General features: G+C 70.9%; 42 protein-coding genes (1 of these 42 running past the window's edge). 10 read left to right on the plus strand and 32 right to left on the minus strand.

The genetic code is table 11. The features are described from left to right. Positions 1-939, minus strand: a 939-nt coding sequence (locus tag DWB68_RS05225) for an IS256 family transposase (protein ID WP_119424178.1), incomplete at its 3' end; no start/stop codon positions are given. Between the two features lie 316 nt (positions 940-1,255). Here DWB68_RS05225 and DWB68_RS05230 point away from each other — a divergent pair. Further along, positions 1,256-3,688 (plus strand): Stk1 family PASTA domain-containing Ser/Thr kinase, encoded by a 2,433-nt coding sequence (locus tag DWB68_RS05230; protein ID WP_119424095.1) that lies wholly within the window; start codon positions 1,256-1,258, stop codon positions 3,686-3,688. 82 nt (positions 3,689-3,770) lie between these two features. Here DWB68_RS05230 and DWB68_RS05235 read toward each other — a convergent pair whose 3' ends face one another. The 3 genes from DWB68_RS05235 to DWB68_RS05245 all read right to left on the minus strand — a co-directional run bounded on the left by DWB68_RS05235 (position 3,771) and on the right by DWB68_RS05245 (position 6,939). Further along, on the minus strand, positions 3,771-4,547 hold the full coding sequence (locus DWB68_RS05235; protein WP_119424096.1) for a nucleoside phosphorylase: 777 nt from the start codon (positions 4,545-4,547) through the stop codon (positions 3,771-3,773). Positions 4,548-4,705: 158 nt separating this feature from the next. After that, positions 4,706-6,085, minus strand: coding sequence for a class II 3-deoxy-7-phosphoheptulonate synthase (locus DWB68_RS05240; RefSeq protein WP_267896935.1), 1,380 nt, complete (start codon positions 6,083-6,085; stop codon positions 4,706-4,708). Positions 6,086-6,213: 128 nt separating this feature from the next. Next, positions 6,214-6,939, minus strand: a complete 726-nt coding sequence (locus DWB68_RS05245; RefSeq protein WP_199700386.1) for a lysophospholipid acyltransferase family protein — start codon at positions 6,937-6,939, stop codon at positions 6,214-6,216. Positions 6,940-7,066: 127 nt separating this feature from the next. On the opposite strand from DWB68_RS05245, the gene DWB68_RS05250 reads away from it, so the two are divergent. From DWB68_RS05250 to DWB68_RS05260, 3 genes are all read left to right on the plus strand, one after another. Then, positions 7,067-7,858, plus strand: coding sequence for an alpha/beta hydrolase (locus tag DWB68_RS05250; protein ID WP_119424098.1), 792 nt, complete (start codon positions 7,067-7,069; stop codon positions 7,856-7,858). Then, positions 7,855-8,451, plus strand: coding sequence for a hypothetical protein (locus DWB68_RS05255; protein ID WP_147391587.1), 597 nt, complete (start codon positions 7,855-7,857; stop codon positions 8,449-8,451). Before DWB68_RS05250 ends, DWB68_RS05255 begins: the two co-directional genes overlap by 4 nt. Positions 8,452-8,593: 142 nt before the next feature. Next, a complete protein-coding gene (locus DWB68_RS05260; protein ID WP_407645655.1) occupies positions 8,594-10,399 on the plus strand; it encodes an AMP-dependent synthetase/ligase in 1,806 nt (601 codons plus the stop codon). Positions 10,400-10,483: 84 nt separating this feature from the next. On the opposite strand, the gene DWB68_RS05265 is transcribed toward DWB68_RS05260, so the two are convergent. Then, positions 10,484-11,896, minus strand: coding sequence for a mycothione reductase (locus DWB68_RS05265; protein WP_119424101.1), 1,413 nt, complete (start codon positions 11,894-11,896; stop codon positions 10,484-10,486). A 154-nt stretch (positions 11,897-12,050) separates the two neighbouring features. After that, positions 12,051-15,500, minus strand: a complete 3,450-nt coding sequence (locus tag DWB68_RS05270) for a pyruvate carboxylase (RefSeq protein WP_119424102.1) — start codon at positions 15,498-15,500, stop codon at positions 12,051-12,053. 415 nt (positions 15,501-15,915) lie between these two features. Between DWB68_RS05270 and DWB68_RS05275 the strand changes: the two genes are divergently transcribed. Next, on the plus strand, positions 15,916-16,722 hold the full coding sequence (locus tag DWB68_RS05275; RefSeq protein ID WP_119424103.1) for a ParA family protein: 807 nt from the start codon (positions 15,916-15,918) through the stop codon (positions 16,720-16,722). A 139-nt stretch (positions 16,723-16,861) separates the two neighbouring features. Here the strand turns inward: DWB68_RS05275 and DWB68_RS05280 are convergent, their stop codons facing one another. The 4 genes from DWB68_RS05280 to DWB68_RS05295 all read right to left on the minus strand — a co-directional run bounded on the left by DWB68_RS05280 (position 16,862) and on the right by DWB68_RS05295 (position 19,385). Next, positions 16,862-17,389, minus strand: a complete 528-nt coding sequence (locus DWB68_RS05280) for a MerR family transcriptional regulator (protein ID WP_119424180.1) — start codon at positions 17,387-17,389, stop codon at positions 16,862-16,864. Positions 17,390-17,672: 283 nt separating this feature from the next. Continuing rightward, positions 17,673-18,173: a bifunctional nuclease family protein gene (locus DWB68_RS05285; RefSeq protein ID WP_119424104.1), complete on the minus strand. Its 501-nt coding sequence runs from the start codon at positions 18,171-18,173 to the stop codon at positions 17,673-17,675. Then, a complete protein-coding gene (gene ftsR / locus DWB68_RS05290; protein ID WP_233548631.1) occupies positions 18,170-18,913 on the minus strand; it encodes a transcriptional regulator FtsR in 744 nt (247 codons plus the stop codon). The genes DWB68_RS05285 and ftsR overlap by 4 nt, the downstream gene beginning before the upstream one ends. Before the next feature lie 10 nt (positions 18,914-18,923). Then, complete coding sequence (locus tag DWB68_RS05295; protein WP_119424105.1) at positions 18,924-19,385, minus strand: FHA domain-containing protein; 462 nt, start codon at positions 19,383-19,385, stop codon at positions 18,924-18,926. A gap of 218 nt (positions 19,386-19,603) precedes the next feature. Between DWB68_RS05295 and DWB68_RS05300 the strand changes: the two genes are divergently transcribed. Further along, positions 19,604-20,854, plus strand: coding sequence for an MFS transporter (locus DWB68_RS05300; RefSeq protein ID WP_119424106.1), 1,251 nt, complete (start codon positions 19,604-19,606; stop codon positions 20,852-20,854). Positions 20,855-21,025: 171 nt separating this feature from the next. Here the strand turns inward: DWB68_RS05300 and DWB68_RS05305 are convergent, their stop codons facing one another. The 13 genes from DWB68_RS05305 to DWB68_RS05360 all read right to left on the minus strand — a co-directional run bounded on the left by DWB68_RS05305 (position 21,026) and on the right by DWB68_RS05360 (position 38,392). Further along, positions 21,026-22,966, minus strand: a complete 1,941-nt coding sequence (locus tag DWB68_RS05305) for a hypothetical protein (protein WP_119424107.1) — start codon at positions 22,964-22,966, stop codon at positions 21,026-21,028. Between the two features lie 8 nt (positions 22,967-22,974). Next, positions 22,975-24,207, minus strand: coding sequence for an immunity protein Imm33 domain-containing protein (locus DWB68_RS05310; protein WP_119424108.1), 1,233 nt, complete (start codon positions 24,205-24,207; stop codon positions 22,975-22,977). A gap of 169 nt (positions 24,208-24,376) precedes the next feature. After that, positions 24,377-25,081: a hypothetical protein gene (locus DWB68_RS05315; protein WP_119424109.1), complete on the minus strand. Its 705-nt coding sequence runs from the start codon at positions 25,079-25,081 to the stop codon at positions 24,377-24,379. Positions 25,082-25,175: 94 nt separating this feature from the next. Then, a complete protein-coding gene (locus tag DWB68_RS05320) occupies positions 25,176-26,393 on the minus strand; it encodes an SseB family protein (RefSeq protein WP_119424110.1) in 1,218 nt (405 codons plus the stop codon). A 132-nt stretch (positions 26,394-26,525) separates the two neighbouring features. After that, a complete protein-coding gene (locus DWB68_RS05325) occupies positions 26,526-26,975 on the minus strand; it encodes a hypothetical protein (RefSeq protein WP_147391588.1) in 450 nt (149 codons plus the stop codon). Between the two features lie 27 nt (positions 26,976-27,002). After that, positions 27,003-27,497 (minus strand): hypothetical protein, encoded by a 495-nt coding sequence (locus DWB68_RS15940; RefSeq protein ID WP_147391589.1) that lies wholly within the window; start codon positions 27,495-27,497, stop codon positions 27,003-27,005. Between the two features lie 36 nt (positions 27,498-27,533). Next, positions 27,534-31,037 carry a DNA/RNA non-specific endonuclease gene (locus DWB68_RS16955; RefSeq protein WP_147391590.1) on the minus strand — a complete coding sequence of 1,168 codons (3,504 nt, stop codon included), beginning with the start codon at positions 31,035-31,037 and terminating at the stop codon, positions 27,534-27,536. A gap of 169 nt (positions 31,038-31,206) precedes the next feature. After that, positions 31,207-31,515, minus strand: coding sequence for a WXG100 family type VII secretion target (locus tag DWB68_RS05335; RefSeq protein WP_119424113.1), 309 nt, complete (start codon positions 31,513-31,515; stop codon positions 31,207-31,209). Further along, positions 31,508-32,065, minus strand: a complete 558-nt coding sequence (locus DWB68_RS05340) for a WXG100 family type VII secretion target (protein WP_119424114.1) — start codon at positions 32,063-32,065, stop codon at positions 31,508-31,510. Before DWB68_RS05340 ends, DWB68_RS05335 begins: the two co-directional genes overlap by 8 nt. Positions 32,066-32,110: 45 nt before the next feature. Continuing rightward, positions 32,111-32,404: a WXG100 family type VII secretion target gene (locus DWB68_RS05345; protein ID WP_158588214.1), complete on the minus strand. Its 294-nt coding sequence runs from the start codon at positions 32,402-32,404 to the stop codon at positions 32,111-32,113. A 148-nt stretch (positions 32,405-32,552) separates the two neighbouring features. Continuing rightward, complete coding sequence (locus tag DWB68_RS05350; protein ID WP_119424116.1) at positions 32,553-32,882, minus strand: hypothetical protein; 330 nt, start codon at positions 32,880-32,882, stop codon at positions 32,553-32,555. Positions 32,883-32,943: 61 nt separating this feature from the next. Then, complete coding sequence (locus DWB68_RS05355; RefSeq protein ID WP_158588215.1) at positions 32,944-37,332, minus strand: FtsK/SpoIIIE domain-containing protein; 4,389 nt, start codon at positions 37,330-37,332, stop codon at positions 32,944-32,946. A 49-nt stretch (positions 37,333-37,381) separates the two neighbouring features. Then, positions 37,382-38,392 (minus strand): Ig-like domain-containing protein, encoded by a 1,011-nt coding sequence (locus DWB68_RS05360; protein ID WP_119424118.1) that lies wholly within the window; start codon positions 38,390-38,392, stop codon positions 37,382-37,384. A 277-nt stretch (positions 38,393-38,669) separates the two neighbouring features. Between DWB68_RS05360 and DWB68_RS05365 the strand changes: the two genes are divergently transcribed. Both DWB68_RS05365 and DWB68_RS05370 read left to right on the plus strand, forming a co-directional pair. Then, on the plus strand, positions 38,670-39,212 hold the full coding sequence (locus DWB68_RS05365; RefSeq protein ID WP_119424119.1) for a hypothetical protein: 543 nt from the start codon (positions 38,670-38,672) through the stop codon (positions 39,210-39,212). Positions 39,213-39,235: 23 nt separating this feature from the next. Next, positions 39,236-39,997, plus strand: a complete 762-nt coding sequence (locus tag DWB68_RS05370; RefSeq protein WP_147391591.1) for a hypothetical protein — start codon at positions 39,236-39,238, stop codon at positions 39,995-39,997. A gap of 622 nt (positions 39,998-40,619) precedes the next feature. Here the strand turns inward: DWB68_RS05370 and DWB68_RS05375 are convergent. The 8 genes from DWB68_RS05375 to DWB68_RS05410 form a co-directional block, all read right to left on the minus strand. Then, a complete protein-coding gene (locus tag DWB68_RS05375) occupies positions 40,620-42,869 on the minus strand; it encodes a transglutaminase-like domain-containing protein (protein ID WP_119424121.1) in 2,250 nt (749 codons plus the stop codon). Further along, positions 42,866-44,248 carry a DUF58 domain-containing protein gene (locus DWB68_RS05380; RefSeq protein ID WP_119424122.1) on the minus strand — a complete coding sequence of 461 codons (1,383 nt, stop codon included), beginning with the start codon at positions 44,246-44,248 and terminating at the stop codon, positions 42,866-42,868. Before DWB68_RS05380 ends, DWB68_RS05375 begins: the two co-directional genes overlap by 4 nt. Next, entirely contained in the window at positions 44,248-45,246 is a 999-nt protein-coding gene (locus DWB68_RS05385; protein WP_119424123.1) for an AAA family ATPase, read from the minus strand. Before DWB68_RS05385 ends, DWB68_RS05380 begins: the two co-directional genes overlap by 1 nt. Positions 45,247-45,324: 78 nt before the next feature. Further along, positions 45,325-51,195: an Ig-like domain-containing protein gene (locus DWB68_RS05390; RefSeq protein ID WP_119424124.1), complete on the minus strand. Its 5,871-nt coding sequence runs from the start codon at positions 51,193-51,195 to the stop codon at positions 45,325-45,327. 52 nt (positions 51,196-51,247) lie between these two features. Continuing rightward, positions 51,248-52,684 (minus strand): serine/threonine-protein kinase, encoded by a 1,437-nt coding sequence (locus tag DWB68_RS05395; protein WP_119424125.1) that lies wholly within the window; start codon positions 52,682-52,684, stop codon positions 51,248-51,250. Next, positions 52,684-54,651, minus strand: a complete 1,968-nt coding sequence (locus DWB68_RS05400) for an FHA domain-containing protein (protein WP_147391592.1) — start codon at positions 54,649-54,651, stop codon at positions 52,684-52,686. The genes DWB68_RS05395 and DWB68_RS05400 overlap by 1 nt, the downstream gene beginning before the upstream one ends. A 97-nt stretch (positions 54,652-54,748) precedes the next feature. Beyond that, positions 54,749-55,285 carry an FHA domain-containing protein gene (locus DWB68_RS05405; protein ID WP_147391593.1) on the minus strand — a complete coding sequence of 179 codons (537 nt, stop codon included), beginning with the start codon at positions 55,283-55,285 and terminating at the stop codon, positions 54,749-54,751. Between the two features lie 48 nt (positions 55,286-55,333). Further along, complete coding sequence (locus DWB68_RS05410; RefSeq protein WP_119424128.1) at positions 55,334-56,287, minus strand: ADP-ribosylglycohydrolase family protein; 954 nt, start codon at positions 56,285-56,287, stop codon at positions 55,334-55,336. 113 nt (positions 56,288-56,400) lie between these two features. On the opposite strand from DWB68_RS05410, the gene DWB68_RS05415 reads away from it, so the two are divergent. Continuing rightward, positions 56,401-56,988: a lysoplasmalogenase family protein gene (locus tag DWB68_RS05415; protein ID WP_267896937.1), complete on the plus strand. Its 588-nt coding sequence runs from the start codon at positions 56,401-56,403 to the stop codon at positions 56,986-56,988. On the opposite strand, the gene DWB68_RS05420 is transcribed toward DWB68_RS05415, so the two are convergent. Further along, complete coding sequence (locus DWB68_RS05420) at positions 56,960-57,463, minus strand: MarR family winged helix-turn-helix transcriptional regulator (RefSeq protein ID WP_119424129.1); 504 nt, start codon at positions 57,461-57,463, stop codon at positions 56,960-56,962. The genes DWB68_RS05415 and DWB68_RS05420 overlap by 29 nt on opposite strands. 111 nt (positions 57,464-57,574) lie before the next feature. On the opposite strand from DWB68_RS05420, the gene DWB68_RS05425 reads away from it, so the two are divergent. Continuing rightward, on the plus strand, positions 57,575-57,671 hold the 5' portion of the coding sequence (locus DWB68_RS05425) for an MFS transporter (protein ID WP_119424130.1). Its footprint extends 1,208 nt past the window's final position; only the first 97 of its 1,305 coding nucleotides appear in the window; the start codon lies at positions 57,575-57,577; its stop codon lies off the right edge, out of view.

Consider the following 57,671-nt stretch of genomic DNA (forward strand, 5'->3'; position numbering starts at 1 on the left):
GAGGTGGTCGTGCGCGTCCGGGAGCTTGTCGTCGACGTAGTCCAGGAGTCGGTCGAACTGCGCGTGGACGCTATCGGCGTCCGGTTGGTCGTAGACGGAGTGCAGCATCGCTTTCACGGCCGGCCACATGCTTTTCGGTGTCACGGACATCAGATTCGCCGCGTAGTGGGTGCGGCAGCGTTGCCAGACCGCGCCGGGCAGGTTCGCCGCGATCGCTTCGACGAGGCCAGCGTGCGCGTCGGAGGTGACCAGGCGGACCCCGCCGAGGCCGCGTGCGACGAGGTCGGCGAAGAAGCTGTTCCATGCTGCCCCGGTCTCCGAGGTTGCGACGCGCAGGCCGAGGACCTCACGGCGCCCGTCCGCGTTGACCCCGGTCGCGATCAACACGACGGCGTTGATGACGCGGCCGCCTTCGCGGACCTTCATGGTTAGCGCGTCGGCGGCGACGAACGTGAATGGACCTGCATCGCCCAGCGGGCGGTGACGGAACTGCTCGACGTGTTCGTCGAGCTCCGCTGCCATCCGGGACACCTGCGACTTCGACAGCGAGTGGATCCCGAGCGTCTTGACCAGCTTGTCCATCCGACGCGTGGAGACCCCGGCGAGGTAGCAGTCCGCGACGACGGTGATCAGTGCCGTCTCGGCACGTTTGCGGCGCTCGAGCAGCCATTCCGGGAAGTAGGTGCCCTGGCGCAGCTTCGGGACAGCGACGTCGATGGTGCCGACGCGGGTGTCCAGATCGCGGTGGCGGTAGCCGTTGCGCTGGGCGAGGCGGTCAGGGCTGGGTTTGCCCCATTCCGCGCCGACCACGGCGTCCGCGTCAGCGGACAGCAACGCGTTGATCATCGTTTGCAGCAAGCTGCGCATCAGATCAGGCGACGCGTCCAACAATGCTTCGCTGAGCACGCCGGCAGGGTCGACAATATGAGGAGCGGTCATCGTGATGACTCCATTCGAGTGAGAAGTAGAGAGCTTTCTCGAAGGATCACACGGTGACCGCGTCTACGTCAGCAACGACGAGCCGGACCACCGCGCGCTACACCACTATGCGGGACTCAACTCACCACAGCAGACCTCGGCCCAGCGACACCCGTCCCCCGGCGGAGCGTCACGCGGCCGGAGCCACGCTTTCGGGGCCGCATCGCATCACGCGATGCGGCCCCGCGCTGTACCCGGACCGCTCCCGGCCCCCGCGCCGTGTTGTCCCGGGGTGTTGCCCCTCCCCCTTCGCACCCGCTGACCTAGGATCGCTTCTGTGACAGATTCCGCTTCGAGAGACGCCCTCATCGGCACCCAGCTGGATCGCCGCTACACGATCGAGCGGCGCCTGGCGCGCGGAGGCATGTCCACCGTCTACCTCGCCACGGACCAGAAGCTGCGCCGGCAGGTCGCCATCAAGGTGCTCTACCCGCACCTGGCCGAGGACCCCGCCTTCGTGGAGCGCTTCGAGTCCGAGGCCATCACGGCCGCCAAGTTCTCGCACCCGCACGTCGTCTCGGTCTACGACCAGGGCGTGGACGCCGACACCGCGTACCTCGTCATGGAGTACGTCCCCGGCGCCACGCTGCGCGACATCATGAGCGCCCAGGGCCGCTTCTCGCCGCGCGCGGCGCTCCAGGTCATCGACGCGGTCCTCGGTGGCCTCTCCGCCGCCCACCGCGCTGGTCTCGTGCACCGCGACGTCAAGCCGGAGAACGTGCTCATCTCGCCAGACGGCCGCATCAAGGTCGCCGACTTTGGCCTCGCCCGCGCCGCCACGAAGCACACCTCCACGGGCGCGCTCATCGGCACCGTCGCGTACGTCTCCCCCGAGCTCGTCATGGGCAAGCCGGCCGACACGCGCGCCGACCTCTACGCCGTGGGCGTGCTCCTCTACGAGCTGCTCACGAGCAAGCAGCCCTACACCGGTGACAGCGCCTGGGCCGTGGCCCTGGCCCACGTCAACGAGGAGATCCCGCCCGCCTCCGCCTCCGTGCCGGGGCTGAGCACCGAGCTGGACGAGCTCATCGCCTGGTGCACCGAGAAGGATCCGGAGGACCGCCCGCACGACGCCGAGGCGCTCCTGCAGGAGCTGCGCCACGCCCGCTCCCAGCTCAGCGAGGAGCAGCTGGACCTCGGCGAGGAGCCGGCGCCCCTGGCCACGCTGCTCACCTCCACGCTCGCGCTCATGCACCGTACGGGCGAGCGCCCCGGTTCCCGGGACGACGCACCGGCCCTGGACCTCCTGCCCGACGCCGCCTCCGCCGGCTCCCAGCCGGACGCCGCCCCCGCGCCGTCCCCGGCGGGGCGCGGCGCCGCCGGGGACGGCGAGGACGAGGACGACGAGGCACAGCCCGAGTGGATCAGCCCCGATTGGGCCGGCCCCGGCTCGGCTGCCGCCGAGGCGGCAACCCAGGCCCTGCCCGCCGCGGCCCAGGACCCCACCCAGGTGCTCCCGGCCTCGGCCGACCCGACCGCCGTGCTGAACCCGGCCGCCCTCGGCGAGCACCCGACGTCGGGCACCGCTCCCATCACGGGGCACTCGACCCCGCCCGCCGCGCCCGAGCCCACGGCCGTGCTCGGCCCGGACGGCGCAACGCGCCCGCTCGAGCCGGCCGCCTGGCCCCCGGCCGCGCAGCAGGAGCAACCGTCCGGCCAGCCTGTTGTGCCGCGCCTCGATCCGCGCCTGCAACCCGAGATCCAGCCCGAGGTCGCCTATCCGGAACGCGTCTCCAAGCGCCAGGCCAAGGCCGATGCCAAGGCCGCGGCGCGCGCCGCCCAGGAGCCGACCGAGTCGCTCGCGCGCCCCGGCACCAAGAAGAAGGCCTGGATCTGGGCCGGGCTGCTGGTGCTCGTCGCGGCGATCGTCGGCACCGCGGCCTGGTTCTTCGGGGCCGGCCCCGGCGCCCGGGTCCTGATCCCCGAGCTGCGCGGCGCCACGGAGTCCTCCGCCCGCGCCATGCTCGATCAGCAGGGCGTCGGCATCACGGTCGCCACCGCCTTCGACGAGAAGGTGGAGAAGGGCAAGGTGGTCTCCACCGATCCGCCCGGCGGCACCCAGATTATGCGCATGAACTCCGTGACGCTGCTGATCTCCAAGGGCCCGCAGCTCTACGCCGTGCCCAATGTGGTGGGCCAGTCGCAGGCCGACGCCAAGGCCGCCCTCGAAAAGAACAGTCTCGCGCTCGGCAAGGTCACCCAGGCCTACGACGAGTCGGTCGCCAAGGGCCTCGTGGTGAGCCAGGGCCGCAAGGTCGGCACCGAGTTCCGCTCGGGCACCACGGTGGACATCGTGCTCTCCCGCGGCCCGGCCCCCGTGGAGGTCCCCTCCCTCGTGGGCAAGAGCCCCGAGGACGCCGAGCAGCTCCTCACCGCGCAGGACCTTAAGGCCGAGCAGGGCGAGGACGTCTACTCCGACGAGGTCCCGGAGGGCCAGGTCGCCGAGCAGGGCACCGAGGCCGGCACGCAGGTTTCCACGGGCGCCACCGTCGAGTACCGCGTCTCCAAGGGCCCCGAGCTCTTCGCGGTCCCGAGCGTCATCAACAAGAGCACGGCCGAGGCCCGCTCGATCCTCAAGGCCGCCGGCTTCGAGGTGCAGGTGCGCTCCGGCGGCGTTTTCGGCACGGTCTTCGACCGCGTCGTCGGCCAGGACCCGCGCTCGGGCCAGATGCTCAAGAAGGGCTCCACGGTCACCATCACGGTGTACTGAGCGCCGCCTCCTCAAGCACCACGCGAAGGGGCCCGACGGCGGGTGGAAACCACCCGCCGTCGGCCCCTTCGCGTGAGGCGCGTCAGGCGCCCAGGCGCACCACGGCGTCGAGGGCCAGGTCCAGCGCCGTGGCGCGGGAGGCGATGCCCCAGCCGCGCGGGTCGTGCGCGTCGAGATCGGCAAGCGAATCGGCCGTGTAGAGCAGCTGCGCGAAGTCGGCGCCGCGGAAGGCGCAGGCCGCCGCGAGGGCCGAACACTCCATGTCCACGACGTCGCAGCCGGCCTCCTTGCGGGCCTCGATGACGGCGGGCGTCTCGCGGTAGAAGCCGTCGGTGGTCCAGGTGGCGACCTCGGCGAACTCGCGGTTGGCCGCGACGAGGGCGTCCTTGACGGCCTGCACGGAGGAGGGCTCCAGCTCGATCCAGTCGGCGGCCGGGGCGTAGTGATAGCTCGTGCCCTCGTCGCGCAGCGCGCGGGTCGGGACGAGCATGGCGTTCTCCTCGTGGGAGTGCAGGGCGCCGCAGGAGCCCACGGCGACCACGTGCTTCACGCCGAGGTTGAGGCCGAACTCGAGGTTCTGCACGGCGGCCGGGGCGCCCAGCGGCGCAAGGACGATCGCGACCTTCTCGCCGCGGTGCTCCGTGACGTAGTACGGGAAGTCGCGCGTGATGGACTCGAGCTCCACGGCGGTCTCCCAGCCGCGTTCGGCGGCAAACTGGTCAACGGTGGGGCCGAGGAAGGCCATGACCAGGCGCGTGGGCAGGGTGTCCGGCGCGTGCGCCTCGCGGTCCCATCCCCCGATCAGGTCGTTCTTATCGGTATCAACATCGAGGATCGGGAACTCGCCACGGGTCAGCATATCCCCGATTCTTTCACGGCGGGCGGCGTGCGCCGAAAGCGCGGGCCGCCCGCGCGCCGTCGTGCTTCCCTCCCCGGAAACGGACAAACTCCCCGCCGAAGGCGAGGAGTTTGTCCGAAAGTGGCGAGCCGAGCGCGCGGGCACCCGGCGTCACCGTCTCAGCGGCGGGCCAGGCCCTCCGCGACGAGGAAGGCCAGCTCAAGCGACTGCGCGTGGTTCAGGCGCGGGTCGACCACGGTCTCGTAGAGCGAATCGAACTGCTCCTCCACCACGGGATCGGAGCCACCGAGGCACTCGGCGACGTCGTCGCCGGTCATCTCGACGTGCAGGCCGCCCGGGACGGTGCCCAGGGAGCGGTGCACCTCGAAGAAGCCGCGCACCTCGTCCAGCACGTCCTCAAAGCGGCGCGTCTTGTAGCCGTTCTTGGAGGTGATGGTGTTGCCGTGCATGGGGTCGGTGACCCACACGACCTGGGCGCCCGTGTCGCGGACGGCCTGGACGATGGGCGGCAGCGCCTCGCGGATCTTGCCTGCACCCATGCGGGTGATGAAGGTCAGGCGGCCCGGCTCGCGCTCGGGATCCAGCTTGTTGATCAGGTCGATCGCGTCCTGGCCCGTGGTGGTGGGGCCAAGCTTCACGCCGATGGGGTTCTTCACCTTGGAGAGGAAGTCGACGTGCGCGCCGTCGAGCTCGCGCGTGCGCTCACCGATCCAGAGGAAGTGGCCCGAGGTGTCGTAGGGCAGGCCGGTGCGGGAGTCCGTGCGGGTCAACGCGCGCTCGTAGTCGAGCAGCAGCGCCTCGTGGGCCGCGTAGAACTCGGCGCGCTTGAGCGCCTCGAAGTCGGCGCCGCAGGCCTCCATGAAGTGCACGGCGCGGTCGATCTCGCCGGCCAGCTGCTCGTACTCGTGGTACGCCGGGTTCGCCATGAAGCCCTGGTTCCAGGAGTGCACGCTGCGCAGATCGGCGAAGCCGCCCTGCGTGAAGGCGCGGATGAGGTTCAGCGTGGAGGCCGAGGTGTTGTACGCCGTGATCATGCGCTGCGGGTTGTGAGCGCGGGATTCCGGCGTGAAGTCGTAGCCGTTGACGATGTCGCCGCGGAAGGCCGGCAGCGTGACATCGCCGCGGGTCTCCACGTCCGAGGAGCGCGGCTTGGCGAACTGGCCGGCCATGCGGCCCATCTTGATGACGGGCATCTGCGCGCCGTAGGTCAGCACCACGGCCATCTGCAGGATCGTCTTGACGCGGGCCTGGATGCGGTCGGCGGTCGCGGCGGAGAAGGTCTCGGCGCAGTCACCGCCCTGCAGCAGGAAGGCCTCGCCGCGCGCGGCGGCGGCCAGGCGCGACTTGAGCACGTCCACCTCGCCGGCAAAGACCAGCGGGGGCAGCGTGCCGAGCTCGGACAGGACGCGGGCATGCTCCGGCGTGCCGGCCCAGCTGGGCTGCTGCTTGGGGTTCATCTGACGCCACGCATCCAGCGCGGGGTCGGTGGCGGGTCCGGACTGCGTGCCGGCGAGCGGGGTATGCACTGGAAGACTCACCCGTTCAGCCTAGTGCGAGCACCGAGGCGGACGCCGCAGCCGCCGTCACGTAGGGAGGCGCGGGCGTCATGTGCGCCGCGCCGCCCCCGCGCACTCCGGGCCCGCCCCCGCGCCCGCGCCACCGCGGTTCAGTCCTCCTGGGCGGGCTTGGCCGACGCGGCCGTCTTGGCCGCCTCGGCCCGGGCCGCGATCTCCGCCTTGACGTCCGCGGCGTAGCGGTCAACGTACTCCTGGCCCGAGAGGCGCTGGATGTCGCGCATCACGCGGTCGGTCAGTTCACGCAGGGCCGCGCGGTTCTGGATGTCCCCCTTGGCGACCTCGATGGGCTCGCCCACGATGATGCCCACGCGGCGCAGGTGCGGGATCACCTTGCCGATGGGCTGCACCTTGTCCGTGCCGATCATGGCCACGGGAATGATGGGCAGGCCCGTCTCGATGGCCAGCCGGGCCACGCCGATCTTGCCGCGGTACATGCGCCCATCGGGGCTGCGCGTGCCCTCGGGGTAGATCCCGAGCAGGCGCCCCTCGCGCAGGGCCACCTCCCCGGCCTCGAGCGACTTGAGCGAGGCCTCGCCGCCCGCCCGGTCCATGGGAAGCTGATTGGCTAGCAGGAAGAAGCGACGCTTCAGCGCGCCCTTGAGCCCCTTGCCCGTGAAGTACTCCCTCTTGGCCAGGAAGGAGATGGGCCGCGGGACCATGACCGGCAGGAAGATCGAATCCGACACCGAGAGGTGATTCGAGGCGATGATCGCAGCCCCCTCGGCGGGGATGTGGTGCATGCCGCGCACCCAGGGGCGGAAGAAGAGGCGCGCGAGCGGCCCCACCACAAAGGTCTTGGCGAACCAATAAAACACGGGCGTCTGTGCTCCTTGCTGGCGCTGCGCGGTGCCGCACCCACCGTGGGGCGAGACAAGCCAGCGAGGGTGTTCGCGGCTAGGCTCTAGCTTAAGAGTCCTTTTCTCCACCCTCGAGGAGCCTCGCATGTCCACGGACATCTCCACGGCCGATACCTTCGCCGCCTACGTGCACGAGGGTCGCTCCTCCGTGGCGGTCCTCGTGATCCACGGCTTCACGTCCACGCCCGGCTCGGTCTTCCTGTGGGCGGGCGCCTTCGAGGCGGCCGGCTACGACGTCTCCGTGCCCCTGCTTGAGGGTCACGCGAGCCGCTGGGAGGACATGATCGGCGTGCCATACACGGCCTGGACCGGTGCACTGGAGCGCGAGTACGACCGGCTGGCCCGCACGCACGAGCACGTGGTCGTGGCCGGCATTTCCATGGGCGGGGCCCTGGCCCTGCACCTCGGCGCCGTGCGCCGCCCCGACGCACTCCTGCTCGTCAACCCGGCCGTGGATGGGATGCCGTGGTTCTCCTTCCTCTCCGGCGCCCTGGCCCCGTTTGTGAAGTCCACGCCGGCGATCGGCGAGGACATTGCGCGCCCCGGGCGCAAGGAAAACTCCTACGACGTCACACCCACGGCCGCCGCGACGCAGCTGCGCCGCCTGCAGAAGGCCGTGCGCCGCCAGCTCCCGGGCGTGGTCGCCCCCATCACCCTCTTCCACTCGGTCCAGGACCACGTGGTGCCGCCGGCCTCGTTGCGCTCGCTCTTCGCCGGACTGACGCCCGCGACGCGCACGCGCCTGCGCCGCATCGAGCCGCACGAGAGCTACCACGTCGCCACGCTGGACTGGGACGCGGAGCTCATCAACGAGGCCTCCGTTCGCGCCGTCGCCGAGTCCACCGGCGTGGCCGCCGGCTCCGGGACCGCGGCGTGAGCCGGCCCGACGACGCCGCGGCGTGGGATGATCTCGTCCGTCGCCTGGAGGCGATGGACGGCGGAGACACCACACCGCCCGACGACGCGCCCCACCCGGCCGGGGAGGCGTCGCCTCCCGCCGGCCCCGCCTCCGGCGACGCGCCCTTCGGCCCCCGCTCCAGCGCCGGGTCGGGCGCCAGGCCGTCCGACCCACCGCTCGCTGGGCCGGCGGACGGCCCGCGCGCCGTCGCCGGCTTCGACTTCCAGGTGGACCCGGCCCTGTTCGGCCCCTCCCGCGGAGCCTCCGCCGCCGGTGCATCCGGCGGTTCGGGGCCGCGCGATTGGAGCCTCGCCGAGGACCCCGACGAGGGCAGCTTCGAGCCCCCCGAGCCGGAGCCGATCCTCGCTGGCCGCCCCGATCGTGTTGTCGCGTGGGTCGCGGCGATCGGCCTCCCGCTGCTGATGATCGCCATGACGATCTTCTGGGCTGGCTCCACCCCGCCGCTGCTGTGGCCCGTGCTGCTCATCGGCGCGCTGGGGGCGTGGGCCTACCTCTTCTGGCGCCTACCCCAGGATCGAGCCGACGACGGCGACGACGGGGCGCGCATCTAAGCGCCCGGAGGCACGCGGCGCGCCGCGCGTGGAACTGAGTCCCAGCCCGATGACACCGAGTGTTACTCTGGCGTACAGATGTGACGCACGGCACGCCCGTCGTCGAACCAGGCAACACCCCGCCAGCAACCAAGGAGCCCCGGTGCGAGAGATTGTCATCCCCCCGAATGTCCTCAACGATGCCGCCGTGACCATCCCGTCGCTGCTGGATCGCCACCTGGGCGTGCACTCCCAACGCGAGCTGTTCAAGGTGCGCGACGCGAGCGGGGCGTGGCAGCCCATCACGGCCGCGGCCTTCGCCGCCGACGCGCAGGCCATCGCCAAGGGCCTCATGGCGCGCGGCATCGGCTCCGGTGACCGCGTGGCCATCATGTCGCGCACGCGCTACGAGTGGACGCTCCTGGACTTCGCGATCGCCTACGCCGGCGCCGTTTCTGTGCCGATCTACGAGACCTCCTCCCCCAGCCAGGTGGCGTGGATCCTGCACGACTCCGGCACGCACCTCGCCCTCGTGGAGAACGGAGGCCACGAGAACGTGGTCCGCCGCGCGGCCCGGGACGAGGAGCTCGAGGTCCTCGCCGACGTCCTGCAGATCGAGGGTGGCGGGCTCGACGAATTGCGCGCGGGCGGCGCCGACATCAGCGACGAGCAGCTCGCCGAGCGCACCGCCACGCGCGTCAAGGCCGACGTCGCGACGATCATCTACACCTCGGGCACCACGGGGCGCCCCAAGGGGTGCGAGCTGACGCACGCGAACTTTGTCGATCTCTCCGATAACGCCCTCTCGCGCCTCGGCGACATCGTGCACGCCGGCTCCTCGACGCTCATGTTCCTGCCGCTGGCTCACGTCTTCGGCCGCTACATCGCGATCCTCGCCGTCGCGGCGGGTGCCACGGTGGGTCACTCCCCCGACCTCAAGAGCCTGCTGCCCGACCTGGCCTCCTTCCGCCCCACCTTCCTCCTCGTGGTGCCGCGCGTGTTCGAGAAGGTGTACAACGGCGCCAAGCTCAAGGCCGAGGACGGCGGCAAGGGCAAGATCTTTGCGGCCGCCGCCGCGACCGCCGAGCAGTTCTCCCGCGCCACGCTCGAGGCCGGCAAGGTCCCGCTCAGCCTCAAGCTCAAGCACCTGCTCTTCGACAAGCTCGTCTACGGCAAGCTGCGCGCGGCCATGGGCGGCCAGGTCGGCCACGCCGTCTCCGGCGGCGGCCCGCTGGGCGAGCGCCTCGGCCACTTCTTCAACGGCATCGGCGTCACGGTCCTGGAGGGCTACGGCCTCACCGAGACTACGGCCCCCGTGAGCGTGAACACGCCGGCGCGCATCAAGATCGGCACCGTGGGCCGCCCGCTTCCGGGCGACGGCGTGCGCATCGCCGACGACGGCGAGATCCTGGTCAAGGGCGTCTGCGTGTTCAAGGGCTACCTCGGCCGCCCCGATCTGGACGCCGAGGCCTTCACGGAGGACGGCTGGTTCCGCACGGGCGACCTCGGCTCGCTGGATGAGGACGGCTTCCTCAAGATCACGGGCCGCAAGAAGGAGATCATCGTGACGGCCGGCGGCAAGAACGTCGCCCCAGCGCAGCTCGAGGACCAGATCCGCGCCTCGGCGATCGTCTCCCAGTGCGTCGTGGTCGGCGAGGGCCAGAAGTTCATCGGCGCCCTCATCACGATCGACGAGGAGGCACTGCCGGGCTGGCTCGCCCGCCACCACAAGCAGGCCGGCCTCACCCCGGAGCAGCTCAAGGACGACCCGGAGCTGCTGGCCGAGCTGCAGGCCGCCGTGGATCGCGCCAACGGCAGCGTCTCTCACGCGGAGGCCATCAAGAAGTTCCGCGTGGTGCCCACCGATTTCACCGAGGAGTCAGGCCACCTGACCCCGTCGCTGAAGATCAAGCGCGCCGTCGTCATGAAGGACTTCGCGAGCGAGGTCGACGCGCTCTACGCCGACTGAGACGAGCGGCACTGAACCACGACGCCCCGGAACCTTTCGAAGGAAAGGTTCCGGGGCGTCGTCGTGCAGGAAGCTGCCGCCGGTTTAGAGGGGGGCGTCGTCCGGGTGGTCGAGGCCGAGCGAGAGCAGCGCGTTTTCGATCACCTCGGTGAGCGCCGGGTGCGGCCAGTACGGGCCGCGCGCCAGCGTGTAGGCATCCGTTCCCGTCACCATGGCCTGGACGATCGGCTGGATGAGGATCGAGGCCTCGTGGCCCACGACGTGCGCGCCGAGGATCTCACCGGTGGAGCGCCTGGCCAGCACCTTCGCGAAGCCCTCGGTGTCCTCCATGGCCCAGCCGTAGGCCGTGCTGCCGTAGTCCTGCACGGCCACCGCAAGGTCCTCGCCCACGAGCTCGCGGGCCTCCTCCTCGCGCAGACCGACGGAGGCAACCTGCGGGCGGGCGAACACGGCCTCCGGGACGGCGCGATAGTCGGTGGCACGCAGGCGGGCCGGGTGCTCGAGATTGTGCGAGACGACGCGGGCCTCGCGGTTCGCGACGTGCTTGAGCTGATACGGATTGGAGACGTCCCCGAGCGCAAAGACGCCCTCGACGGGCTCGCCGCCGGAGAGCACGCGCTGGTAGCCGTCCACGGCCATGCGACCGTCCGGCAAGACATCGAAGCCGGCCGCCGCCGCGTCAACGCGGTCCGAGTTCGGGACGCGCCCCGTGGCCAGGAGCACGGCGTCGACGCCGAGGGCCAGGGTCTCGTCGCGGCGGGAGAAGCGCACCTCCACGTCGGTGTCGGAACCGGCGCCGATGCTCGCCAGCTCCCACTCGCGATGCAGCTCCCAGCGCTGCGCGGCGGCCTCCGTGAAGCGCTCGGAGACGGTGGGATCGAAGTGACGCAGCAGGTGACGGCCGCGGATGACCTGGATGACCTCGGTTCCGAGGCCGGAGAAGAGCGCCGCGAACTCGGCGGCCACGACGCCGCCGCCGACCACCACAAGGCGCTTGGGCAGGCGATCGATGCGCATGATGCTGTCCGAGGTGTGCACGCCGGGCAGGTCGATGCCGGGGACGTCGGGCAGCACGGCGCGCGAGCCGGCGGCGATGACGATGCGGTCGGCGCTGATCCGCTCGCCGGAGTCCAGGAGGAGCTCGTGCGCCGAAACGAAGCGGGCATCCTCCTCGTAGAGGGTGACGTTGTCGAGGTCCTCGGCGCGGTAGCGGCGCCCGCCCGCGGAGATGGGATCGATGCGCCCGAAGATGCGGTCCCGGATGCCGGGCCAGTCCACGCCCTCGAGGCGCAGCGAGACGCCGAGCCGGGCTGCCTCGGCCGGGGCGGAGGCCAGGGAGGCGGGGTAGACGAACATCTTGGTGGGGATGCACCCGCGATTCAGGCACGTCCCACCGAAGACGCCACCCTCGACGATGGCCACCTTCTTCTCGTCCCAGAACGGCGTGACCAAGGTGTTGCCGGAACCAGAGCCGATGATGATCAGGTCATAGTGCATAGGCCCATCCAACCACGCCGCGCGCCGCGGCGCGCCTGGGCGCGCTGGGCCGGTCACGGCCCGCGGGACCGGGCACCCGTGCCCGTGCACGACGACGCCGGGCGGCCCCCCTGTGAGGGGACCGCCCGGCGTCGAGGCGTGGCCGGCGTGGGGGCTAGCCGAGTTCGATGATCAGGTCGCCGCCCTGCACCTGGGCCGTGCCGGCCAGGGCCAGGCGCTTGACCACGCCGCCCGTGGGTGAGGTGATCGCTGCCTCCATCTTCATGGCCTCGATCGTGGCGACGGTGCCGCCCGGCTCGACCGTGTCACCCACTGCGACCGTGACGGTCACGGCACCGGCGAACGGAGCGGGAACGTGGCCGGCGTTGGCCGGATCGGCCTTCTCGGCGCTCTTGACCGTGGACTCGACCGAGCGGTCGCGCACCTGGATGGTGCGGCCCTGGCCGTTGAGCGTGCACATCACGGTGCGCATGCCCTTCTCGTCCGGCTCGGAGACCGCCTGGATCGTGGCCAGCAGGCGCACGCCCTTGCCCAGCGAGATCACCGTCTCGGTGCCCAGGGCGGGACCGTAGAGGTAGTCGCGCGTGTGCAGCACGGAGACGTCGCCGAACTGCTCGCGCGCGGACTCGAAGTCGCGCGTCGGGCCGGGGAAGAGCAGGCGGTTGAGCGTGGCGCGCATCGTCTCCGGATCCTGCTCCAGCGCGGCCGAGTCCTCGGCGCTGAGCTCCTCGACGCGCACCTTGATGGTGCGCCCCTCGAGGGCCTTGGAGCGGAACGGCTCCGGCCAGCCCCCGGGCGGGTCGCCCAGCTCGCCGGCCAGGAAGCCGATGACGGAGTCCGGGATGTCGTAGGCCTGCGGGTTCTCCTCGAAGGCCACGGGATCCACGCCGGCGCCCACGAGCGCCAGGGCCAGATCGCCCACGACCTTGGAGCTCGGGGTCACCTTGACGAGGCGGCCGAGGATGCGGTTGGCCGCGGCGTACATGTCCTCGATGGCCTCGAAGCGCTCGCCCAGGCCCAGCGCGATGGCCTGCTGGCGCAGGTTCGAGAGCTGGCCGCCCGGGATCTCGTGGCGGTACACGCGGCCCGTCGGCGCCGGCAGGCCGGACTCGAAGGGCTTGTAGATGGCGCGGATGGCCTCCCAGTAGGGCTCCAGGTCCGCCGCCGCGTCCAGGCTCAGCCCGGTGTCGCGCTCGGTGTGGGCCAGGGCCGCCACAAGGGCGGACATGGACGGCTGCGACGTGGTGCCGGCCATCGCCGCGGTGGCGACGTCCACTGCATCGACCCCCGCGTTGACCGCCGCCATGATCGTGGCGAGCTGTCCGCCGGCCGTGTCGTGGGTGTGCAGGTGCACGGGCAGATCGAAGCGCTCACGCAGGGCCGTGACGAGCTTGGCCGCCGCCGCCGGGCGCAGCAGGCCCGCCATGTCCTTGATCGCGAGGATGTGCGCACCAGCGTCGACGATCTTCTGGGCCAGGGCCAGGTAGTAGTCGAGCGTGTAGAGCTTCTCCTCGGGATCCAGCAGGTCCGCGGTGTAGCAGAGGGCCACCTCGGCCACGGCGGTGCCGGTCTCGCGCACGGCGCGGATGGCCGGGGCCATCTGCTCCACGTCGTTGAGCGCGTCGAAGATGCGGAAGATGTCGATGCCGCTGCGCGCCGCCTCCTTCACGAAGGCCTCGGTCACCTGCTCCGGGTACGGCGTGTAGCCCACCGTGTTGCGCCCGCGCAGAAGCATCTGGAGCGGGATGTTCGGGATCGCCTGACGCAGCAGCTCGAGGCGGCGCCACGGGTCCTCGCCCAGGAAGCGCAGCGCGACGTCGTACGTGGCGCCGCCCCACACCTCCATGGAGAACAGGCCGGGCAGGGTGTGCGCCACGGCCGGGGCCGCCGCGAGCAGATCGCGGGTGCGGACGCGGGTGGCCAGCAGCGACTGGTGGGCGTCACGGAAGGTCGTGTCGGTGACACCCACCTCCGTAGCGGCGCGCAGGGCCTTGGCGAAGCCCTCGGGGCCCTGCTCCAGCAGGACCTTGCGCCAGCCCTCGCGGGGGGCCGCGGCCGCGGAGGCCGGGCCGTCGAAGGGCGAGCGATCGGGCTCGTCCTGCTTGTCTCCCGGGAAGTGCGGCAGCTTGGCGCGGGGGTCGATGCCCTCCACGCGCGGGCCGTGCGGCTGGTTGACGACCACGTCGGCGAGGTAGGAGAGCGCCTTGGTGCCGCGGTCCTGGCTCGGGGCACCCTTGACGAGCTCGGGGTGCTTGTCTATGAAGTCGGTGGCCACGTCGCCCGCGAGGAACTGCTCGTTGGAGAGCACGTTCTGCAGGAACGGGATGTTCGTGGACACGCCGCGGATGCGGAACTCGGCCAGGGCGCGGCGCGCGCGGCGGATGGCGGCGTCGAAGTCGGCGCCGCGGCACGTGAGCTTCACGAGCATCGAGTCGAAGTGCGGGGAGACCTCGGCACCCGTGTAGATGGTGCCGCCGTCCAGGCGCACACCGGAGCCGCCGGCGGAGCGATAGGCGGTGATGGTTCCGACGTCCGGGCGGAAGCCGTTGGCCGGGTCCTCCGTGGTGATGCGGCATTGTAGGGCGGCGCCGCGGATGCGCAGCTCGTCCTGGCGGATGCCGAGGTCCTCGAGCGTCTCGCCGGAGGCGATGCGCATCTGCGCCTGCACCAGGTCGACGTCGGTGATCTCCTCGGTGACCGTGTGCTCCACCTGGATGCGCGGGTTCATCTCGATGAAGACGTGCTGGCCGGCGCGCTCGCCCGCCGTGTCCACGAGGAACTCCACGGTGCCGGCGTTCTGGTAGCCGAGGCTCTTGGCGAACTTCACGGCGTCGGAGTAGAGCGCCTGGCGGATGGACTCGTCGAGGTGCCAGGCCGGGGCCATCTCGATGACCTTCTGGTGGCGGCGCTGCAGCGAGCAATCGCGCTCGAAGAGGTGCACCACATTGCCCTCGCCGTCGGCGAGGATCTGGACCTCGATGTGGCGCGGGCGCAGCACGGCCTGCTCCAGGAAGACGGTCGGGTCGCCGAAGGCGGACTCGGCCTCGCGCATGGCGGCACCGAGGGCCTCGGGCAGCGCCTCGCGGGTGTCGACGCGACGCATGCCGCGCCCGCCGCCGCCGGCCACGGCCTTGACGAAGATCGGGAAGCCGATCTTGTCCGCCTCGCCGATCAGCCAGTCGATGTCGGCGCTGGGCTCACACGAGGCGAGCGTGGGGATGCCGGCCTCGCGGGCCGCCTTGAGCGCCGCGACCTTGTTGCCGGCGAGCTCCAGGACCTCCGGCGGCGGGCCAACGAAGGTGATCCCGTTCTCGCGGGCGGCGCGGGCCAGGTCCGGGTTCTCGGAGAGGAAGCCGTAGCCGGGGTAGATGGCATCCGCGCCGGCCTCCTTGGCCACGCGGATGATCTCCTGAATGTCGAGGTAGGACCGGACGGGATGCCCCTCTTCGCCGATCCGGTACGCCTCGTCCGCCTTCTGGCGGTGGATGGAGCCGCGATCCTCCCAGGGGTAGACGGCAACCGTCTTGGCCCCCAGTTCGAATCCTGCACGGAAGGCCCTGATCGCGATCTCGCCGCGATTGGCCACCAACACCTTGGAAAACACTCGTGTCATCCCTTCTGGGTTCATGGGCGGCCGGACGCAGCGTCGTCGGGGCGTCCGGCCGATACGCGTGTCGCCGGTGGAGCATAGGCGGTGACCCGCCCCCGGCGATGGGGCCGTCGTCCGACTCGCGCCGGACCCGCGGCCACCCACTCGTGTGACCCGGCCCACGCTAGCCTCCCCGGGGCGCGAGCAAAAACAACGTGACGGTGTGGTCCGACCTTTGGCGCACCCCCACAGCGCGGCCGCGCCGCGCGCCGGGCACCAGCCACGCACCCCTCGCGCGCCACTTCGCGCGCGGGGCGGGCGCGTCGCGCGCGTGCCTGCCCGGTTACGTGACGCTGCTTGGCTATGATGGGGAGCGGCGTCGCACAGCGGCGCACCTGATCGAGACCCACCAAGGACGTGAGCCAAGCCCGTGCAGGTCGTGAGCATCTCCTCCCTCAAGGGCGGCGTCGGTAAGACGTCCGTGACACTCGGACTGGCCTCGGCCGCTCTGAACCAGGGAATCTCCACGCTGGTCATCGACCTGGACCCGCACGCCGACGCCACCACGGGCCTCGGCGTGGAGCCGGGCACCACCGCCCCCATCGGCGAGCTGCTGCGCCGCCCGCGCAAGGGCGGCCTGGACGAGATCGTCTCCCGCTCCGCCTGGACCCTGCGCCAGCACCGCCGCCACCCCCAGCGCCAGGCCCGCCTCGACGTGGCACAGGGCTCGGCCCTCACCGGCTTCTACGATCGCCCCGATCTGCGCCCGCGCGACCTGCGCCGCCTGGCCAAGCTCCTGGAGTCGAGCAACAACTACGACCTGGTCCTCATCGACTGCCCACCCTCGCTTTCCGGCCTGACCCGCATGGCGTGGTTCGCCTCCGACGGCGTAGTGCTGGTCGCGGAGCCCAGCCTCTTCTCCGTGGCGGGCACCGAGCGCTCACTGCGCGCGCTCGAGCTCTTCCGCAAGGAGTTCTCCACGCACCTGCGCACGGTCGGCGTCGTCGCCAATCGCTACCGCGAGGCCTCCCCCGAGCACGCGTTCCGGCTCAGCGAGCTGCGCGGCATGTTTGGCGAGCGCCTCCTGAGCCCCGTCATTCCCGAGGTCCCGGCCTGGCAGCAGATCCAGGGCGCGGCCCACGCCGTGCACCACTGGCCCGGCGAGGACATTCAGGGCACCGCCACGCTCTTCGACGAGCTGCTCGGCAGCGTGCGCTCCTCGCTCGAGACCCACTGACACCTTCGCACCCGCCACAGGCCGCGCCGTCGGGCGCTGAAGCCGGCGGCACCCAGGCGGCCTGCCCCAGGCACCCGGCGCACACCACGCACGAAGGGCCCCTCCCGGCGGGAGGGGCCCTTCGTGCGCGTGTCCGAAACTAGCTCGCGGAGCGGGCGGCGCGGCGCTTGGCCAGCTCGTCGTCCGGGAAGTCGGTGACGTCCTCGTCCTCGCGGGTGCGCTCGACGGGCAGCTCCGAGATGGAGGCCTCCACCTCGCGCCACACGCGGCCCACGGCGATGCCAAAGACGCCCTGGCCGCCCTGGACCAGGTCGATGACCTCGTCGGCGGAGGTGCACTCGTACACCGAGGCGCCGTCGCTCATGAGCGTGATCTGGGCGAGGTCCTCGACGCCGCGCTCGCGCAGGGTCCCCACGGCGGTGCGGATCTGCTGGAGGGACACGCCGGTGTCCAGGAGTCGCTTGACGACCTTCAGGACCAGGATGTCGCGGAAGCTGTAGAGGCGCTGCGAGCCGGAGCCCTGGGCGCCGCGCACCGTGGGCTGCACGAGCCCGGTGCGTGCCCAGTAGTCGAGCTGGCGATAGGTGATGCCGGCGGCCTTGCAGGCCGTGGGGCCGCGGTAGCCGGCGTTTTCGTCGAGGTACGGCAGGTCCTCGTCGAACAGCATGCCCTGGCGGGTCGCAGACACGGGGACCTGGCCCTCGGCGTCGTTCTCGCTGCTCACTGGCAACTCCTTGCATCAGGGGTTTCCCACGGCTTGGGGGAATCAGGGGGCGCGTGCCTCCGGTCCGCGGGTGCGAGTGCGGGTCCGAGAGTCGATGCCCATGAGGAAACCATCTGATACGACGGTAAGCCCGAGAGGGCGACGGGTCAAAGACCTTCAACCTTTGGTTGAGGGCGTGTCTCGACGTCGTAACCACATCGTTATTGGACGACGTCCGAGCACTCTGTCACTCAAAGTCGGACGGGTCAATGTCGTCCAGGAACTGGCGAAACTCCTCGACCTGTTCCTCGGCCCCCTCGGGGGCGTCCTCCGGCGCCGGGGTGAAGCCAGCCTCGTCCAACACGGCGGCCGCGACGTACACGGGGCACTCGGCGGCCAGCGCCATGGCCACGGCGTCCGAGGCGCGGGCGTCGATGTTCTGCCCACCGTTCAAATCGAGCCGGGCATGGAAGACCGTGTCCTTGACGGCCACGATGCGCACGCGCTCGATCCGCGAGCCGAGGGCGGCGATCGTGGCGAGCAGCAGATCGTGCGTGAGCGGGCGCGGCGTCTGCAGGCCCTGCAGATAGCCGGCGATCACGGAGGCCTCCGGGCCGCCGATCCACAGCGGCAGCCGGCGGTTCGAGTCGATCTCCTCGAGCAGGACGAGCGGCTGATTGGAGGGTAGCTCCACCCTCACGCCCAGCACCGCGACCTCGCGGAAGCCCTCCGGAACGGCCGCGCTCATCGATCCAGGTGGGCCAGGCCGCCGCGCACGAGGGCCCCGTGCAAGGCCAGGACGGCGTCGGCGATGCCGGCCGCCGCGTCCGCCGCGCGGGCGGCGGCGGAGGGATCCTTGCGGCCCGTGAGCGGGGAGATCGAGGATTCGATGATCCCGAGCTCGCGATCGGCAGCGGTGCGGAAGGGGCGCAGGTGGCGCGGTTCGATCCCGGACTCGGCCAGCACGAGGGAGGCCTTGACGGCGCGCACGGCGTGCTCGTCGAAGTGCCCGTCCTCGTCCGGAACGGCCAACCCGTACTCGATGAGGCGATCGATGAACGCCTCGCTCGCGCCGGTGGCGCCCTCAAGCTCGGCGCGGCTAACCGGGCGCAGATGCCCGGCCAGCTCGTCGACCTGCTCAGCGTCCACGCTGCGCGGGGCAAGGCTGGCGCCGCCGGGAAGCTGCGGGGGCTCCTCGCCGCGGTCAATGGCGTCGAGGTAGTCCTTGATGACCTTGAGCGGAAGGTACTGATCGCGCTGCAGGGCCAGGATGAAGCGTAGGCGCTCCACGTCGGCCTCGGTGTACTTGCGGTACCCGGCGGCGGTGCGCGCGGGAACGATCAGGCCCTTCTCCTCCAGGAAGCGAATCTTGGAGGCGGTGATGCCGGTGAAGTCGGCATCGATCCGCGAGAGCACCTGGCCAATGTTCATGACCCCGCGCCGCGGCGCCAGGGCCGCCTGCGACGGAGCCTGCTTGGCGTTCAACATCACGGGAGGTTCAGCCCTGCGCCGGCGCGGCGATGCGCGCGCAGTAGGTCAGGACGAACTTGCCAAAGCGCACCTGGAAGCCGGTGCGCAGCAGCACCTCGTCCACGCGGTCGTTGTTGACGTAGGTGCCGTTGAGGCTGCCGGCGTCGACCACGCGGATGCCCTCGGGGCCGCGGCGGAACTCGGCGTGACGGCGCGAGACCGTGACGTCATCCAGGAAGATGTCGGCGTCGGGGTGGCGGCCCACCGTGGTGACGTCGGCGTCCAGCAGGAAGCGGGCCCCCTTGTCGGCGCCGTCGCGGGAGATCAGCAGCGCCGAGCCGACGGGCAGGGCGGCGACGGCCGCGCGCTCCTCGGGGGTGAGCTGGTACTCGGCGACGATCTCGTCCGTGATCGGGGGAAGCGAGACGCTCGTGGCCTCCGCGGGGCTCTCCCCGGCGTGCCGTCCGTGTCCGTTCTGTCCCTCGCTCATGGCGGGCTCCTCCTGGCTTCTCCTGCCACCTGAACGGTGACCAACTCTCCAGCGCCACAGGGACGCATCGGCGCCTTCACCCTATCCCATGTGGGGCACTGCGACACCCTCCTCGTTGTGACTGATGTGACGCAAGTGGCCGGTGTGTCTGAGATGCCCGCCTGCGAGTTACGCCACGCGCGGCCCGCCTCCCGCCCCGGCGGGACTAACATGTTTCCTTGCCCCGAACCCCTTTCGCCCCCAAGGACACCGTGCCCGCTCCCCTCTCGCGCCGACGCGCGTTCATCTCCCTCTTTGTCCTGGCCCTCGGTGGCTTCGGCATCGGCTGCACCGAGTTCGCCTCGATGGGCCTGCTGCCCAACATCGCCCAGGACCTCCTGCCGGGCTTCGAGGCCCACCCGGAGGTCTCCATCGCCCAGGCGGGCCAACTGATTTCCGCCTACGCCCTGGGTGTGGTGGTCGGTGCCCCGATCTTGGCGACCCTCACGGCGCGCGCCTCCCACACCAAGCTGGCGCTCTGGCTGCTGCTCTTCTTCGTCGTCGGCAACCTGGCCTCCGCCCTGATGCCCGGCTTCACGAGCACGCTCGTGGCCCGCTTCGTGGCCGGGCTCCCCCACGGCGCCTACTTCGGCGTGGCCTCACTCCTGGCCGCGCGCATCATGGGCCCGGGCAAGCAGGGCCAAGGCATCGCCCTGGCCCTCTCGGGGCTCACCGTGGCCAACGTGATCGGCGTCCCCGTCGTGACGCTCGTGGGCCAAGCCTGGGGCTGGCGCAGCGCCTACATGGTGGTCGCCGCCGTCTTCGCCGTGACCCTCGTGGCCGGTTTGCTGGTCCTCCCCCGCTACGCCGGCGATCCCACACGCCACCCGGCCAAGGAGCTGCGCGCCTTCCGCGGCGGCCAGCTCTGGCTCATGATCGCTGTGGCCTGCGTCGGCTTCGGCGGCTTCTTCGCGATCTACAGCTACATCGCCGAGACCGCCACGCGCGTCTCCGGCCTGACCTCGTCCCAGCTCCCGTGGCTCCTGGCCGTGGTGGGCATCGGCATGACGATCGGCAACGTCGTGGGCGGCCGGCTCTCCGACCTCATCCCGCGCCCGGCCATGGTGGGCGGCTTCGTGGTCTACATGGTCTCGCTCGCCGTGTTCCCGCTGCTCGCGGGTGGCAGCGTCGGTGTGTTCGTGGGCGCCGGGTTGATCGGCCTGACGCAGGCCTCCCTGACCCCCGCCATCCAGTCGCGCCTCATCGCCGCCTCGGGCGACGCGGCGCTGCTCGGCGCGGCGAGCAACCACGCGGCCTTCAATGTTGGCAACTCGCTCGGTGCGGCGCTCGGCGGCGCGGTCATCGCGGCCGGCCTGGGCTACCTTGCCCCGGCGTGGGTGGGGCTCGCCCTCGCCGGCCTCGGCTTCGCTCTCCTACTGCTCTCCCTGGGCTGGGAGCGTCGCCGCGGTTCGCTGCTCGCCACGGCGTAACGGGGGCGGGCCGCCTAGCGGCGGCCGTAACGTTGGCCGTCGCACCAGCGAAGAGGACGACGGCGCGTGGACGCCCCGGACGCGCCCCGCGCCTCGGCGCGGGCCGCCTAGGCCGGGGCTGCCCCAGGGCTACCTGGGAGCTGCTCGCCGGGCTGAAGTCCGCACCGAGGCCTACGCGCTGGGGACCGGCCAGGGCACCAAGGCCCGCTCGAGCACCAGCGTGCTCTGCCCCGGATCCACGACGAGCCACGGGGCCTGGCCGAAGCCGGAGGCGAGGTCCGCCGCCCACACGCGGCGGGGACGCCCGGCCGGGGCGAAGGCGACCAGCCCCTCCTGCGAGGTGAACACCGCCAGCGCAACGCGGCCCTGCGCATCGTTGAGGCGCAACGGTTCCCCCGCGGAGTCCTCCGCCACCCACAGGGCGGCGCCGGCCGCGAGCGCGCGCGCCGCGAGGCTCGCGTCTCCCGCCTTCGCGGCCTGCGAGAGCGAGAGCGGCCCGGACACGGCGCTCAGAACCGCTTGCGACGCGAGGCAGTTGTCGAGGCTCAGGCCCTGCCCGGCCACCCACGCGGCGAGGGCGACAGACTCCGGCTCCCCCGCGTCGTCGTGCATCACGGCGCCCCCGGCGCCGCCCGGCAGAACCTGGAAGCGCAGCTGACTCGGCAGCGCCCGCCCCTGGGCGCGCAGCGAACGCGCGAGCTGGGCGACGGCCTCCATGGCGCGCAGCCGCAACACGGCAACGCGTGCGGCCCCGGCGCTTCCGCCGGCCGCGTGGGCGGCCGAGTGCGCCACGCCGTCCACGGCATACGCGACGGCCACGCTCACCTGTTCCCGGCGCGTGGAGATCAGCACCCATGCGCCCTCCACCGGAATGCGCGGCAGGTCGAGGGCGGCCTCCATGATCTCGCGCTCCAGCGGGGCGAAGGCCTCCGAATAGGGGTCCTTGACCCCGGGCACGGGGACGGGGCTCACCGACACCCGCTCGGGCGAGAGCTCGCGCGCCGTCGGCGACGGAGCGGCCCACGCCTCGGCACCGGGCGCCGCGACAAAGCCAGCGGCGCGCAGGCGGCCCCAGCCGACCTCGACGGGCGCCTCGCTTGAGCCGAGCCCCAGCATGACGCCCGTCTCGGGCTCCCAGTCCGAGGCCAGCTTGTCGAGCCTGAAGTGCGTGGGTTCGGCCAGATCGTCGTAGGCCAAGGCGTCGGCCTCCGAGGCGAACACGGGCAGCACGGAGGCCCCGGTGCGGTGATCGCGCACCCGGACCGGCGTCGCCGTCGCGTCGGCGGCGTCCCGCAGGCCGATCCACACCCGCCCCGGGGTGGTGAGCATGCGCTCGAAGTGGTCGGCGTCCTTGGCCCGCAGCACCATGAGCGCCTCGCTGTCCACGCTCGCGGCACCGGGCAGCAGCGCCGCCAGATCGAGGGTGAGCTGCGAGGGAGCCCCGGGATCAACCACGAGCCGAACGGCGAGCGGCGCCGCCTCGGTCACGAAGCGGGCGAAGGGCACCATGTCCAGCGGATCGGCTGGCTCGCCCACGCCGCGGCCGGCCTGCCAGTGCTGGGCCGCCTCGACGCTCGCAAAGGCCACGGCGACGCCGTCGCGCACGGCGATCTCGCCGCTCGAGCGCAGGCTGGGAACCCACAGGCTGCAGCCCCACAGCTCGGCGAGCACGGCCTCCGAGGGCTGATGGCGGGCGCGCAGGAGCGCCGGGAGCACGCGCGTGGCCAGGGTGTGGGCCTCCAGGGCGCCCGCCCCGAGCCGCTCGGGGGCGCCGGCGCGGGGGTCCGGTGCCGTGGAGTCTCCGGGGGCGGGGAGGAGCGCGCCGCTGCGGCCATCGCGCACCTCGAGCGGGCGGCCGGCCTCGCGATGCACGGCGTAGGCGGCGCCCACTGGGGCGCCGCCCAGCTGAGACAGCACGGGCTCGCGCGCCACGGCCTCCGGCCAGGGGCACCACGAGGTGCCTGCCGGCTGACCAGCGCCCTGTTCGCCCGGAACGCAGACGCGCCAGCCCGAATCAAGCCCGTCCACCGGCGCCTCGCGCCAGAGCCACCGCACGGCGGCCTCGCGTGAGGCGGGGGTGAACGCGCACGTCACGGCGCCGCTGCCCAGCATCCTTGGCCTCAGGCGGTGCGGAACCCGGCCGCCGCGAGCTCGGCGGGAGAGAACTCCGTGAAGCCGCCGGCCGCGCCGGGATCGACGCACAGGTACATGTCCTCGGCCAGGTTGGCGCGGACCCAGTCAAGGCCCACCTGGGCTGCGGAACCGTCGCCTTGGTAGCGGAAGACCTCAAGCGCGGAGGAGAACAGGGCGAACTCGCGTTCGCCACCGCCCTGGCGCGTCACGAGCAGCGGGAAGGCCTGCTGCCCCGGCTGCGCGCGGTAGAGGTACACGCCGTAGGCGCCGTCGGAGACGAGGTAGTTCAGCACCGCCTGGCGGTCACCCGAGCGCACGAGCGACTTGAGCTTTCCGTTGCGGGCGAGCGAGCCCAGCTGCGGGTCGTCCGCGCGGATTTCCATGCCCGCCTCGATGGGATCGAGGACGACGGCCGAGGCATCTTGCGCCTCGAAGGCGTTGCGCAGCAGCTCGTCGCCGTTGATCGCGAGGGTCTCCCCCTCGGGCTGGCCCAGGCGGGCCTGCCAGGCCACGAGCCCGGCGCGCGAGGTGTGGGCGGGGATGACGAGGCCACCCTGGTGGGCAAAGCCGAGCGGGGCACCGCCGCGGGCGGGAACCAGCACCGTGGCGCCGAAGAACTCGCTGAGCATGGAGCCGCGCTGGGCGGGGCTCGGGTCGGCCATGACGGCCTGCACGGCCGGGCGCAGCCAGGCCGCCGAGGCCGTCACCGCGGCGTCGTCGGCGGCCGGATCGTTAGCGGGTGCCGCCGGGGCGGCCTGGGCGTTCCAGCCGCCCTGGGCGGCGCTGTCGGTGCCCGACGACGCCTGGCCCGCCTCTGGTGCTTGGCTCACGGCTGCGGCGGGCTCGGCGGCCGGGACGGTCGCCTCCGGGGCCACGGCGGCCTCGGCCGGCTCGCCGACGGGGCGGCCCGTGGTCGTGTCGATGATGCGGCGCTGGCCGTCCTCGCCGGTCACGAGCTCGAAGTCGCTGCCCACCGGCTGGTCGTAGACGCTCGCCACGATGGGCTCGAGGTCAACCACCTGGTTGAAGTCAACGACGCGCATGTTGGTGGTGTGGGCGACGTTTTCCTCGTCGTCCTCGTCGGCGTAGAAGCGCCAACCCGAATCAGAGGACACGGCGGACGGAGTGCGCATCATCCAGCGAATGCGTCCGGGCGCGGAAATCGCCTGGGCGGTGGCAATGCAGCTACCGGCGTTCTCGATGTGGGTGCTCTCGCTCACGGTTCCTCGATCGATGCTGGGGCGCTGACCGCCCGGGTCTGGAAGGGTTCTGGAACACAGTATGCCAAGCCGGAGCGCGGTGGGTGCGGAGCGTGCACGAGTCCCTGGTTCGGCCGTGGTTCATGAGCCATGGCGCTCCTGCGGTGAGCACGGCGCGGTCAAGCGTCGTTCAGGCCACGAGCGCTTGGCTGGTGGCCGCGCGTGTGTTGGCCGCTTCCGTGTCCGAAACAACAAAGGGGATGCCGTGGGCGCTGGCCTGAGCTCGAAGCTGCGCCACGAGGGTCTCGGTGGCTGCCGAATCAAGCAGCACATCGGGGTGGAGCACAACCATGAAGGGAACGGTGCCCAGGGTGCGGTGCTTGCCGCCTTTGACGGCCATTTTCCGCGCGGTGTCCGGCAGCTGCGGCAGCAGCCGGTCGGCGTCCTTGTAGACAACGGAGAGCACCAGGCTGCCGTGACCGGACTTGGCCCATGTACGGTGGCGGGCTCCGTTCAGCCCCCGCGTTGCCCTGGCCGCCGCGTGCTGGGCGCGCACATCGGCCATGCCAATCCACAGCACCTCATCCCACGGCAGGCTGGGGACGGGACCAAAGGCGAGCCCTTCTGGCTCGAGAATCGCAAGGATTCCGTTCCACTCGGCCATGGCCTCGTTCTTCTTGGCGAGCTTGAGGTAGATGAAGCCGACCATCACGCAGACGAGGAAGAAGAGGATGACGGGAATGGTCGCTACACCCCACAGCCGCGGGGTGAACAAGGACGCACCGAGCGCGATGAGGGCCGCGGGAACGACGGAGACGATCCAGAACACGACGGCGCGCTGCTTGGCATACGCGGCGTACCTCGCCGGGACTGCGGGATCGAAGCGGGCAAGCATGCGATTCACCTTCTGCGCACTGGGGCGTGGGCGCCGTGGTCAGCGCCGCGGGCACGTTTGCCCAACGGTGTCAGTTTAGGGGATGTGCGAGGACTCATGGGCCAACGAGCACGCTGGCCGGCAGGAGAAGTTGCTCGCCGGGGACATCTGGATCAACCCAGATGAGGTCTCGTTCGCCCACCGAGGCGAAGGTGTCTGGCGTCGGCATCACCCGGAAGTCGGCCCACGGCGCGATCGATTGCATGGCCTCCAGCGAGGAGAACACCGGCAGGATGCGCCGTCCGTTGGCGTCGATCAACACCTGCTGCCGGCCCCGCAGGGTTGCCATCACCCAGGCTCCAGGAGACCTCAGGACGTCCATCACCGCGGCGGTGCCGCGGTGGCGCGCCCAGCGAAGCGCGCCCCAGCGCTGCGGCAGGTCCTCGCGCACGAGTGAGATGTGGACGCGGTGGCCGGCCGGGTCGACCTGCACGTGCGGTCGTGATGACGTGGCGCGGAGGCTGCCGCCAAAGCCGGCCGTCCAGAGCACCTTGTCGGGGTCGAGCCCCAGGGAGCCGAAGTAGGTGCGGACCTGGTCGCCGGAGGTGAAGACGGGATGGCAGGCATCGGGGCCCTCCCCGAACTGAGCCAGGACTCCAGGATCGCCGTCGCCAGGTGGCGTCTCCCAGGGAATCAGCAAGCTGGCCCCGGCGAACTCGGCCTCGAGCGCGTGCGTACCCTCGCCGCGCGCCACGGCGGCGTGCCAGGGCGTGTTGACCGGGTTGGGCAGGCCTGCACCGAAGACGCTCGTGAGGCCCGACGGCGTGGGTGCCGGTTCAACAAACTCGCTCGCCTCCGGCGTCGCGCCTGCCAGGAGGGCGCTGGCTCGCACGGCGGTGTCCCAGGCGCGCGGCAGGAACGAAGGAAGGTGATCCTCGGTTCGCGGGTAGCGCAGCGCTTCCGCGATGACGTCCCAGTCGCTAGGCCGCTCGAAGGGTTGGTTCCGGCGGTCTCCCGCGTGGCGAAGACTCCCCTCCGGGCGCGCCCGCAGCTCGAACACGAGCCAGGCGCCCTCCCCGGGGATCACCGAGAGGGACGGGATCTCCTCGGCCGCCTTCAAGGCGGCTCCGCCAAGGCGATGGTCGGTGGCCTTCCAGCCCTCGCCAACACGGAAGGAGGGGAAGGTAGCACCACTCGGCACGCTGAAGAGGCGCTGCGACGTGGCATCTCCGAGGCGTTGAACGAGCAGAGCTACCTCGCTACCGGAGTGCTTGGCGGTCACGAGCAGGCTGGCTCCGAGCGTGTCGAGCGCCTCTTCAAGCGTCTTGAACACGGCTTCCTCCCCTGGTGGACATGCCGAGTGGCGCCCCGTCGATCTTCAGCAGCTTCACGACTGAGAAACTTCGTCGCCGAGTTCGCGCAACTCCGAAACCGCCACTCGTGCCGGAACGCCCATGAGCAGGACTCACGCCCCAGAAACTACACCCTCGGCCAACCAGCCCGGGATATTCGCCTCACTGCGCGGAAACATCTCCAACTCCCGCACACAATCCACCCGACGCGCCACCGGATAAGAACCAGTCAACGGAGCCGAATCAAAATCCGTCTCCACCTCCAGCCCCCCACCAACAGACAACGTGAACACCCCAACAAACCACGAACCCGCACCCGGCACATACGACGCCGCACGATGCTCATCCGCCAGATCCATCAACGGGGACGTCACCGCAGCAAAACCGTCCCCCAAACGATCCACAACATTCACCGACCCACCAGAAGCATCCACCGCCATCAGATCAAGCGACAAATGATCACCCAACGCACGCAACGTAGCGACCACCCGCACATCACCATCAACCACGGCCGAATCCAACACCGCAGCCATCCGCGGCTGAACCGCCATCAACTCCATCATCCCCACAACAACACACCCCCACAAACATCAACGAGAAAGAGCATGAGACTCCCAATCATCACCCAAACGAACACGCATCCACTGCGGAATAAACTCCGCGAATCGCGGAAACATCCTCAACTCTTCAGCCACATTCCCCGGACCAAATTCTCCGGCACGCACATCGGAATCACGGCTTCCCCACCACTTAAAGTCGCCTTCCGCGGACAGGTAAAACTCGACAAGCACGAACGTGCCTTCACCGTGAACATAGTTAAAAATCCTGAGATCGTGTATGACTTCACCAACCGTCAGGTGGTACTGCTCATCTTCAAAATCGGGCTTGGTGGACTTAACGTTCCAATTGTCGCGTTCCGAGTCCGGGTTGGGCCAAAACGCAGGCATTCCCACAAGCCCCACACTGTACTCGCCGATCGCTAGCGCCCCCGGATAATCAACCTGGGCACCAAGAAGCGCCTGCTTGGCAACATCGAGCGCGGCCTCCTGAGACTCGAACGACGTCGACATCTTCTTACCCTGCATTGAAACTACCTCGCTTGTCTGAGACATACCTGCACCCTAGTGCCCGTACGCTCCATTCCAGAAACGTACTGGATCCTTCTCGTCACCGTCGATATTACGCGTAAGGACCAGGTTCTTCGGGGCGTTTATCTGGTCGCCGTACACAACTTCGAAGTCCATGCCCACGCGCTGCGGATCCACCCACTCACGCTCCACGCGACTCTCCCCCGTCACCGGGTCGACAATCCTCTCGTGAGCGTTCCGACCGCCTAGCCTCCGGCCCGTGTCGTGCTCCAGACCACGCCAACTCTTGTCGAAGTACTCGCCGGTGTACGCGCCCTGGCCTTTCGCGCGGTTCTGATCGTGGTGCATGCCCACGAGATTGATCTTCTCGAAGCCTCCACCCGTGGACGCAGCAAACAGGTGCCCACCGTCATGGAACTTCTCACCCCAATTCATCTCATCATCCGACACCTGACCCGTCCGCTGCTGGATCGACGAATTGCGGACCTGGTCCTGGGTCAGCCTCAAATCTTCCGTAAACCCACGCACCGTCCGACCCTGCCCATCCGTACGGAACACCTGCTCGGTATTCATGTACGAGTCAGAACCCGGAACCTTCGCCGGCAACACATTCACCGGCTTCACCACGTACGTGGCCTTCGGCAACGGGGCATTCAGATCAGGATTCGGCGACGTGGAGTCGCTCGAGTAGCTCGTCTCCACCCACGACACCGTGCCATCGGCACCCGTGTAGTACGTCGTCCCCGGACGATCAGCCACCGTGTACTTCGTATTCGGCGCCAGCTGCGCCTTCCCACCCGAGGGATCAGCACCGAACGCATTCCCTGGCGACGGATTCAGCGCAGAATCCGGCCCCACCGTGACCGAATCGAACACCTCAGGGCGCCGACCAAACTGCCGGGGCAAGTTCTCGCCGCTCCCCGTGAGGAAGTGATTCTTTCCCGGTGCACCATCACCGTCGGGCACACCATCCTTCGGCGGCGTCCCATCCCCATCGCCGGCCCCGCCGTCGACGTCTGCTGGCGCCCCAGACTCCGCGGGCTTCGAAGAATCCGACGACCCGTCAACCTCGCCGCGGGACACCTCAGGACCCTTCGGGTCCCCCTCGGCACTCCCGGGCGCATCGCTACGCCCCGGGCCCTCGGGGCGCAAACCATCACCACGGGCACCCGAGGTCGGAGGCGTCGAGCCGCCCCGCCCCGGGGCCACCAGATTCGTCGCGGGCTTCGTGCCGAGCCCCACGGCACCCGCCGCGGCGGCCGCACCCGCGGCTTCCTGCACCGCGACCCCGTCACCGTCGCTGGTCCCCGCAGCGTCGGCAGGACCGTCGGCAGGCACGCCGTCGCCACCCTCAGAACGCACCGGGGTGGTCTCGGCCTGCACCGCCGCCTGCACATCCTGCTGCGACACCGTCCCAGCCTCGGACTGCCCGCCTTCAGGCGTGCCAGCGTCCGACGGCGGCTTCGCCGCCTCCGGGGCCGTGTGCTCACTCGACCCGGCGGTCGAGTGATCTGCGGTGACGTCTACCGAGACCGGGTCGGCCTGCGGGGTGGCCGTAGCGTCGGCCACCGCTGCGGGAGCCGAAACCAGGGCGCGCTCGCGCACCTTGTCCGCGTCCTGCTCTGTCGTCGTTTCGACCTCGACATCCGGCCGCTGGGCCGTGTCCTGATGCTCCGGCGACGCGGCGTCCGGGGTGGGCTCCTCCGCCGTGCTCTCGTGGGCCGGCTGTTCCTGGTTCGGTACTTCTTGGTGCGGCGTCTCTTGGTTTGGCGTCTGCTGGGTGGGCTGATCCTGGCGCGGCGCCTCCTGGGTGGGCGCCGCCGGCTCCTTTGACGGCTCCTGCTCGCGCGGGTTCGACTCCGACACGTCGGTGGCCGGGTTCGCGTTCTCGGTGCCCGCCTCGGTCTGCGTGGTGGGGGCATCGTTCGGCAGCGCGTCCGGCGCGTGCGGAGCATCACCCTGGGACACGTCCACCGCCGGGCCATCGTTCACCGTGGGCGTGCTCTGATCGGCGCCCGAGACCTCGGGGGCTTGTTGCTCGGTCTTGACCTGCGTTCCGGTGGTGTCGGTCGTCGTGGACGGCGTGGCCTCGGCACCCGAGGTGTCCTTGGCATCGTTGTCCGTCTTGATGGGGTGCCCGCCACCGTCGGCCGACGTGCTGCCTGTGTCCCCCGCCGGCGACACGGCGGGCGCCTCGTTGCGGGGGGCGCCCTGCGAAGGCGCGGCGTTCGCCGCTGGCGAAGCCGCCCCGGCGGGCGTCCCGGTGGCACCCGCTTCGGGAGCCGCGGCATTGACGCCTTCGCCGGCCCCGCGGCCCACCTCGACGTGCACGCCGCCGTCGCCCTCGTTGCCGGAGGAGACGGCGATGGGCGCACCGCGGTTCGGCGCCACCTTGTTGGCCATCGAATTGCCGAGGGCCTGCGCCTTGCCGCCGGCCAGGTTCATGGGGCCCGCCAGGAACGCACCGAAGGTGGCGGCCTGGAGCGGGTTGAACTCCTGATTTGTCATCAGCGAGGTGAGCCCGCCATCGACGAGACCTCCCGCCGCGCCCTCGACCGCCTCGGCGCCGGCCTTGGCCCAGGCGTTGCCGCCCGGCTTGACACGATTGCCGATGGGGGAACTGACCCCGCCGGAAACGCCAGCGGCAGCGGCGGCAATAAAGGGGTTCCGTTGCTGGTAGTCCTTATCCCCCGCCCTGGCGACGTTCACGACGGTCACCGTCGCACCGGTGACGATCGCCTCCTTGACGGCCTCCTTGAGCCCGTGGGCGGCTCCTTTGACGGCGAGCATCGCGAGCCGCTGCAGGCCCTTGAGCTTATCGATGAGGTCGTTGATCTTCCGAGCCCACTTGGCGATCGTTGTTGCCGCTTTGGCGCTGCCGAGGATGGTGCCGCCGGGAATGAAGGACAGGGCGATGGTGAGCCCCACGTCAACGGCGATCTCGATGGCGAACTCGCCCACCATCCACAACAGCTCCTCGCGGGTGTTGTCGATGTTGGTGGCGAAATCCCCCAGCCCCTTGGCGACGTCGTCGGCCGCCGTCGCGGCGGTGGACAGACCCGTGCTGATGGAGGTCACGGCGCTCTTCGCCTGCGCGCTGGAGGGGAACTCCACCGCGGCCAGCGTGGTCGTGGCGCCCGGCAGGCCGGAGGCGATCGAACGAAGGTCCGAGCCGAAGCTCTTCCACGCCGAGGCGGCCGTCCGCAGCTTCCCGGGATCGCCATTGGGAATCACGATGCCGAGCCACTTCAGCGCGTCCTCGATGCCCTCCACAAAGGGCGGACTATCGGCGCCCGTGATTTTGGGCGTCGAGTAGGACGGGGTGGACACGAACACCGGCTCGGGGATCTCACACGTGCCGGTGGGCTTGAACGCCCCGCAGAGCTCGGTCTGGCGATAGGCCCTCGCGGTTCCCTGCGTGAGCATGGAGAGCCCGCCGAGGGACGACGAGCTGTTACGTGCGCACGCCATCGCCCCGTCGGCCGCGTCATCAAGAATCGGCCCCGCCTCCTCGGCGGTCGGATCGCTGCCGATCATGCCGCCGGTGTTTGCCAGCGCGGACTCGAGCGTGCTCGCCGCCGTCTCGAGGCGAGTGCGCAGCCCGCCGATGCTGTCTGCGTCCGTGCGCAGGGCGCTCGGCGTCAGGCGGACAGTGTCCCCCATGGTGTTCCCCTTGTGAATTGACGTCGACGTGACAGGTGTGGGCTCAGCCCAATTGGGAGGAGAAGTCGTTCCACGCGATGGTGAGCGCTTCCCCCGTGCTCTCATACGTCTTCTTGGCTAGGTCCGCCTGGTCGAAGAGTGCCGCGGCCGCTTGGATCAGTTCCTCTGCCCCCGTCTCCCAGGCGGCAAAGGCCCCAATGAACGCCCCCATGGCCGGGCCCTGCCAATCGTTGGGAAGCATGTACGCGAAGCCGCCGGCCCCGTCCTTGAGCGCCGTGCAGTACTCACCGAGTTCCTTGATCGACTCCACGAGCGAACCGAGCTCCGCCGGTACCGACGTGACCTCAGACATCGCTTGCCTCCCCGGTTCCTTGCGCCGGAGCGGTCACGATGGCCTCGGCGTTCAAGGCCCGACGACGCTCGCCCGGCTGGCGAGCCGAGCTCACCTTTCCTGTGCCCACGGCCCCGCCGGCGACCATCGGCGCGAGGACTGCCGCCTGGGCGGCGGCGGCTTGCGCGGCCTCTTGCCTGGCATGCAGGCGTCGACCATCGCCCACGTTCGTGGAGACCGCGCCCACCGCCTGCACCACGAGGGCATCCTCGCTTCTGCGCGAGGCAAAGCCACCGTTGAGGCCGGCTTCGGTGACGTTGTAGGTTCCTTCGCCGCCCTTGAGCTGCGCGCTCAGGCCGCTCAGGACGGCGCCGAGACCGGTGGCCTGGGTCGTGAACTTTTCCCACTTCTCCTGGAAGTCGGTGCTGTCATCCCCTATCCACGAGGCCGCGGTCACCGCGGTGACCGTGGTCTGCACGGCGGCCACATGCTGCTCGAAGGTGCTCAGCACCTGATCGAGCAACGCTGCCACTTCGCCAAGCGACTCGGCTCGTACCCTAAACGCTGTCACCGCTCCCCCTTAAGTGTTGCCATGCGCGCAACGGTTTGGAGCAACTCAGGCGCGGAACGTGCCTGCGATGGACTGCTCGGACTCCTCGTAGGAGCCGGCGGCAGAATTGAGCAGCTCGGAGATGCCCGTGAGCGATTCCTTGAGCTGGACGGCCGACTGGTCCCACTGCTCGTAGAGGTCGTTGAAGGACTCCGAGGCGGCTCCGCCCCAGTCGCCGCCCACGAGGCCGTCGACGAGCCCCTTCAGATTCTGCAGCTGCGACTCGATGGACTGCGAGCCCGAACCGAGCTGGCTGGCAACGCCGGAGAGCGATTCGGAGGTGACCTTGATGTCGGCCATGAGAGCCCCTTTCGTGGTGCGGCCGCGCCCCTGGCGGCCTGGCATCAATGTGAGTAACGCCGTTACATCACAGCGTTAGAACAAACGGTAGCCGAAACGCGCCCGCAGACCAAGCGACGCGACGACGTGTGGCGCGTCACACGCCAGGTCAGTAGCCGGGAGCCCCGGAGCACCCCTGCCCAATGGGGAACATCGCGCCGTCTTGCCCCTGAAACGCTGCAATCGTTGCGCGCCGGTCCCCTGCCGCCGCTGCATCCCTGAGCCTTCTGAGCGAGGGGCCGCCGGTCGCGATCCAGTGCCGATACAGCGGGTCCTCGATTCCGGCGTCGCCCAAGGCATGAACCGCGAGGATGCCGTCCACCACGTCGAGGAAGCGCGGCAAGACGTCCGCGCTCCCCAGCAGCCTCGGGATCAATCCCAGCGATTCGAGCAGCAGCGGGCGCAGCGCCTCACATCGCTCAGTTCTGATGTCGCTCATAACTTTCTCCTTCAGTGATGACGATGTCCATGACGGGGTTGCCCTGATGCCGACCGTGCGCTCACAGCGCTGGCACTCGGGCTTCGATCCAGGCGCCGTGCCACGCGAGGACACCGCCGCCTGGCGTGCGCCGCCCGAGCAGTGTGCGCGGAATCGACTGGCCGTAAATCTGGGCACCGGACACCGCGGTGCTCGGCGAGAGGACTAGACCCAACCTCGATCGCTTGGCCTCCGCGAAGGGCCCCGAGAACAGATTGGGCGCGGCGTCCAGGTCAGCGGCGGCGATGAACTGTGCCCTGAACTTGATCCCCATCAACGCCTGCTCAAGGGGCGTGCCCTTGAGCAGTTCGGCGTCGTCTACCAGCACGGTCACGGCCCCCTCCGGCGGCAGCAGGCCCATCATCGTGCTCGCGTCGGTATCGGTGCTCGAGATCCACGGAACGCCGAGTTCCTCGGCCGTGCGGGTGAAGGGCGAAGGCTTGCTCCCCACGACCACGAGACGGTGATCGCCCTCCGCGTGCAGCTGTGCAAGGAGCATGGACAGCGCGCTCGAACGACCCGTCCCTCGACCGCCCGCCACGCTGAAGCCGCCGTCCAGTGGCCACGCAAGTCGGAAGCCGCTCAAGGTGTCGCCGCCCACGGCAACGACTGGGCCCGCGGGGTCCCCGAGCGCGGCGGCGGGCAGCCCGAGCGCCCGCTCGAGCGAAATCGAGCCGGGCAGGGCATCCACATGGAACGGGGCGGGGACCCCGCCCGGCACCGCAGTACCGGAGGTGGCAGCCCTCCGTACCGCGGCCATGAAGGCGCCGGCCTCGTCGTGACCATCCGGGCTGAGCATGCCCCACTGCACCGTGGTGCTGTTCCCCCGGCGCAGGATGCGCCCCGGTGGCAGCTCGACCGGCAGGGACTTGAGCATGATGCCTGCGCTGCGATAGTCGCTCACATCGCGCAAAGGAAGCACGAGTTGTTCATCAACGAAGGCCGAAAGCTTGTCGGTGAGCACACCCTTGTCCCCCGTGACCAGGACGCGCATTCCCACCGCCGGCCCTTCACGGAGCAAGCGCAGCATGTCATCGCGCAGCGCCATCATGCGGTCTGCGTCCACGGCGGCCACGAGCCGCTCCCAGCCGTCGAGCGCCACGACGACGTAGGGCAGGCCCTCACCCACGCTCGCTCGCCTCCGCTGCTCCGCGATGTCGCCGGCGGCGGAGGCCGAGAGCACCTGCTGTCTGCGCGTCAGTTCCTCGGAGAGGCGCGTCACGAGGCGCTGGACACGCTGCACCTCAAGCCCACGGACCACGGCACCCGTTTGCGGAGCGTCCGCCAGCGAGAGCAAGGCCCCGGTACCAAAATCAAGCGCGTACACCTGGAGATCACGGCGGTCGAAGCGCGAGATCAGCTGCCCCAGCAGGGAGCGCAGCGCGGTGGTGCGGCCCGACCTCGCGCCGCCGATGAACAGCAGGTGCGAATCGTTGGCGAGATCGTAGGTGAAGGCCCGCTGCCGCTGTTGCGCGGGGATGTCCTCGAGGCCCACCGCCACGGCGGAACCCGGCTGCTCCGGGATCGCCGTCAAGGTGACTTCGGCCGGAAGCGGCGGAAGCCACGGCGAAGGATTGCGCCTCGCCTGCGCCGCTTGAGCGGCCGCGAGGGTCAGATCTACCAGGGCGCGCAGGTCAGTGTCGTCGTGGTCCTTCGGGCCCGAGCCGGCCGAGGTTTTCGGGGGGAAGGCGGCGGCATAGCCAAGGGAGTCCCAGCTCAACTCGGCCACCGGAGGAAGCTGCCGCTTGGCGCGGTGCGCACCTGCACGCAACCCCGCGACGCGCGCCGCTTGGAAGGCCTGCGGCGCGGCTCCCGCGCTCAGGCGGACGAGGCCGCGCCCCGGAGTCGACGCGGAGATGAACGCCGCATCGGGCGTGCCGAGGACGTCGACCGAGTCCGAGCGGTCGGTGACGCGCAGCGCCACGCGAAGATTCACGTTGGATTGCATTTCCGGGGTGATGACACCGCTGGGGCGCTGCGTGGCGAGCACCAGGTTCACGCCAAGGGAGCGGCCCACGCGAGCGATGCGCACGAGGCCGTCGATAAACTCGGGAAGCTCGGTTTTCAGCTCGGCGAACTCGTCGATGACCAGGACCAACCGGGCCAGGCCCCGGTCGGCCGCGCCTCGCGCATCCTTCGCCCACGCGGCGTCGACGTCCTTGGCACCCATGTCCCGCAGGATCTCCTCACGCCTGCGCAGCTCCGCCTCTAGCGAAGCCAATGCGCGCTCGGTCTCTTGCGCGTCGAGGTTTGTCACCATGCCCACGGTGTGCGGGAGCCGCTCGCAATCCGCGAAGGCCGAGCCGCCCTTGTAGTCGACGAGCACAAAGTTCAACGCCTCTGGACGGTTGGCCATGGCCAGCGCCATCACAAGGGTCTGCAGGAACTCCGACTTGCCCGAGCCAGTGGTTCCCGCGACCAGCGCGTGGGGACCGTCCTTGGCGATGTCCAGGGCGAACTCGCCGTCTGCGGTGGCACCCACCACGACGTAGCTCTGGCGCGGCTGGTGGGCCCACCTGCCCACGAGGGCCGCAGGGTCCTGCAGGTTGACATCCATCAACTCCACGAAGCGCACCGAGGAAGGGATCAGCGACTCGTCACCCTCGCCGGACACGTGACGCAGGGGCGCCAAGGCGCGCGCCGTCTTCTGCGCCGAGGCGAGCGAAACGCCGTCGAGCAGGACGCAAGGGAAGTGCTTGGCTTGCGTGTGCACCGTGGCCAGCGATGCATCGCGTTCGTCGATGATGACGACGCTACGGCACTCCTCAGGCAGTCGACTGCGCGACTCGTCCAGCGCCACCACGCGCACCCCAGCCGCGCCGCCCCGCGCCAAGATGCCAACCATGCCCGGGAGCGTGCGATAGCGACGGGCGCCGGCCACCACGAGCAGAATCTCGTCCTCGAGGAGAGTGCCCCTCGGACCCGATTGCGCCACCGCTTCGACGCGGGAGGAGATCTCGCGCAGCCGCTCGCGGCGGGTGTCTTCCGAGTTGCCGATCTCGACCACCGGGCCCGCCGCACCCTGCGCGTGCGGCAGCCATTGCACCCACGACCACTCGTCTACGGCGGAGTCCTCACACAACACCACGATCCTAAGGTCGCGGGGCGAGCGCAGGGTCGCGAGCTGCGTCAGCATCGAACGGGCCGTTGACAGAACGGCGTCGACCCGGCCGGCGATGCCCACGGGCCCTTCGCCCAGATCCACCAGGACCGGAGACGGAGACACGCCCACCGAGCGCTCGGCAACGCGATCGCGCTGCGATCCGCCCTCCCAGGCGACTCGGAGATCCGCCTCGCCCACGCCCACGCGCACGAGGCGCGCGTCGGCGTCGTCGAACCTTCTCTCCCAGAGCCGCGACAGCGGCGCCGTCGCGATGTCCGACAAGGTCACCGGGTCCGGGTGGTGAACCCACGCCTCGGCGCGCTGCTTCCGCACGAGGGTGGCGATGCGCTCGCGCGCGTCCTCGACGTCCTGGACCCATTCGGCCTCGGAGCGCTGGCCCTTCCGCTTGGCGAGGCGGCGATTGACCATGAAGGATCCGATCACCATGATGGGGCTCGCGGCGGCCATCAGCAGCATCACGTAGCGCTGGAAGACGATCGCCATCGTCACACCGAGCACGATCGGCATGAGCGCCGACAGCCACGGCAGGGGCGTCTTGTCCGGGTCGTCCGGACGATCCCCCGGCAGGAGGACGCCGGGGACGGGCGTGCTCGGCCGGATGCGGGACGGCCGGTTGAAGCCGAGCGATCCCGGCTCGTCCCCCGAGAGGTCCGCGTCCGAGGCGGGCACCCTGCCTACCCGAAGGATGGTCGAGCCGAGCTGCACCAGATCCTTGGGCCCCACCTCAACCCGCCCGTGAATCGGCTCGCCGTTCACGCTCACGTTCGCTCTTCCCTCCCCCTGGGAGGTGGCAGGCACAAGCTCCATGCGGGGACCCGGCCTTCCATCCTCCGGCGGCGGGAGCAAGGTGAGGGTGGCGTGGACGGGCCGCAAGAACGGGTCGGCGATACGCACCGAGGCCTCGGCGGCGTGCCCCAGTGTCTGGGTCTGATGCTCCTGGAGCCGCACCGTGGTGCCGGCAAACGGGCCGCCCACCCACTCGAGGCGCGCGGTACCCGGCAGCATGCGGTCCTCACTCGCTGGCGGCAATTCGGCTCCCGAGAGCAGTCCGGAGCCGCGCAAAGGGAGGGCTGCCGCCTCGGCGCGGCGGGCAGGGTCGCCCGTCAGCAGCCAACCGTGTTCGGATCGCTCGACGGCGGCCGGGTCCACGAGGACGAGCGGGTCGAGATTCAGCGCCTCGCCCAACTCCCCCAGCGTGGTTGCCTCGTCCACCTCCACCACGAAGCCGCGTTCGTCACGGCGGCCCGCTGTCCCGCGTCGCCCCTGGGCCGGGCGGCTCCAGCTCAAGCGCAGATCCATGAACTCTTTCCCCTCTTCTTCGCCGTGTACGCCAGCTTCATGCCCCCACGTCCTTGAGCAGTCTCTTCACTTGCCGCAGCCGATCGGTGGCGGGCCCCTGCTGCGCCGGCGGCGCGGGTGGCACGTACGCCGTCTGTACGGCCGCACCCGGCGCTCCCCCGGCCTGCACCTGGCTGCTCGCGAGTGTCGAGGACGCCGAGACCACGCTGATGCTGCCCGTGGCCAGGCCCCCCTCGGGGGTGGAGACCGTGTAGCTGAATTGGTCTAGCAATAGATCACCGCCCGCACCTGGCGCGGCGTTGGGGGTGTAGCGCAGCTTGCCCGAGCGCGCGCAGGTGAGCTTTCCGGCCGAAGGCTTTCCGCAGGCGTCCACCGTGATGCGCTCGGCTGGCTCCGGCGCGAGGAGCTCGCGTACATCGATGGGCAGCTCCTTGTCTCCGGGCAGGACCACCACAGCGTGGGCCGCACCGAGCGGGGAGGCTCCCTGTGGTGCGAAGCGAGCCGTGAGTGTGGAGTCGGCCCCGAACTCGCCGGTGTCGTCGGCGAGGGCAAAGCGCACCGTGACCGTCCCCGGGCGGGCGTCCGCCGGCGAAATCACCAAGTGCGTGCTGCTCGCGACGGCGCTTGCGCCCGCCGGATCTACGCCGGTGACCTTGATGGACACCCCGGCCCGGCATTCGGTGCAGGTGATGCCCAGATCCGAGTAGGGCACCCGCAATGGCGCGCCCGCCGTTCCCGGGTAACCCAAGGTCACTTCCTTGTCGGCCGCCGCCGGCTCGGGCGCCTCGAGTTGCACCTGATAGTCCCAGTCAAGCTCCACGCCGGCCGATCTCGCCGGAACCCGGAGGCGGAAGGGTTTGAGCTCCACCGAGTAGCGTTCCGAGATGAGTGTGAAGCCGTCCTTGGCGCACTCCCCTACGCGCACCGCCTCATCCCCCACCTTCGCGGTAGACGTCGTCACCGCGCGCCGCACCGCCGCGCAATCGGTGAACTCCCAGCCCGCCGCCGGCTCCACCTGCAGGCTGTCTTGGTAGGGGACCTCGAGCACCGCCCCTCCCGGGCCTGGATCCGTGGGCGTTGCCGCAGGTTCCGCCGCAGAGTCACCGCTTTGCGCAGCGCCCTCGGAGGCGTTGGGGTCGGGTGTTGCCGGGGGCTGGGAACACCCGGCCAGCAACGCGGCCACGACAAGCGCCAGCGTCCACCGACCCGCCCGGCTACGCATTCATTCTTCTTCCCCTTTTGCTTCGCCGTCGTTTCCCCCTCCGGCTGACTCCATTCGCTATAGTAAAGGAGATTTCAGACAGTGTGATCAGACGGGGGAAAGCATGTCGCACGACACCGCGGCGCTGGTGGGGGGCCAGCCGGGCCAGACCGACTTGGTCGGTTCCGCCGCGGGAGCGCCAGACACCAAGCGCCCGCTCGAGAGCGGGCGCACGGTTCTGCCCGAGCTCGAGGAAGCCTCCGACAAGCGCCGCCCGTGGTGGAGACACCCCGCGCTGGTGGTGTCCGTCATCCTGACGGTGCTCAGCCTCGCGGCCGCGGCAACCCTGTACGTCCTTCAGCTCTCCTCCCCCAAGGCAACACCCGTCACCGACCTCTCCATCACCGTCTCCGAGGCGACCGTTCATCTGAGCTGGAGCGGCGGAAGCGAGCGCTACTCGCTCTACAGCGTGGACGGGCAGGGCAAGGCCGTCGATCAGTCGGTGTGGATCCGCGGCGCGGGAGAGGCCTGGATACCCGCCGCTTCGGGCGCGTACGAGTCCACCTCCTGCTTTGTGGTGAGGCCCTCCTCGGTGACCGGCGGCGTGTCGCTCGGGAGCCAGGAACTCTCCGACCAGGGCGGGCAGCGCATCTGCCTCGACGGATGAGGCGCCAGCCTCGCGCGCGTGGCGTGAGCGTTCGCCGGCTCGCCTGCATGTTGCTGGCGCTCGGGGCAACGTCCGCGTGCACCGCTGCCCCACCGGAGACTCCCGCCCCCTACGAGGGGGTGGACGCGTCGGCGTACTCCTCCGTCGATCCCCGCGACAACGGCGTGTGGCTCCTGCGGGACTCCGCCCTGCTGACCTCTATCGTCGAGGCCGCAGCACAGGCCACCACACTGAGCGTCACGGGCACCATCACCGAGCGGGTCAAGCGCGGCAAGAAGGGCGACGAGAAGATCGTGGATGGCCGCACGATCGACCTGAGCCTCACCAAGAACGGCTCCTCCTGGCAAGCACGGATCAGCGCGGGCAAGGTCAGCGTCAACCTCATCGTGGTGGGACAGGACGCGTACGTGAGCGGCAACGTCGCCTTTGCGCAGCAAGCCAAGCTCCCCGAGGCGGCCAAGGGCTTCGTCTGCCTCTCCAAGCAAGACGAGGCGGTCACCGCTTGGGAACCGCTCACCGATCCCGCTGCCCTCCTGCGAGGCCTGCTGCTTGAGGTTCCGACTCAGGCCTCGGCACCCGCTCCAGGCAAAGGAACCCCCGAGACCACACTCGTGTCACTTGGCGCCCCCGACGAGCCGCTCGGCCAGCTGGTGGTGGAGGCGAGCGGCGCCCCTGTGCCGCGGTCCCTCAAATTGGCCGATGAGCATGCGCGGGTACAGCTGAGCATTGAGCCAGACGCCACCCCCACGCCCGCCCCCGCCTCGCCGGAGGTCCCGTGCTCCTAGGGGCCTCCCGTCCGAGCTGAACGGCAGGGACAACGAGAGGCGCTCGGGGGCAAAACTCGTGATCCCTGAACCATGAATCGCCGGGGCCCAGCACCTTCACGACCGCCGCAGCGTCCACCGCCAAATACCCCTTGTACACGCGAGTCGTGAGCGAAGCCGAAACCAGCTCGTCTTACCCGGGCGTACGCACCGCGCCCAACAGCACCGCCCAACAAGCAGCCTCCAATGCGGAGCGAAACTCCACCTTGCTCTCCGCGAATGGACGATAGCTAGTGTCCAAGAGCGTGGGATACACCGCGGCCAAGCGCGCCCTCGGCCACATCCCCAGCCCACTCACGCAGGGATGCCACCTCAATCCCGGCCTCATACCCCGCCAACAAACCGAACACGGCCCCCGTCCGCGCTGACATCGCGTCATTGGCAGCCGCACACTGAAACCGTGACTCTGTCGAATCCGCGTACGAGTCCACATGAACCCGTCGCGGAGCGACGAGCTATCGTGTCGCCACTAAAACGTCCTCCCCCAAGACCTCCCAGCCCGCCCCCACTACTCGGCCGGCACCCGCCGGTCCCTCGGCACACGAACCATCTTTCGCCCGGCTTCTCCATCCAACGGCAGGGATCAGCCCTGGCCGCCCGGCCGGAAGGCCCACCGCAACCAGGTCACGACCGAGCGCCAGGAGTAGCGCTGGCGCAGGCGCTGCCAGCGGCTCTTGCCGCCGCGCAGCTCGCGGCGCACGCCCTTGACGCTCGCCCACACCTCATCCACGTCGGCCCGTTGCGCTCCGCGCGGCGCGAACGAGAGTTCGTCGGCGCGGCGGGCCAGCACGGCGAGGCCGCCGCTCCCGGCGGCCTCGGCCACCTCCCGGCGCGTCTGCGCGCGGTGCACGCCCACGCCGGCATCGATGGCCTCGTCGCGCGCTTCGTCCCACGCGCCGGAGACCGTCAGTTCCTTGCGATCCCGGCGGCGCCGCGCCCTCCGGCGCAGCGCCTCGATGAGTGCGAGCACCCACAGAGGTGAGGTCAGGATGAGCAGAGAGAGCCCCACGCGCCAGGTCCACCACCACACGGCCTTGAGCAGCACGAGCCATGGATCCGGCTCGGGCTGCGGCTGTTGCGGCGACTCGTCCATGCGCGGCGTGATGGTGTCCTCCTGCCGCGGGGTGTCAGGCGGCAGCACGGTGCGGGGGCGCGCGATGGCGTCCTCCGTTGACTTCTTCTGCTGCGTGATCTCCCGCGGCTCCGGGTTGGGGTCCACCGCAAGCCAGCCGCGCTTGGCGTCCTGAATCTCCACCCAGGCGGTGAGCTCGGAACCGCTCATGCGCCCGTCGGCGTTTCCATCCACGAACCCCATCACCACGCGGGCGGGGAAGCCGATCTCCCGGGCCAGCAGGGCGAAGGCCGTGGCGTATTGCTCGGCATCGCCGACCATGGGCTTTTCCTGCGCCAGCAGATTGAGACGCTCGGCCGAGTGACCCGAGAGCGAGAACACCTCGTCGTCCTCGCCGTGGGAGACGCCGCCGGCCAGGAGGTAGTCGAGGGCGCTCTGCAGCTGCGCGCCCGGGGTGCTCTGGCGGGCCCAGGCGGCGCGGGCGGCATCCACGAGCTGTTCCGGCAGCTGCACGAGGTCCGGCTGGTAGGCCGAGCCCGGGCTGAGTTCCCCGAGCCCCGCGCGCAGGGGCGTCTGCCCCTCCACGGAGCTGAAGGAGTACCGCAGGCCGGACGGGGCCCCGTCCTTGATGACGGCGGCGTCGAGCGTGCGGTTGAAGTACAGCCGATCACGCAGCTGAGCCGGCAGCGAGATCTCGCTGAGCTCGCCGGCGACCGGGAGCCACTCGCCCACCGGCTGCTCGAGCACCACGTCGACGTTCCACGCCGCCGCCGCGTCGCGGGACACGCCCGCGGGCAGGCGCGTAAAGGTGCCGGCGGAGCCGGCGTTGCCCGTCTGCATCGCCACACCGTTGTACTCGTCCATCACGGCGACGCGCAGCATGGCCCCGGCCGGAAGCCCCTTGACCTGGGCGACGGTGGCCTCGGCCTCCTCGCCCGTCACGTAGTGGCGGTAGCCCTGCAAAGGCGAGACCTGCCGCTGCACCTCGTACTCGGGCTGGAAGGCGGCCCGCAGCACCTCGCGGCGCTCGGGCAGGAGAGTCTGGGCGAGCGCCGTGCCGCCCACGGCGCAGACGAGCGCGAAGCCGACCCCCGCCACGGTGCGGCGGGCGGCGCCCGCGCGCAAGCGGCGCGTGTGCTGGGGGTCGATGCCCATGACGGGCGGGCGCAGGGCGAGGACCCACCCCAGCGCCACCACCACGAGCGCGGCACCCACCTCGAGCGGGTGGAAGCCCACCCGCGCGCCGAAGACGATGCCGTAGAGCAGTAGCAGGGCGGGGCCAAGCATCACGAGCCAGCGGCGGCCGGAGCGCGCGCCACGCCACGCAAAGAAGCCGCCGACGAACACGAGAACAAAAACGGGCACGAGGACCGCGTCGTAGCCGCCCAGCGGCGGATCCACGGAGAGCACGTCCACCCACGCCCCCACGAGCCCGGTGACGAAGGTGCCGAGTCCGCCCAGGGACGGCAGCACGTGGCCAATGGCTTGGCCGGGCACGGCGAGGGGCACGGCCACGAGCAGCGCCGCCGCCACCGCGACGACACTCTGCAGGTACCAGGGCCAGCGGCGCAGCCCGGTCAGGAAGGACACGAGCAGCCCGGCGAGCCAGGCGCCACCCACCGTGACAAACAGGAAGGGCGTGTCGTAGAGCCGCCACGACGGAGCGATGGCCACGGCGAGCAGGGCCGTGCCGAAGAGCAGATCCCGCACCACGCTGACCACGCGGCGCTCGGAGCGCCGGCGCTGGCTGGCCCGGTTCACGATGAACTCCCCTTCATGAGCGCGAGGCGCAGGTCCTCGAGATAGCCGATCCGTACGACGTCGAGCCCCGCCACGTCTTGCATGCCGGGCGTCTGGCCCGGATTGCACACGATGGCCATGGTCTGCACGCCCAGCGGGAAGCGCTGGGACCAGCTGCGCAGCTCGCGCATGCCTGGCTTGCTGCCCACCACAAGGAACACGATCGAGATGCCCGGCACCGTGGCCGAGGCGAGCGAGGCCAGCTCGCCCACGCCGATGTCGCCGGAGTCCCACTCGATCTCACTCAGGCCGTCCAGCAGGCGCTGCGGCGAGACCGTGGGAACCGAGGTGGGCTCGCGGGCCGGCAGATCGCCCGGCTCCCGCGCGGGAGGCGAGGTCACCACGGTGATGTCGCGGCCGTCGCGGATGGCCCGCAGGCCAAGCGAGGCGGCGGCCGAGATGCCCATCTCGAACTCCTCTTCGCTGTTCCACGAGGAGTCGTCGCGGCCGAAGGCGACCACGAGGTGGCTGCGCCGCGTCTCCTCGAACTGCCTCACCATGAGGTCTCCCGTGCGGGCCACGGCCTTCCAGTACACGTGGCGCGGGTCGTCGCCCGCGCGGTACTCGCGCAGGGCATGGAAGGAGATGTCGGAGGCCGTGAGGTCGTTGGTCGGATTTCCCTCGAGGTCGCGGACGAAGCCCGTCGACGTGGGCGGCAGGCCGACGGTTTGCGGGTGAACGTAGACCTCCTGCACCTGCGACCATTCGGCGCGGCGGCGGAAGAGGCCGATGGGATCGCCGCGCACGGTGCGCACGGGGCCCACACGCACCACACCGCGGTGCTCGGCGGGAACTGCCACGTCGCGGCCCTCGCCGGCCCGGCCGGGCGGCGGGAGTTCGACGACGCGTTGGCCCACCACGATCTCCACGCGGGTGGCCCACAGGCGCACCCGGGAGCGGTCCTGCAGGTGCACGCTCGCGCGCACCGGCTCCCCCACCCGCGTGCGGGTGGTCTCCACCGTCAGCTGCACGTCGTAGCGCGGGCGGCCGATGAGGAAGAGCAGGGACAGCGCCACGGTCACGAGGCCAACGCAGCCCACCGCGATCAGCTCGGCCCACCCGAAGACGCCCCCGAGCAGGAACGCGACCGCCGTCGCCGCGACGAGACCCCAGCCGGCCGGCGTCGTGGTGCCGCGGACGGCGGCGCGGGCGCGGGCCAGCCTCCGCCTCCAGCGGTGGAGGAAGCGCGCGAGACGACGCACCCAGCGCGGGCGGCGGGCCCCGGTGGGCACCGACGTCGTGTACTGCGTGCGGTACGTCGTGGTGTCGGCGGCTTCGCCGCGCGCACGCGTTCGCGTGCTGCCGCGCGGCGCGCTGTCGACGGAGGGCGGCTTGGCCATCAGACCGGGGTCCGCTCGGTGGGCGGGGCCACGTCCAGGAGGATGCGGCCGATCACGGACGCGGCGGACACGCCGTCGAACTCCGCCTCGGGGTCCAGCACAAGGCGGTGCGCCAGCACCGGATCGGCCAGCGTCTTCAGGTCGTCCGGGATGACGTAGTTGCGCCCCTGCACGGCCGCCCACGTCGTGGCGGCACGCACGAGGGCGAGGGCGCCGCGGACGGACACACCGAGGCGCACCTCGGGCGCCTGGCGCGTGGCCTCGACGAGGCGCGTCGCGTAGTCGAGCAGGGCGTCGTCGACGTAGGGCATGCGGGCCAGGGCCGCCATCTCCTGCAGCGTGCGGGTGTCCACCACGGGGTCCAGCTCCACGTGGTGGCTGCGGATGTGGGCGTTGCGCAGGATCTGCTTCGTGGAGGAGGGATCCGGGTAGCCCAGGGTCGTCTTCATGAGGAAGCGGTCCAGCTGGGCCTCGGGGAGGCGGTAGGTGCCCGCCTGCTCCACGGGGTTCTGCGTGGCGATGACCATGAACGGATCCGGGACGCGGTGGGTCACGCCGTCCACCGTCACGCGCCCCTCCTCCATGACCTCCAGGAGCGCCGACTGGGTCTTGGGCGAGGCGCGGTTGATCTCGTCCGCCAGCAGGATCGTGGAGAAGACCGGGCCGGGGTGGAAGCTGAAGACGCCCTTCGACTGGTCGTACACGCTCATGCCCGTGACGTCGCCCGGCAGCAGGTCGGGTGTGAACTGGATGCGGCCGGCCTTGCCGTCCACCGACTGGGCGATGGCGCGCGCCATGGAGGTCTTGCCCGTGCCCGGGTAGTCCTCCAGGAGCAGGTGGCCGCCCGTGATGAGGGTCGCCAGGGCCAGCCTGACCACGTGATCCTTGCCGAGCACCACCTGTTCGATGTTCTCCGCCAGCCGATTGAAGAGCTGGGAGAACCAGGTGGACTGCTCCGGGGTCAGCACGGGGCCTCGGGGCTGCGGGGTGCTCGTCATGGCTGGGTGGTTCCGTTCGCGTTGATGGTGCTGTGGCTGGGTGGTGCTAGATGGTGCGTGGCGTTGCTGCGGCCCAGACTACGGGCCGCTGCTCGAGGAGGGATCCGTGGACGACGGCGTGGTGCTCGGCGGTTCCGAGGAGCTTGGCGTCGTGCTCGGAGTCGGCTCATCCGGCTCGTCGCAGCTGAAGCTCAAGCCGCTCTCGCCGGGGTAGTCGATGCCCTTGTTCCCGATGTTGCCGGTCGTCTTGAAGCTGACGGTGATCTTGTCGCTGAAGGGACCAAAGTCCAACTTCAGCTCGGTACCGCTGGCGTATTGATCCCAGCCGCCCGTGTTGGCGCCGCCGGCACCGGAGACCTTGTACCACATCTTGGGCGCCGCGGAGCCCGTCGCGCGCGACGCCGCCGAGATCTTCCATTTATCCCCGTACGCCGGGCACGCGGTGCCGCCCGTCACGGTGAAGCCAAGGTCGAAGCCTTGCTTGGTCTGGGGGTTGGCCCCGGCCACCGAAGAGCAGAACTTGCGCTCGTCCGAGCGGCAGCTCACGGCCCACACCCACTGGGTCTTGTCCTGCTCGCCGAAGTTGCGCCACGCGCCGTCGTTGTTTGCACGGTCCCAGCCGCCGTCCTCGGCGGAGGGCTTAGCGGACGAGTCGGTGATCTTGACGAAGGTGTACTGGCCCGAACCACCGCTGATGCGGTACTTGGGCTGCGCGCCGTACTTGCCGTCGGTCCCCGTGATGCGGTCTAAGTCCGTGTCGACGCTCGGCTTGTCCACCGAGACTTCGATCTCCTTCGTGGCCGCCTGATCGCAGAAGAGGCCGTTGCTGACCTGCACCACAAAGGCGCGTTCGTCGTTGCGGGAGAGGTCGCTCGACCAGCTCGTCCCGCCGATGTCGTAGCCGGAGAGCTCGGGCCGGCACTGGCCGGCCTGGCTCGCCGCGACCACCCGCGAACGGGCGGTCGCACCGCCGTCGTTCACGTCCCACGTGGCCTCGATCTTGGTGCCGCCGCCGGAGATGCCGGCCTTGGCGTTGCTCACGCTCGGTGCGCCCACGGCCGTGACATCTCCCGTGGCCGCCTCCGAGTCGCCGGCGAGGTTCGTCGCCGTCACGGCCAGCACATAGTGCTGGCCCGGCTTGATCTGGCCGTCCTTGAGGGTCGCGGACGTGGTGCCCTCGCCGTAGCTGAACACCGAGTTCAGACCGGCCCCCGTGATCTTGAGCTGGTAGCCGCTGATCGCCGAGCCCCAATCGGCGGCCTCGGGCGGCTGCCAGCTCACGAGCAGCGTGTGGCCGCCGCGGTCGCTGTCAGACGGCACGGCCTTGACCGAGCGCGGCGCGTTGGGACGCTTGTCCATGGTCACACTGGCCGAACGCCCGGACCACGCGCCGGCACCGAGCGCGTTGCTGGCGCGCATCTGGAAGCTGTACGGCTTGCCGTACTCGAGCCCCTTGACCACGCAGGCCTGCGGGTTGGAGCACGTGCCTGAGGGGCCCGAGTCGCCGTTTGCACGGTACTCGTAGCCCGTGATGGGAGAGCCGTTGGCGTCGGCGCCCGGCACGCTCAGGACCACGGTGCGGTCCTTGGGGCGCTGCTCCACGATGCTGGGGGCCTGGCTCGGCGCGTCCGGCACGTCCTGCACGGTCACGCGCAGCTGCCCCACGGCCTGGCGATGCGGATCTCCGGTGGAGTCCTGAATCGTGTAGACGATCGTGGAGACGCCGGTGTCGGAGTCGTCTGACGCGCGCACGGTCACCTTGCGCTGGCCGTCCGCGGTGGAGACGGAGACGCCCTTCACCACGGATTCCGGGCGCACGCTGACCACGCTGAGCGAGCGGTCGGGGTACGGGCTCACGTCGTTGCTGAGCACGTCGACCGTCACGGCGTCGCCGCGGCGCACCGTGGCCGTGTCGTCGGCGGCGCGCGGGAGTGCCTTCTGCGAGCGGCTGATGGTCACCGTGGCGGTGGACTCGGCGCTCAGGCCCTTCGCGTCCACGACCTTGAGCCGGATGGTGGCCGTGCGGCCCACGGTGTCGCCCTCCACCGCCTTGAGCTGGAGCTTGTCCCCCACCACCGAGAAGGTGAGCAGGGCCGGGTCGCCGCCCGTGGCCGAGTACTTCAGGCCCTGGGCCTGCTGTTCGCCGCCGGCCACCTCGGTGAGGGCGCGCAGATCCGTCACGTGGCTCGCGCCGGATTCGAGCGCGATGCTCGCGTCCTTGAGCGTGGGCGGCTGGTCCTTCTTCGAGTTCACGGTGATCTTCAGCGTGAGCTGTGCCGATTCGCGGCCGTCCGTTGCCGTGAAGGACACGGTCGCCTGGCCCCAGAATTCCGGGTCGGAGCGGAAGACAAGCTGGTTGTCCCCGCGCACGGAGGCCTCGCCGTTGGAGGCGGTCACGCTCTTGGGATTGCTCACCGTGACCGGGCGGTTGTCGGCGGCGATGACGTGATCCGCCAGCTTGATGGCCAGCTCCTCGCCCGAATCCACGCTGAGGCTGGGCGCGTCGGTGCGCAGCTCGGGCTTGGCGTGTTGCCGGCCGGGAACCGTGATGAAGCTCGTGGAGCCGATGCCCGGGGCGTCCTTGCGGGAGACGGTGAACGGGATGACGGCCTGGCTGTCTCCCACCCTCACCTCCACCTGGGAGTCCGGCAGCACCTTCGCCTCGCCGTAGCCCTCCGGCACGGACACGGCGAGGTCAGCGGCGGAGCCCTCCGTGAACGTCGTTGCCGAGAGGACGTCCACCGGGACGGTGTCGCGGTCGGCGATGTCGGTCAGCGCCAAGCGCCGGTCCTGGGTGGTCGGCGCGGCGAGCGGCGCGTCCTTGCGCACATCGATGTAGAGCCAGGCCTGCGAGGCCGCTCCGGTCCGGTCGCTCGCCGTGTACAGCACGGCCACGGTGCCGGAGGAGCTGGGCGTGCGCAGGGTGATCCGGCGATTCTCCACGGCGGCCTTGGCGCTCTCGGGGATGACGCGGTCGACCACCACCGACAGATCGCCGCTCGCGTTGTTGGTGTCGTTGGCTGTCACGTCCACCGACAGGGCGGTGTCGGGCCGCGTCGTGATGAGGTCGTCCTGGGCCACGGGCGGGGCGGAGGCCGTGGCCGCCGCGTCGATGCCCACGCGGATGGTGCCGCTGCTCGCGGCGCCCAGGGCGTCCACCACCTGATACGTGAAGCTATCGGTGCCCACGGAGGCCGGGTTGGCCGTGTACTCCATGACGTCGCCCTCGAAGACGACGGAGCCCTTGCTCGGCTGCTGCAGGACGCCGTTCAGGCTCACCGAGTCGCCGTCCGGGTCGGCGCCCGCCAGCGGGATGCGCACCTTGACGGCCTGTCCGGCCGTGGTGCGGGCCGTGACAGTGGGGGCGCTTGGCTCGCGGTTGCCCGCCTCGTCGCGGCCGATCACGTCGATGCGCACGCTGCCGGTGGCCGTGAGGCCGCCGGCCGAGGTGATCTGATAGCGCGCCGTGTACGTGCCGGGCGTCTCTGGCGCGAGGTAGCGCAGGCGGTCCCCCGCCGCCACGAGGAGTCCGGCCTTGGGCCGCTCCACGAGGTCGCGTACAAGGGTGATGGGCTTGCCGTCGGCCTGGGAATCGTTGGCGAGCACGGCGATGTCGGCGACGTCGCCGGCGCGCGCCTTCACGGCGTCGTCGCGCGCCACGGGGGCCTGTTCCTTGGTGGGCTCGGGCACCCTGACCACGATGAGGTCGCCCGTGGTCTTCTCCGTGCCGTTGGAGACCACGACCTTGAGCTTCTGCGGCGAGACGACGTCGCGCGTCAGCAGGACGCGCAGGTGCTCGCGTTCCACCACCTCCACGGAGATGCCCGCCTCGGTGGCCTGCGAGACGGAGTCGATGCTGAGCACCTTGCCCGCCGGGTCGTAGGCGTTGGCCAGCACGTCGACGTCGGTCGTGTTGTTGAGGTAGACGAAGGCCGTGGTCGGGGAGACGACGGGCGCGGAGGCCCCTTCGGGGGCCCGCTGGGTCTCGACGCGGATGATGCCGGCCGCCGTCTCGTTGCCCTGGCCGTCGCGCACCGAATAGCTCACGCGGTGCGTTCCCGGCTCGGAGGGGATGATCCGGACCTTGCCGTCGGCATAGCTGGCCGAGACCTTGAGCGCCGACTCGGAGCCCTCCGCCGGGGCCGCCTGCGCGAGCGTGAGGTCGCCCGTGCCGCCGCGCGCCGCCTCGAGCGGCAGCGTCACGAGCTCGTTGCCCACGTAGCCGCTGAGCGTGTAGTTCTCGGCGATGATGGGCGCCTTGCCCTTCGCGTACACCGTGACGGAGAGCGTGCCGTCGCCCGTCGCGCTGCCGTCGGAGACGCGGATGCGCGCCTGCTCCACGCCGGGATCCCCCCCGCCCTGGCTCACGTCCACCCGGCCCTCGGGCGTGGAGGCCGCCGAGCTCGGCGCATCGAGCGTGGCGCTCGCGAGGTAGATGGGGTCGGACTCGGGATCCACCCAGTCCTGCAGCACATTGATGGAGGACTTGCCCTCCACCACAAGCGAGGTCTTGCTCGGCCTGGCCTGTTGCGGCGCGGTGTTGACGTCGGGGCCCACGAGGTTGACGGTGGCGGTCGCCGAGGCCTTGCCCCCGCGGCCGTCGGAGATGCTGTAGCGCAGCGAGAAGGAGCCGGTGGCGTCGTCGCGCGGCGTCAGCTGCAGCTTCTGGCCGTTCTCCACGATAGACACGTCGGCGCGCAGCTCGTCCGCCCCCGACACCTCCGTGATGATGAGCGGGTCCCCGTTGGGGTCGGCGTCGTTGAGCAGCACGGGCAGCAGATTGGCCCGGCCGGCCCGCGCCCCGAAGGCGTCGTCCTTGGCGACGGGGGCCTTCTGCTGCGCCTCGGGCTCGGGCGGCACGTCCAGATCGTCGCGCTGGCGCTCCACGATCTTTGACTGCTCGGCGAAGTCGTCCCAGTTGTTGATGAGCGCCCCGCCGTTCTGCAGGGACCAGGTGGCGCCGCTCGTGGGCTCGGTGGCCACCACGGTGTCGGCGTTGCTGCGCAGGAGCAGCGAGGCCACGGGGACGTCGCCGCGCAGCGGGAAGGTCTCCGGATCGCGGCCCTCGCACCATTGGACAGCGCGCTTGGAGCTCCACGCGGCGTAGAGGCACGCGCCCACGCGTTGCGGGGCGGCGGTGCTGCCGTCCACGGCGGAGACGGGGAGATCCACGCGATCCTCGTTCGCGCGGGCCACGGCGAGGCCTCCGTTGTGTGCCAGCGCAACGTCGCCGGGCGTCGTGGTGGGCGCCTGCAGCCGGCCGGACTCCGGGTCGGTGACGACGGCGCTGAGCGAATGCAGGCGGTTCTTGAACCACAGCTCGTTGGAGGCCGGGTTGTACACGGCGGGGTCGCCGCCGATGAGCGAGACCTGCGCCTTGGCCGCCGGCTTGGAGAAGGCGACGTCGTAGGACTTCGTGGCGCCCTGGAAGCCCACGCTGACGCGGGAGGCCTTCTGGCTGTAGCCGGCCCAGCGGCCCTCTTGGTCCACGGCCACGACGGCCTCGACCCCGGCCTGCCCGTCGGGATCGGCGCTGGGCTCGAAGCCCTGCACCTCGCCGAGCGTGCGCACCCAGACGTCGCCGTCGGTGGGGTCGAGGATGGCGATCCAGCTTCCGGCCGCCGCGACCTGCGGCTTGCCGGGCGGGAGGTTGACGGCCCCCACCGGCTCGGCCTGCGCCGGGTCGATGACGGAGAGGGTGTTCTTCTCCGGAACGTGCAGGATCACGTGCTCCGGATCCTGGGCGATGGTCTGCCCGTCCCCCTCGAGCTTGATGGCCGTGCTCAGCTTGGAGATCGCGGTGTTCGCGTGCCCCAGGAGCGTCCGCTGCCCCGAGCTGACCCACACGGACGCATCCGAGAGATCCTGCTCAGAGCGTTCGTAGCCCTGCGCCACGACCGCGATGCCGGCCACGAGCGCGATCGCCGCCGCGCCGGACGCCGTCGCCACAAGCGGTCCGCGTCCGGTTCCCTTGCGGTCCCCCCTCCGCCAGAAACTCATCTCAGCCAGCCTCCCCGCTGCGCGCGCATCGGGGGCTGCTCGGGGCGCCCACCGTTCCATCTCTCACCACGGCGACGGTCACGCACACGCGCGCGCCTCCCTTGGTCGTTTCGACTCGATAGCTCGTTTGTGCCTGCTGCACGGAGGGCCGGCCCTCCACCCGCACCTCGTAGGCGTCCGCCTGTCCCGCCGGCGCGGCCCAGGAGAACACCACGGCGCCGGGCTCGGCCGCGGCGTCGATCGACGCGATCTGGCCCGGCGAGACGTCCCACGGCTTCCACCACGCCAGCACGGCGGCGGCGGCCACCACCACGGCGGCAGCGGCGGCGGTGACCCACTGCCAGCGCTTGGCCTGCCGGCGCATCGGCGTGAAGCCGCCCGAACGCAGCTGCGTCGCGTCGTCGAACTGCGCCACGGCCGTGGCGGTGGTCCGGCGCCGGCGGCGCCCCGTGGTGTCGGAGGGCGCCCCGCCCGCGTTCAGGCGCGCCAAGCGCCCCGTGACGGTGCCTGCGTGACCCACGGGCGCGTCGTCGTGCACCGAGGGAACCGGCAGCGGCGCCTCCGCCGCAAGCTCGAGGGCGCTGGGCCGCAGGCCCAGCTGGCTCTCGGCGAGCTGCAGCCGGTGCAGCACCTCGAGCATCGATTGCGGGCGCTTGGCCGGGTTCTTGGCCAGGCACTGCAGGATCACGTCGACGAGCGCGGGCGGCGCGTCCGGGCGCTGGATCGGCGCCGGGCCGCCGCGTCCAAGGATGCGCGAGGCGAGGGCGCGCCGGTCGTTGGGCCCCTCCTCCTTCTCGTACGGGGAGCGCCCCGTGAGCAGCGCGTACAGCGTGGCGCCGAAGGAGTAGATCTCGGAGAGCACCGTTCCCGTGCTCTGCCCGTCCAGCAGCTCCGGCGGCGCCCACGGAACCGAGAGGCCCACCTGCGCCGCGTCCTCGGCCTCGAGGTGCTCGAGGGTCGCGGCGATGCCGAAGTCCGCGAGCACCGGACGGTCGAAGGTGGTGATGAGCACGTTGGCCGGTTTGATGTCGCGGTGCAGCACGCCGGCGCGGTGCGCCGTCTCCAGCGCGGCGCCCACCGCCAGGCCGGTCGCGATGACCTCGCTCGCGGCGATGCTCTCGCGGCGGAAGCGCTCACCGTAGCCGCGCGGGCAGAACTCGGTCACGAGGTACGGCCGCCCATCGGAGGCGATGCCGGCCTCGTACATCGTCAGCACGTGGGGATGCGTCGCGAGGTGCGCGAGGGTGTTGGTCTCCTGCAGGAAGGCCGTGCGCAGGTCCCCCTGCACCGTGTTGGTCAGGAGCACCTTCACCGCGATGGTGCGGCGCGGCATCGCCTGCTCGTACAGGAACACATCGGCAAAGCCGCCCGTGCCCAGGGCGCGCACATGCGTGTATCCGGGCAGGACGGGGGGTGTTCCGGGCAGGCGGCGGGCCATCAGCTCTCGCCCCGCTCCACGATCGTGATGACGACGCCGTCGCCGAGCTCCACGACGGTGCCGTCGGAGACGGGCACCTCCTCGCCGTCGCGCAGCCGGAACGGCGGCACGCCGGCGCTGCGGACGCGGGTGCCGTTGGTGGACCAGAGGTCGCGCACGAGCACCACCGAGCCCTGGCGGCGGATGGCGGCGTGGGAGTGCGAAACGCCCGTGCCCGTGGGCACCACAACAAGCCCGCGGGCGTCGCGCTCGCGGACCTGGGCCGGGCTGGGCGTGCGGCCGATGACGATGGTTCCGGCCAGCGGGACGTCCCGCGTCCCGTGGGCGTCCTGCACGAGCAGGCGGGTGCCGTGCTCCTCCGCCGCCGGGAGCGGCGTCGGTGCCGGGGGCACGCGGTGGGCGGGCGCCACGCGGGGCGCACGCTGCTGGCGCCGCCCCACGGTGGTCAAATCGGGGTCCACGTCGGGGGCCAGTTCAAGGCCCGACGGCGCGAGGCCGGGTGCCGCCGTACCGGCGGCCGGCGGGGGTGCCACGACGCCCGACGGCGCGGCGAGGGCCCGCGGGGCGGCGGCCACCGTGGCGTCGGAGAGCAGGCCGCGGGGGCCGACCGTGGTCAGGTCCGGGTCCTCCGGCTCGGGGGCCTTCGGCGCCGGGGCTGCGGGCTCGGCTGCCACGGGCTGCGGGCTCGGAGCAGTGGCGGACGCCGGCGCAGTTGAGGCCGGCTCGGACGCCGGCTGGTGACCACCCGCGGGAGCGACCGCGTTTGTGGGCTGCCCGGCCTGCGCGGGCTGCGCGGGCTGCTGGGGCGGCGCGGCCTTGAGGGCGCGCGACACCACCGTCGTGAGGTCGGGGTCCTCGTCCGCCGCGGCAGGGGCTGCGAGCGGGGCGGGCGGGGCCGGCTCCACCGACGGGGCCGCCGGCGCGGGGGGCGTGAATCCCGGGGCGAAGGACAGGGGCTCGGCGGGGGCGGGAGGCGACGATGCGGCGCCCTGGGGCGTCGAGCCGCCGGAGCGGAGAAGGGCCCTCGGCGCCACCGTGGTGGCGTCGGCGTCCTCCGCCTCGTCCAGGGTCGTGGACCCCGCGGACGTGTGTCCCGGCTCGGCGACCGCCGGGGCACCAGCGGGCGTGGCCGCGGTCGACGCGGCTGCGGGCGGCTGGGCTGCCGGCGGGGCGACCGCGAGCGCCTCGGCGGACGCCAGGGGCGCCCCTGCACGGGCCTGCTCGGGGGCCGCTTCGGGGGCCGGTTCGGGCGGGGTCGCCGCGAGGGTGGTCCCCGAGACCACGGGACGCGTGAACGAGAGCGGGCGCGCCGCGGGGACACGATCCGCGGGTGCCGGTGACGGTGCACCGGGCTCGGCGGGGAGCTGGACGGGAGCGCTCGCCGGCACCGGGGCCCCGGGCGCCGCTCCCGACGCGGGGGCCGTCGCCGGTGCGGAGGCGGCCTCTGCCGCGGCAAGCACGGCGCGACGCCCGCGCTTCCTGCCCACGGTGACCGTCGCGTCGTCGTACTCCGGCTCCGGTGCGGACCCGCGAGTGACCCCGGCGGACGCGCCGGGCGCGGCAGAGAGCTCTTGACTGCGGTCGAGGGCGGCGGAGAGCACGTCGATCCCCACGAGGGTGTCGTCCGTGTACTCCTCGAGCACGGCGCGCAGTTCGCTCACCAGGATGGTGCCGTCGGCGGCGTCCTCGTGATCGTGGGAGACGGCGGGCAGCGCTCGCGTGTGCTTGGCCGGGGCCTCCGGGCCCAGGACGGTCAGGCCGATCACGGCCTCGAAGCGGACGGGGCTCCCGTCGGCCGGCGCGAGCGCCGAGCTGCCATCTGGCAGGGTGACGGCGAGCGCGGCGCCGTGCGCGAGCCGGACGCTCACGATCCCGGCGCGCGTCATCAGGCTCGACTCAGGCTCGGTCGTCGGTTCCACCTCGACCGTCACCGCGTCGCTCCAGGACGCCTCGATTCGCGTCAGCACCGCTTCCCCCTTGTGTTCTTCCGCGGGCATCCCCCGATGATCCGTCCCTCCATCATGACAGGCGCGCCGTCGCTCGGCGGAACCGTACGTCCCCGGCTTACGCCAGCGACACGTCGATCGGGACCTCGCCGAGCCAGAGCCGATCGCCCGGTTCGATCCAGAACGGCTCGTGCGGCTTGGCATCGTAACGGGCACCGGCGTGCTCGACGCTCGTGCCATTGCCGGAGCCGGCGTCCACCACGTTGACGCCCTGCGGGGTCAGGAACAGTCGCAGGTGCACGCGCGAGGAGGACTTGAGCGGGTCGACGAGGGGAACACCGATGAGCCCCTCGGCGTCCGCGGTCTCCTGGGGCTTGCGTCCAAGCACCGCGTCGTCGTCCACGATCACGGCGCTGCCGTCGGCAAACGTCAGCAGGACGCTGTAGCCGTGCAGCGGGGCCGGGTAGTCGGCGCCGGCCTGCGGCTCGGGCGGCAGGGTGCTGGCTGCGGCCGCCGCGGGCGAGGCGGCGGGGGCCTGCGGGGTGCCCGGCTGCGCGGCCGCGAGGACCGCGGGGTCCACCAGCTGCCCGCAGTTGAGGCAGAAGCGAGAATGGGGCTTCAGTTCCGCACCGCAGAAGTTGCACCGCACTGGCATGGGTTCTCCCGTCACTGTCTCGCCGGAGGTCACCGGCGCATCACGATATTAGCCGCCCGCGCCGCGCACGTGCTCACCGTTAACGGTGGCCAGTACCAGGTCTTGCAGTCCCCCGGCGTCCAGCCCGGGCCAGCCGTGCAGCGCCGAGACGTACTCGGAGGGCAGGGCCGCGGCCCCGTACACGGCGCCGGCGAGCGAACCCGCGATCGCGGCCACCGTGTCGGTGTCGTGGCCGCAGCGGACCGCGCGTTCGAGGGTGTCGAGGAGGCCGTCGCCGTGGCGCAGCGCCGAGTACGCGGCCTGGAGCGCGTGGACGACCCAGCCGTTGTTCGGGAAGTCGCGCGGCTGCTTCGCCTCGGCCTCGTCGAGCAGGGCGCCCCAGCGGGCGGCGGCATCCTGCCCCAGGTGCGGGAGCTGGCCCCGGACGTCGAGGCGCCCTGTCAGCACCGCATGCCGGATGGCCAGCGACCACAGGACGCAGGCCTGGGTTGCGTCCTGCTCGAAGTGCGTGAGCTCGCTGACCCTGGCCGCCGCCTTGGCGACGGTGTCCTCGACACCGAGGCCCAGGTAACCGAGGGCCACCGGCCCCGTGCGCATGAGCGAGCCGTTTCCGGCGCTGCGGTTTCCGTTCTCCAGGTGCACCCGGTAGGAGGAGGCGCGCGCCACCGCCTCCGTGGGGGTGCGGACCAAGCTCAGGACGGCACGGGTCTGGATGCCCACGTCCTTCGCGCCGAGGCTCCAGTCCTGCCATTCGGCCACGATGCGCCCCAGGGCGGCCGGGTCTTCCAGTGCATGGCCGGCAGCGAGCTCGCGCAAGATCGGGACCGACATCGAGGTGTCGTCGGTCCACTCGCCGCGCTCCCACGGGCCGCCGGCCTTGAGTTCCACCGGAGTGGAGTCCGGTAGCGAGGGCTGGAACTCGTACGGCGCGCCGAGGGCGTCCCCTACCGCGGAGGCCCAGACGACGCCGAGCGCCCGGTCGAGTGCCAGCTCATCAAGCATGTTTGTCCTCGCTTCTCACCTGGCTCGTGTCACCACCCCGCGATGCACGGCGGGCGGGTGCGCCCAGCCTACGACCTCGCTCTACGCCGCGATAGCGCGGCGCCACCGCGGAGGTGGGGGCTGGCCCCACCAAGCTGACGCTCATGCCGCTCTTGGCTGTGGCCGCCTGGCTCAGCGTGCGCCACCGCCTCGGCGGCCCGGGCCGCGTCACGTTCGCGCTCCTGCTCGCGGCCGTCGCGCTGTCCTGGCTCGGCGACGGCGCCGCGACCTTCACGCCGTTCCTGCCGACGCTCCCGGCTATGCTCGGCTTCTTCGGCCTGGCCCACGTGGCGTATATCGTGGTGTTCTGGCGCCGCCTCGCCGTGCGTCCCCTCGCTTGGGCTGTGGCGTGGCTCCACGTGTGGTGGATCGGCATGGTGCTCACCGTGGCGCCCCACGCCGGCGGGCTCGCCGTGGCCGTCGCCGCCTACGGCATCGTCCTGGCGTGCACGTGCGCGGCCTCCTGGCGCGGGCCGTTCCCTGCCTGGTGTGGAGGGATCGCCTTCCTCGCCTCGGATTCGATCCTGGCCTTCCGGCTCTTCCTCCCGGACATGCCGCACTGGACCTCCCCCGCCGTCATGCTCACGTACGGCGTGGGGCAGGGCCTGCTCGTGTGGGCCGCGTGTCGCGGACTCAGCTCTCCTGGTCGAGGCGGCGAATAACCACCTCGAGCAGCCGGGCGAGCTCGAGCCGCTCCTCGCCGCCGAGGTCCTGCAGCACCTGCGCCTCGATGACGTTTGATTCGCGGATGGCACGGCCGAAGAGCTCGCGCCCGTTGTCCGTGAGATCCACCAAGACTCGCGTCCGGTTGTTCTCGTCCACCGAGCGCTGAATCAGCCCGCGCTCCTCGAGCTTGTCGAGGCGATGGGTCATGGAAGAGGAGGCCACGTGCCCCAGGTGGGCAAGCTGCCCCGGGGTCAGCGGCTCGCCGGCGCGGGCCGTCGCGGCGATGATCCCCCACTCCCCCTGACTCAGCTCGAGCACTCCGAGCTGCTGCGTGTACCAGCGATCCAGGCTGCGGTTGACGCCCTGCAGCGCCGTGATGACGCGCTGCACCGACTCATCGGCGCCGGCCGCGACGTAGGCCGCGACGGCTTGACGGTGCACCTCGCTCGGGGAGAGTGTTCGCTGGCTCATAAACGGATTCTCGCACGGGGCTCCACGCGCTAGACTTTCGATGTCGAAATATTCGATCACGAAACTCTTGGCCCGGGGCGACCCCGCCAAGCCATCCACGAAAGGTTGCCCGTGCGCGCCCGCCTGCTCATCCTCGCCTCGGCCATCGGCTCACTCGGATGGGGCGCCGTGCTGCCCTATCAGTACGCCTATGCCGCCGAGACACGGG

The sequence above is a fragment of the Galactobacter valiniphilus genome (assembly GCF_003575975.1).
In the GTDB taxonomy this organism is placed as follows: domain Bacteria; phylum Actinomycetota; class Actinomycetes; order Actinomycetales; family Micrococcaceae; genus Galactobacter; species Galactobacter valiniphilus.

Coding starts and splice junctions, on each gene's coding strand:
- DWB68_RS05410 (WP_119424128.1), bottom strand. CDS start 56,287: ATGCTTGATGAGCTGGCACTCGACCGGGCGCTCGGCGTCGTCTGGGCC.
- DWB68_RS05365 (WP_119424119.1), top strand. CDS start 38,670: ATGTCGCACGACACCGCGGCGCTGGTGGGGGGCCAGCCGGGCCAGACC.
- DWB68_RS05280 (WP_119424180.1), bottom strand. CDS start 17,389: ATGCTGTTCGACGAGGACCTGCCGTACCTCGACGAAAACGCCGGCTAC.
- DWB68_RS05285 (WP_119424104.1), bottom strand. CDS start 18,173: ATGAGCGCGGCCGTTCCGGAGGGCTTCCGCGAGGTCGCGGTGCTGGGC.
- DWB68_RS05405 (WP_147391593.1), bottom strand. CDS start 55,285: ATGCCAGTGCGGTGCAACTTCTGCGGTGCGGAACTGAAGCCCCATTCT.
- DWB68_RS05265 (WP_119424101.1), bottom strand. CDS start 11,896: ATGCACTATGACCTGATCATCATCGGCTCTGGTTCCGGCAACACCTTG.
- DWB68_RS05395 (WP_119424125.1), bottom strand. CDS start 52,684: ATGGCCCGCCGCCTGCCCGGAACACCCCCCGTCCTGCCCGGATACACG.
- ftsR (WP_233548631.1), bottom strand. CDS start 18,913: ATGTTGAACGCCAAGCAGGCTCCGTCGCAGGCGGCCCTGGCGCCGCGG.
- DWB68_RS05350 (WP_119424116.1), bottom strand. CDS start 32,882: ATGAGCGACATCAGAACTGAGCGATGTGAGGCGCTGCGCCCGCTGCTG.
- DWB68_RS05305 (WP_119424107.1), bottom strand. CDS start 22,966: ATGCTGGGCAGCGGCGCCGTGACGTGCGCGTTCACCCCCGCCTCACGC.
- DWB68_RS05345 (WP_158588214.1), bottom strand. CDS start 32,404: ATGGCCGACATCAAGGTCACCTCCGAATCGCTCTCCGGCGTTGCCAGC.
- DWB68_RS15940 (WP_147391589.1), bottom strand. CDS start 27,497: ATGCAGGGTAAGAAGATGTCGACGTCGTTCGAGTCTCAGGAGGCCGCG.
- DWB68_RS05385 (WP_119424123.1), bottom strand. CDS start 45,246: ATGACGAGCACCCCGCAGCCCCGAGGCCCCGTGCTGACCCCGGAGCAG.
- DWB68_RS05295 (WP_119424105.1), bottom strand. CDS start 19,385: ATGAGCGAGGGACAGAACGGACACGGACGGCACGCCGGGGAGAGCCCC.
- DWB68_RS05315 (WP_119424109.1), bottom strand. CDS start 25,081: ATGCTTGCCCGCTTCGATCCCGCAGTCCCGGCGAGGTACGCCGCGTAT.
- DWB68_RS16955 (WP_147391590.1), bottom strand. CDS start 31,037: ATGATCGGCAGCGATCCGACCGCCGAGGAGGCGGGGCCGATTCTTGAT.
- DWB68_RS05235 (WP_119424096.1), bottom strand. CDS start 4,547: ATGCTGACCCGTGGCGAGTTCCCGATCCTCGATGTTGATACCGATAAG.
- DWB68_RS05335 (WP_119424113.1), bottom strand. CDS start 31,515: ATGTCTGAGGTCACGTCGGTACCGGCGGAGCTCGGTTCGCTCGTGGAG.
- DWB68_RS05380 (WP_119424122.1), bottom strand. CDS start 44,248: ATGGCCAAGCCGCCCTCCGTCGACAGCGCGCCGCGCGGCAGCACGCGA.
- DWB68_RS05420 (WP_119424129.1), bottom strand. CDS start 57,463: ATGAGCCAGCGAACACTCTCCCCGAGCGAGGTGCACCGTCAAGCCGTC.
- DWB68_RS05325 (WP_147391588.1), bottom strand. CDS start 26,975: ATGATGGAGTTGATGGCGGTTCAGCCGCGGATGGCTGCGGTGTTGGAT.
- DWB68_RS05250 (WP_119424098.1), top strand. CDS start 7,067: ATGTCCACGGACATCTCCACGGCCGATACCTTCGCCGCCTACGTGCAC.